The 57,671-nt window shown below is 48.2% G+C and carries 46 protein-coding genes and 1 pseudogene (1 of these 47 running past the window's edge); 26 read left to right on the top strand and 21 right to left on the bottom strand.

Annotated elements, in window-relative coordinates; all coding sequences use genetic code 11:
• The 5 genes from hisH to hisG all read right to left on the bottom strand — a co-directional run.
• Positions 1 to 38: the beginning of an imidazole glycerol phosphate synthase subunit HisH gene (gene hisH, locus WCN91_RS10305; protein ID WP_342678743.1), read on the bottom strand. Its footprint begins 553 nt before the window's first position; the window shows 38 of its 591 coding nt (coding positions 1-38); its start codon is at positions 36 to 38; the stop codon falls past the left edge of the window.
• Positions 35 to 1,096: a bifunctional histidinol-phosphatase/imidazoleglycerol-phosphate dehydratase HisB gene (gene hisB, locus WCN91_RS10300; protein WP_342678741.1), complete on the bottom strand. Its 1,062-nt coding sequence runs from the start codon at positions 1,094 to 1,096 to the stop codon at positions 35 to 37. The genes hisH and hisB overlap by 4 nt, the downstream gene beginning before the upstream one ends.
• A gap of 369 nt (positions 1,097 to 1,465) precedes the next feature.
• A complete protein-coding gene (gene hisC, locus WCN91_RS10295) occupies positions 1,466 to 2,572 on the bottom strand; it encodes a histidinol-phosphate transaminase (protein WP_342678739.1) in 1,107 nt (368 codons plus the stop codon).
• Positions 2,569 to 3,864, bottom strand: a complete 1,296-nt coding sequence (hisD, locus tag WCN91_RS10290) for a histidinol dehydrogenase (RefSeq protein ID WP_425416033.1) — start codon at positions 3,862 to 3,864, stop codon at positions 2,569 to 2,571. The genes hisC and hisD overlap by 4 nt, the downstream gene beginning before the upstream one ends.
• A gap of 6 nt (positions 3,865 to 3,870) precedes the next feature.
• A complete protein-coding gene (gene hisG / locus WCN91_RS10285) occupies positions 3,871 to 4,770 on the bottom strand; it encodes an ATP phosphoribosyltransferase (RefSeq protein ID WP_342678737.1) in 900 nt (299 codons plus the stop codon).
• A 341-nt stretch (positions 4,771 to 5,111) separates the two neighbouring features.
• Between hisG and WCN91_RS10280 the strand changes: the two genes are divergently transcribed.
• Positions 5,112 to 5,333, top strand: coding sequence for a hypothetical protein (locus tag WCN91_RS10280; RefSeq protein ID WP_342678735.1), 222 nt, complete (start codon positions 5,112 to 5,114; stop codon positions 5,331 to 5,333).
• Between the two features lie 7 nt (positions 5,334 to 5,340).
• Here the strand turns inward: WCN91_RS10280 and WCN91_RS10275 are convergent, their stop codons facing one another.
• A complete protein-coding gene (locus WCN91_RS10275) occupies positions 5,341 to 5,742 on the bottom strand; it encodes a hypothetical protein (protein ID WP_342678733.1) in 402 nt (133 codons plus the stop codon).
• Positions 5,743 to 5,910: 168 nt separating this feature from the next.
• Here WCN91_RS10275 and yoaA point away from each other — a divergent pair, with 168 nt between their 5' ends.
• From yoaA to WCN91_RS10255, 4 genes are all read left to right on the top strand, one after another.
• Positions 5,911 to 7,821 carry a DNA repair helicase YoaA gene (yoaA, locus tag WCN91_RS10270; protein WP_342678731.1) on the top strand — a complete coding sequence of 637 codons (1,911 nt, stop codon included), beginning with the start codon at positions 5,911 to 5,913 and terminating at the stop codon, positions 7,819 to 7,821.
• Positions 7,822 to 7,823: 2 nt separating this feature from the next.
• Complete coding sequence (tsaB, locus tag WCN91_RS10265; RefSeq protein ID WP_342678730.1) at positions 7,824 to 8,510, top strand: tRNA (adenosine(37)-N6)-threonylcarbamoyltransferase complex dimerization subunit type 1 TsaB; 687 nt, start codon at positions 7,824 to 7,826, stop codon at positions 8,508 to 8,510.
• Between the two features lie 62 nt (positions 8,511 to 8,572).
• Complete coding sequence (locus WCN91_RS10260) at positions 8,573 to 8,857, top strand: hypothetical protein (protein ID WP_342678728.1); 285 nt, start codon at positions 8,573 to 8,575, stop codon at positions 8,855 to 8,857.
• A gap of 146 nt (positions 8,858 to 9,003) precedes the next feature.
• Positions 9,004 to 11,088: an EAL domain-containing protein gene (locus tag WCN91_RS10255; protein ID WP_342678726.1), complete on the top strand. Its 2,085-nt coding sequence runs from the start codon at positions 9,004 to 9,006 to the stop codon at positions 11,086 to 11,088.
• A gap of 94 nt (positions 11,089 to 11,182) precedes the next feature.
• On the opposite strand, the gene WCN91_RS10250 is transcribed toward WCN91_RS10255, so the two are convergent.
• On the bottom strand, positions 11,183 to 12,475 hold the full coding sequence (locus WCN91_RS10250) for an alkaline phosphatase (protein WP_342678724.1): 1,293 nt from the start codon (positions 12,473 to 12,475) through the stop codon (positions 11,183 to 11,185).
• An 81-nt stretch (positions 12,476 to 12,556) separates the two neighbouring features.
• Between WCN91_RS10250 and WCN91_RS10245 the strand changes: the two genes are divergently transcribed.
• From WCN91_RS10245 to WCN91_RS10230, 4 genes are all read left to right on the top strand, one after another.
• Positions 12,557 to 13,423: an alpha/beta fold hydrolase gene (locus WCN91_RS10245; protein WP_342678722.1), complete on the top strand. Its 867-nt coding sequence runs from the start codon at positions 12,557 to 12,559 to the stop codon at positions 13,421 to 13,423.
• 212 nt (positions 13,424 to 13,635) lie between these two features.
• On the top strand, positions 13,636 to 15,300 hold the full coding sequence (gene fadD, locus WCN91_RS10240) for a long-chain-fatty-acid--CoA ligase FadD (RefSeq protein WP_342678720.1): 1,665 nt from the start codon (positions 13,636 to 13,638) through the stop codon (positions 15,298 to 15,300).
• A 47-nt stretch (positions 15,301 to 15,347) separates the two neighbouring features.
• Positions 15,348 to 16,490 carry a ribonuclease D gene (gene rnd / locus WCN91_RS10235; protein ID WP_342678718.1) on the top strand — a complete coding sequence of 381 codons (1,143 nt, stop codon included), beginning with the start codon at positions 15,348 to 15,350 and terminating at the stop codon, positions 16,488 to 16,490.
• 14 nt (positions 16,491 to 16,504) lie between these two features.
• Positions 16,505 to 17,122, top strand: coding sequence for a DUF1294 domain-containing protein (locus tag WCN91_RS10230; RefSeq protein ID WP_342678716.1), 618 nt, complete (start codon positions 16,505 to 16,507; stop codon positions 17,120 to 17,122).
• A gap of 82 nt (positions 17,123 to 17,204) precedes the next feature.
• On the opposite strand, the gene WCN91_RS10225 is transcribed toward WCN91_RS10230, so the two are convergent.
• From WCN91_RS10225 to minC, 4 genes are all read right to left on the bottom strand, one after another.
• Positions 17,205 to 17,666, bottom strand: a complete 462-nt coding sequence (locus WCN91_RS10225; RefSeq protein WP_342678714.1) for an acyloxyacyl hydrolase — start codon at positions 17,664 to 17,666, stop codon at positions 17,205 to 17,207.
• A gap of 507 nt (positions 17,667 to 18,173) precedes the next feature.
• Positions 18,174 to 18,434 carry a cell division topological specificity factor MinE gene (minE, locus tag WCN91_RS10220; protein WP_342678712.1) on the bottom strand — a complete coding sequence of 87 codons (261 nt, stop codon included), beginning with the start codon at positions 18,432 to 18,434 and terminating at the stop codon, positions 18,174 to 18,176.
• A 1-nt stretch (position 18,435) separates the two neighbouring features.
• Positions 18,436 to 19,245, bottom strand: coding sequence for a septum site-determining protein MinD (gene minD / locus WCN91_RS10215; protein ID WP_342678710.1), 810 nt, complete (start codon positions 19,243 to 19,245; stop codon positions 18,436 to 18,438).
• A gap of 5 nt (positions 19,246 to 19,250) precedes the next feature.
• Positions 19,251 to 19,961: a septum site-determining protein MinC gene (gene minC / locus WCN91_RS10210; RefSeq protein WP_342678708.1), complete on the bottom strand. Its 711-nt coding sequence runs from the start codon at positions 19,959 to 19,961 to the stop codon at positions 19,251 to 19,253.
• A gap of 181 nt (positions 19,962 to 20,142) precedes the next feature.
• Between minC and WCN91_RS10205 the strand changes: the two genes are divergently transcribed.
• The 3 genes from WCN91_RS10205 (at position 20,143) to WCN91_RS10195 (ending at position 22,051) form a co-directional block, all read left to right on the top strand.
• On the top strand, positions 20,143 to 20,424 hold the full coding sequence (locus WCN91_RS10205; protein WP_342678706.1) for a YcgL domain-containing protein: 282 nt from the start codon (positions 20,143 to 20,145) through the stop codon (positions 20,422 to 20,424).
• 91 nt (positions 20,425 to 20,515) lie between these two features.
• The gene (locus WCN91_RS10200) at positions 20,516 to 21,505 is read left to right on the top strand and encodes a lytic murein transglycosylase (RefSeq protein WP_342678845.1); all 990 of its coding nucleotides are present in this window, start codon (positions 20,516 to 20,518) and stop codon (positions 21,503 to 21,505) included.
• A 48-nt stretch (positions 21,506 to 21,553) separates the two neighbouring features.
• Positions 21,554 to 22,051 carry a YcgN family cysteine cluster protein gene (locus WCN91_RS10195; RefSeq protein WP_342678704.1) on the top strand — a complete coding sequence of 166 codons (498 nt, stop codon included), beginning with the start codon at positions 21,554 to 21,556 and terminating at the stop codon, positions 22,049 to 22,051.
• 77 nt (positions 22,052 to 22,128) lie between these two features.
• On the opposite strand, the gene WCN91_RS10190 is transcribed toward WCN91_RS10195, so the two are convergent.
• The gene (locus WCN91_RS10190) at positions 22,129 to 22,578 is read right to left on the bottom strand and encodes a hypothetical protein (RefSeq protein ID WP_342678702.1); all 450 of its coding nucleotides are present in this window, start codon (positions 22,576 to 22,578) and stop codon (positions 22,129 to 22,131) included.
• 229 nt (positions 22,579 to 22,807) lie between these two features.
• On the opposite strand from WCN91_RS10190, the gene WCN91_RS10185 reads away from it, so the two are divergent.
• The gene (locus WCN91_RS10185; RefSeq protein WP_342678700.1) at positions 22,808 to 24,079 is read left to right on the top strand and encodes a sugar MFS transporter; all 1,272 of its coding nucleotides are present in this window, start codon (positions 22,808 to 22,810) and stop codon (positions 24,077 to 24,079) included.
• 389 nt (positions 24,080 to 24,468) lie between these two features.
• On the opposite strand, the gene WCN91_RS10180 is transcribed toward WCN91_RS10185, so the two are convergent.
• Positions 24,469 to 25,443, bottom strand: a complete 975-nt coding sequence (locus WCN91_RS10180) for a transposase (protein ID WP_342678698.1) — start codon at positions 25,441 to 25,443, stop codon at positions 24,469 to 24,471.
• Between the two features lie 266 nt (positions 25,444 to 25,709).
• Between WCN91_RS10180 and WCN91_RS10175 the strand changes: the two genes are divergently transcribed.
• From WCN91_RS10175 to WCN91_RS10125, 11 genes are all read left to right on the top strand, one after another.
• Entirely contained in the window at positions 25,710 to 26,465 is a 756-nt protein-coding gene (locus tag WCN91_RS10175; RefSeq protein WP_342678696.1) for a DUF3450 domain-containing protein, read from the top strand.
• Positions 26,466 to 26,525: 60 nt separating this feature from the next.
• Positions 26,526 to 27,845, top strand: a complete 1,320-nt coding sequence (locus WCN91_RS10170) for a MotA/TolQ/ExbB proton channel family protein (RefSeq protein WP_425416034.1) — start codon at positions 26,526 to 26,528, stop codon at positions 27,843 to 27,845.
• A 3-nt stretch (positions 27,846 to 27,848) separates the two neighbouring features.
• The gene (locus tag WCN91_RS10165) at positions 27,849 to 28,376 is read left to right on the top strand and encodes a MotA/TolQ/ExbB proton channel family protein (protein WP_342678692.1); all 528 of its coding nucleotides are present in this window, start codon (positions 27,849 to 27,851) and stop codon (positions 28,374 to 28,376) included.
• 48 nt (positions 28,377 to 28,424) lie between these two features.
• Complete coding sequence (locus tag WCN91_RS10160; RefSeq protein WP_105201368.1) at positions 28,425 to 28,835, top strand: ExbD/TolR family protein; 411 nt, start codon at positions 28,425 to 28,427, stop codon at positions 28,833 to 28,835.
• A gap of 10 nt (positions 28,836 to 28,845) precedes the next feature.
• Positions 28,846 to 29,451: an energy transducer TonB gene (locus WCN91_RS10155; protein ID WP_342678689.1), complete on the top strand. Its 606-nt coding sequence runs from the start codon at positions 28,846 to 28,848 to the stop codon at positions 29,449 to 29,451.
• Positions 29,452 to 29,497: 46 nt separating this feature from the next.
• Complete coding sequence (locus tag WCN91_RS10150; protein ID WP_342678687.1) at positions 29,498 to 30,811, top strand: tetratricopeptide repeat protein; 1,314 nt, start codon at positions 29,498 to 29,500, stop codon at positions 30,809 to 30,811.
• Positions 30,812 to 31,066: 255 nt separating this feature from the next.
• Positions 31,067 to 32,668 carry a hypothetical protein gene (locus WCN91_RS10145; protein ID WP_342678843.1) on the top strand — a complete coding sequence of 534 codons (1,602 nt, stop codon included), beginning with the start codon at positions 31,067 to 31,069 and terminating at the stop codon, positions 32,666 to 32,668.
• Positions 32,669 to 32,764: 96 nt separating this feature from the next.
• On the top strand, positions 32,765 to 35,464 hold the full coding sequence (locus tag WCN91_RS10140; protein WP_342678685.1) for a TonB-dependent receptor plug domain-containing protein: 2,700 nt from the start codon (positions 32,765 to 32,767) through the stop codon (positions 35,462 to 35,464).
• Positions 35,465 to 35,706: 242 nt separating this feature from the next.
• Positions 35,707 to 36,819 (top strand): aspartate-semialdehyde dehydrogenase, encoded by a 1,113-nt coding sequence (gene asd, locus WCN91_RS10135; RefSeq protein WP_342678683.1) that lies wholly within the window; start codon positions 35,707 to 35,709, stop codon positions 36,817 to 36,819.
• A gap of 194 nt (positions 36,820 to 37,013) precedes the next feature.
• On the top strand, positions 37,014 to 37,829 hold the full coding sequence (locus WCN91_RS10130; protein WP_342678681.1) for a substrate-binding periplasmic protein: 816 nt from the start codon (positions 37,014 to 37,016) through the stop codon (positions 37,827 to 37,829).
• A gap of 71 nt (positions 37,830 to 37,900) precedes the next feature.
• Positions 37,901 to 41,074: an HD domain-containing phosphohydrolase gene (locus tag WCN91_RS10125; RefSeq protein WP_342678679.1), complete on the top strand. Its 3,174-nt coding sequence runs from the start codon at positions 37,901 to 37,903 to the stop codon at positions 41,072 to 41,074.
• On the opposite strand, the gene WCN91_RS10120 is transcribed toward WCN91_RS10125, so the two are convergent.
• The 6 genes from WCN91_RS10120 to WCN91_RS10095 form a co-directional block, all read right to left on the bottom strand.
• Entirely contained in the window at positions 41,071 to 42,084 is a 1,014-nt protein-coding gene (locus WCN91_RS10120) for a proprotein convertase P-domain-containing protein (RefSeq protein WP_342678677.1), read from the bottom strand. The two genes, WCN91_RS10125 and WCN91_RS10120, sit on opposite strands and share 4 nt — an antisense overlap.
• 129 nt (positions 42,085 to 42,213) lie before the next feature.
• Positions 42,214 to 45,687 carry a S8 family serine peptidase gene (locus WCN91_RS10115; RefSeq protein WP_342678675.1) on the bottom strand — a complete coding sequence of 1,158 codons (3,474 nt, stop codon included), beginning with the start codon at positions 45,685 to 45,687 and terminating at the stop codon, positions 42,214 to 42,216.
• A 955-nt stretch (positions 45,688 to 46,642) separates the two neighbouring features.
• The gene (locus WCN91_RS10110; protein ID WP_342678673.1) at positions 46,643 to 48,457 is read right to left on the bottom strand and encodes a S8 family serine peptidase; all 1,815 of its coding nucleotides are present in this window, start codon (positions 48,455 to 48,457) and stop codon (positions 46,643 to 46,645) included.
• A gap of 737 nt (positions 48,458 to 49,194) precedes the next feature.
• A complete protein-coding gene (locus tag WCN91_RS10105; protein WP_342678671.1) occupies positions 49,195 to 51,447 on the bottom strand; it encodes a tetratricopeptide repeat protein in 2,253 nt (750 codons plus the stop codon).
• A gap of 4 nt (positions 51,448 to 51,451) precedes the next feature.
• Positions 51,452 to 52,216 (bottom strand): response regulator transcription factor, encoded by a 765-nt coding sequence (locus WCN91_RS10100; RefSeq protein WP_342678669.1) that lies wholly within the window; start codon positions 52,214 to 52,216, stop codon positions 51,452 to 51,454.
• A gap of 343 nt (positions 52,217 to 52,559) precedes the next feature.
• On the bottom strand, positions 52,560 to 53,390 hold the full coding sequence (locus WCN91_RS10095) for a mechanosensitive ion channel family protein (RefSeq protein ID WP_342678667.1): 831 nt from the start codon (positions 53,388 to 53,390) through the stop codon (positions 52,560 to 52,562).
• 164 nt (positions 53,391 to 53,554) lie between these two features.
• On the opposite strand from WCN91_RS10095, the gene WCN91_RS10090 reads away from it, so the two are divergent.
• Entirely contained in the window at positions 53,555 to 53,926 is a 372-nt protein-coding gene (locus WCN91_RS10090) for a hypothetical protein (protein ID WP_342678665.1), read from the top strand.
• Positions 53,927 to 54,313: 387 nt separating this feature from the next.
• Positions 54,314 to 54,833 (top strand): annotated as a pseudogene (locus WCN91_RS10085) (IS5 family transposase); the annotation flags it as partial.
• A 99-nt stretch (positions 54,834 to 54,932) separates the two neighbouring features.
• On the opposite strand, the gene WCN91_RS10080 reads toward WCN91_RS10085, so the two are convergent.
• Complete coding sequence (locus WCN91_RS10080; RefSeq protein ID WP_342678663.1) at positions 54,933 to 56,996, bottom strand: hypothetical protein; 2,064 nt, start codon at positions 56,994 to 56,996, stop codon at positions 54,933 to 54,935.
• A gap of 419 nt (positions 56,997 to 57,415) precedes the next feature.
• Positions 57,416 to 57,671 (bottom strand): IS30 family transposase (locus WCN91_RS10075; RefSeq protein ID WP_342678662.1); only part of this gene is annotated, 256 nt, incomplete at its 5' end.

Genomic DNA, 57,671 nt, shown 5'->3' with positions numbered 1-57,671 from the left:
TTGATATTGGCGCAGCCGGTGTTGATTATGGCTATCATAAAACCCCCTTGGAGCTGGCCGTTTGTTGCGAGCTGTCTTTGCTGATGGCCATGCGCAGCGCCCTGGCGAAGGCCTTAAACAGGCCCTCAACCTGGTGGTGGCAGTTACCTGGGGTGACACTTAAAATCAGCGACAGGGCGGCATTATCGCTAAGACTTTTAAAAAAGTGTTCGACCATTTGTACATCCATATCGCCGACTTTTTCACGGCTAAAATCGGCATTTAACACAAACGAAGCGCGACCGGATAAGTCGATTTGCGCTTCGGCCTTGCACTCGTCCATCGGCAGGGCAAAGCCATAGCGGGCAATTTGCGACTTGGTGCCAAGAGCCTGGCGCAGCGCCTGACCCAAGGCGATGCCTACATCTTCTACCAGGTGGTGCTCGTCTATGTGCAAATCGCCGCTGGCCTTAATATCCAAGTAAATATTGGCGTGGGTGCGGATCTGATCAAGCATATGGTCGAAAAAGCCAAGCCCAGTGCTGATTTCGCCACTTTTATTGGCGTCCAGGTTTAGTGCCACGGCAATTTGCGTTTCCTTGGTATCGCGGCTGACGGCGCCTTGGCGGTCGGCGGTAGTCAAGCGAGTGACGATTTGCGCCCAGTTATCCTGATATAAAATGCCCTGCATACAGAGGTTTTCCGCCAGTTGAATATCGGTCTGACGGTCGCCAATGACATAGGACTTGGCGATATCTACCTTGCCTGAGCGCATTAAGTCGACCAGCAAACCGGTTTTTGGTTTACGGCATTGGCAGTTGTCGCCATCGAAGTGTGGGCAGATCAGCACGTCTTCAAAGTGAATACCTTGAGAGGTAAAGAGTTCCATCATTTTGTTGTGCGGCGCATCGAAGTCCGCCTGCGGAAAACTGTCCGTGCCCAGGCCATCTTGGTTAGACACCATCACCAGGCGATAGCCGGCCGCTTGTAGGGCGAGCATCGCTGGGATAACACCGGGTAACAAGGCTAATTTCTCTAGGCTGTCGACTTGCTTATCGCTGATAGGCTCTTCAATCAGGGTGCCGTCGCGGTCAATAAATAAATAGGGATTGCTCATATTAGTTCCTAAAAATTGCCTTACTAGGGTCTGCTTATCTTTGGGGTTTACTTTATGTTCAATCTAAACGCATTCTGATGAATTTAGCACTAACCTATAAGGCATAATTCATCCATGAAGCTTGGTTACATCGTGCATCCATGCACTCACCTCGCTAAGCTGCGAAGCATTGCTTCGGTCTTGCTCGCCTATGTACATAGCGAGCAACACAGAGCAGGATGCGTTTAGATGAACCCATAGGGCAGCGCTTGTAGCGTATTTCTACTGTGTTGTTACATGTTCATGTAGAATAACTACACCACACATGTGCCGCCTTGTATAAATCCGCTACAAACGGCTGCAGAAACAAACAACAAAGGTCAACAGACCCTATTGGTTTGTCGCTGTGGAGCCGGTTAGTGAGTCCAGCCAGGCTTTGACCTCACCGAGCTCCTGCTCATTGCCGATGGAAATACGCAGCCAGTTGTCCTGGCCATAAAGGGTAAAGGGGCGCATGACCAGGCCCTGCTGATAGGCAATGGCAATGGCGTTTTTGTCTTTAAGTTGCAAGGTAACGAAGTTGCCCTTACCTTTGAGCACCCGAGTGACCGCATCGCTTTGTTCAAGCCACTGCTGCAGGCGTGATTTAAGGGCATTTAAAATGTCTACCTGGCGGCGCATCGACGCTATGTTAGAGGTACTCAGCGCTTGCGCAGTGATATCGGCCACCACGGTGGATACCGGGTAGGGCGCTAAGACCTTACGTAGTGGTGCCAATACCTGGGTGTTGGCCAGGGTAAAACCTGTGCGCAGACCGGCTAAGGCAAAGGCTTTGGACAGGGTGCGTAGCACCACCACATTGGCGTAGTCAGCCAGTAATGACACCGCGCTTTGCTCAGGGCAAAACTCGATATAGGCTTCATCAACCACCACTAGAGCGCTGCTTGTTAGGCGCGCGGCAATGGCGGCGATTTTATCTTGGCTTACCAAGGCGCCGGTGGGGTTATTGGGGTTACAGATAAACACCAGCTTGGCATCGCCAACCTGGGTGCAAATCTCATCCACATCTCCTTGGAGCAATAATTCCTGGCTTAGGGTATTGAGCGCGACATTATGGGTATCGGCGGTGACCTTGTACATGCCGTAGGTGGGCGCAAAAATGGCGATGCTGTCTTTTGCGCTCTGGCAGAAGGTGCGTACCAGCAGCTCTATGCCTTCATCGGCGCCTCGGGTCATCACCACCTGCTCTGGCGCTAAGCCCACATAGTCAGCGTAGGCCTGGATCACCTGCTGCGGCTGCGGATCCGGATAGCGGTTGAGCGCCTGACCACTGAGTTTATATTCGCGGGTGTACGGACTTTCATTGGCGTTAAGCCAGGTTGAGCCGCTGAGCTTTTCGCTTTTCGCCGAACTGTAGGCGCTGAGGTCGGCAATATTTTTCGGCAATAGGCCTGGTGGCAACCTCAGGGTATCGCTTTGTTTTACGTCGGTGCTCACTGTTTCTCTCCTAAACGGATGCGAACGGCATTGGCGTGAGCGTCGAGCCCTTCTGCTGCAGCCATGGGAATAATTGCTTTTGCCAAATCGGCCAAACCGCTTTTGGTGACGGTTTGCACCGTATAGGTACGATAAAAATCAAGCAGGCTCAGGCTTGAATACACCTTTGAGTAGCCGTACGTAGGCAAGACGTGATTGGTACCAGAGGCATAATCACCCGCCGACTCAGGGGTGTAATCGCCTACAAAAATCGAGCCGACATTCTTAATCTTAGGCAAGAACTCGGCGCTTTCGCCAAGTTGCAAAATTAGGTGCTCGGGCCCGTATAGATTTGAGACTTCAACTGCCTGGGCAATGCTTTGCACCTTGATAAGCGCCGAGTTCTCAAGGGCTGCCTTTGCAATCTCGGCGCGTGGCAGGGTTTTTAACTGCTCTGCCAGTGCCTTTTCTGTAGCCGCTATCACCTCGGCGCTGTCGCTAAGGAGAATAACCTGAGAGTCTGGGCCGTGCTCCGCTTGAGAGAGCAGATCCGCAGCAATAAATTCACCATTGGCTCGGGCATCGGCAATAACCAAAACCTCGGAAGGTCCGGCGGGCATATCTATGGCCAACCCGGGCACCTGCTGGGCGCACAATTGCTTGGCCATGGTCACATAGGCATTGCCCGGGCCGAAAATTTTATTGACCTTGGGCACGGTGTCTGTGCCATAGGCCAGGGCGGCAATGGCCGGTGCGCCACCGATTTGCAGCACCTGCTTAATACCGCACAGGCTTGCCGCGTAGAGAATGGCCGGGGCAATAGCGGTATCGCCCTTGACTGGGGTGGCCAGCACCACAGTCTGCGCGCCGCTAATTTGCGCCAGCACGCCTTGCATCAATACCGAGGAAGGCAGCGGCGCACTGCCGCCTGGCACGTATATGCCAACGGCATCTATGGCCTGGTAGCGCAACTCACAGGCCACTCCGGGCTGGGTGCTTAGGCTGATGTTCTTTGGCACCTGGGCCAGGTGAAAACGGCGAATATTATTGTACGCCTGTTTTATCGCATCCTTGAGTTCGGTATCAAGCTGCTTTTCGGCATCGTCAAAATCAAGGTCGCTGCAAAGCAGAGGTGCATCTGTTGCACGGCCATCAAAGCGCTTGGCATAGTCGCGAAGTGCGCTGTCGCCATCGCTTTGTACGCGCTTGAGTATGTCCTCGCACACGGGGCGCACGTTATCGGCGGCGCTCACCGCCGGACGCTGTAGCATCACTTTTTGTGCTGCTGGGCTAAGGGTATTCCAGTCAATCACGGGCCGTTACTCCATCATTTTTTCTATGGGCATAACCAGGATGGAATTGGCGCCGAGGGCTTTTAGCGACTCCATGGTTTCCCAAAACAGAGTCTCGCTGCTGACCATGTGCAGAGCCACATATTCTTCGCTGCCAGCCAAAGCCAGTAGAGTAGGTTGACCTGTGCCGGGTAACAGGGCGCACACCTCATCAAGCTTGGCTTTAGGGGCGTGCATCATGATGTATTTGCTTTCTTTGGCTTGTTTTACACCGCGAAGGCGAGGCATAAGTTTGTCGATGAGCGCCAGCTTGCCTGCATCCTTGAGCATTTCGTTTTGAATTAAACAGGCGTTGGACTCCAAAATGGTGTCGCCCTGCATAAGGCCATTGGCCTCCAAGGTGGCGCCGGTTGAGACCAGATCGCAAATGGCATCGGCCAGACCCGCACGTGGGGCGACTTCAACGGAGCCGGTTAGCATCACCACGCTGGCATCTATGTCTTCGCGCTCCAGGTATTTGCTTAGGATCTCGGGGTAGGTGGTAGCGATGCGCTTGCCGGAAAACCAGGATTTATCCTGTTTACCAAGCTCCTGGGGCCAGGCCAGCGCCAGACGGCAGTAACCAAAATCGAGCTTGGCCAGCTTTTTTACCGAGCCTTTGTTGCCACTGCGGGCGCGCTCGGCCTGGGCTTCTTCAAGGACGTTTTCACCGACTATGCCTAGGTCGCAAACACCATCCATCACTAAACCCGGAATATCGTCATCCCGCACTCTTAGTACATCTATGGGCATGTTGGTGGCGTGGGCGATAAGGCGTTGTTCGCGCAGGTTTAATTTAATGCCCAATTGCTTAAGCAGCTCTTGGCAGTCTTTAGACAAGCGCCCTGACTTTTGGATTGCGATACGTAAACGGTTGTTGTTGCTCATAATTCATTTCCTAAGTTATAAAACTAAAAACCCCGAGGGATCCTCGGGGCGAAAATGAATCTGGTTTTTTAGTCGCGCCGGAGGTTCCTTTTAGGAATAACCCCCCAGCGAAATACCTGACAGGCTATTCGATGATGTGGCGATGATGATGAATAGTGGTTGTCAGTGTATAAGTCATGTTTGCGCTCGTATTGTTGCTAAACTGAAATAAGTGATTAAGTTCGTTTATAGATAAACACAGAGTTTGCATTTGTTGCAACTAATTTTTTTTATAGCGTTAAAGTCTAATCTATAACTGTCGATAATATAGGCAGGGTTATCAGAAAGTGCGGAGCGTGCCTATGGATATTATGATCCCCTTTATGGGGCGTATTACCCGCCTTGAAGTGCAGCACAAGGAGGCATTTCATGTTGCTGGGGTAAAGGATGACAAGGTTGCTAAGGTGCGTAACGAGCGTAAGCGGCTTGGTGCACAGCGGGGTCAGGAAACTTTTGTGGATGAGCGTAATGGTAGCACTGAGCAAGGCAAGGATGGGTCTCCTCGCCTTGATGTATGGGCGTAACTAGCGCTTAGAAATACAAGTGTTCTTTGATTTCACCGTCCACTTTAATTTCACACTTATCGCCTGATTTTTGCTGTGAGGCTTGAACTATGCCGGCTATCATGCCGAACTTGCCGCCGCGCTCTTGCAATACAGAGCCAAAGTAGCAATAGGTGCTGATATCTTCGCCCTGATAGGCCGTGCTTAGGTTAAGGGTTGGAGTATAAGGTGCGAAGCGACCTTTCATCACCGGCTCGCCGTTAATGCTTACTTCCAAATGATTTTTATCGACATTGTAGACGCCGCCAAAAGTCATCTCGGCGCCATTGATGGTAACCACTTTATCTTGTGCTACACGAGGTGGCGTGCTGCCACAACCGGCTAAAGTAAAGGCTGCTGCAAGGACACAGGTTAGACCAATTTTTTTCATATATAAATCCTTTTAGTTCATAGTATTAGTTTATAAATTGAACATGCGCTAGAGTACACAAAAAGAGGTACAAAGCCAAGACTTGATACGCAAGTTGGAGTCGATTTAATTTTCGGCTATGATCGGCGCCTATTTTGTCTTTGCTGGCGCCTTTAATTTAATCCCACTATGAGCATAGAGCAGCTTTTCTCCCCCACCGGCCCCCTGGCGCTGGCCTTTAAAGGTTATCGCCCCCGCCAGGCGCAAATTGATATGGCCAAGGTGTGTGATTCGGCGCTTAAAAATGCCGAGCAAGTGGTGGTTGAGGCCGAAACCGGCACAGGTAAAACTTTTGCTTACTTGCTGCCGGCGCTGACCAACAAGGGCAAGTATATTATTTCCACCGGCTCCAAGGCGCTGCAAGAGCAGCTGTATCACCGCGATTTACCCACTGTTTACAAGGCCCTTGGCAGCGCCAAGAAAAAAGCCCTGCTCAAGGGGCGCAGCAACTATGTATGTCATTATCGCCTAAACCAGCATGTCGCTCATGTGCCCAGCGATGACACGGATATTATGCATCAACTGGCCATGGTAGCTAAGTTTGCCGGGGAAAGCCGCAGCGGCGATATTGCCGACTGCCCGGGCATAGAAGACGATGCCAAGGTGCTTCCCTATGTCACATCGACCGCGGATAATTGCCTGGGCAAGGAATGTCCGGACTTTGATGCCTGCTTTCTTCGCAAGGCCCGTTTACGTGCCGCTGAGGCAGATATTGTGGTCATTAACCACCACCTGTTTTTTGCCGATATGGCGGTCAAAGAAAGTGGCTTTGCCGAATTATTGCCTGGCGCCGACGGTTATATCTTCGATGAAGCTCATCAGTTGGCGGATATCGCCAGCGATTATTTTGGCGAGAGCGTGTCAACGAAAAAGGTGTTTGCTTTTATCACCGACGCCCGCATGCTTTATCGCACCGAATTACGGGATATGCTGCAACTAGGTAAAACTCTGGATAAGCTTGAATCGGCAACCATGGACTTGCGCCTGCAGTTGCCCCATGACGGCGGGCGCGGTGACTGGCGTCAGGCCCTAAGCAACAAGCCCTTATGTGACGCGGTACACAGAGTCAGTAAAGATCTGCAGTTTTTAAATCAGGTGCTTAAACTTGCTCTGGAGCGCAGTGAGCTGGTGGAGCCCTTGTTAGAGCGCCTAATGAGCCTGATAGCACAATTCGAGCGGGTGTTCGATGTGGCCCCAAGCGGTTATAGCTACTGGTATGAGGCCAGCCGCCGCCATGTCAGTATACATATCACGCCTTTGAATATTGCCGCCAAGTTTAAGGCCATGCTGGCCGAGCGCGAAGCCGGTTTTGTATTTACGTCGGCAACCCTGTCGGTCAACAATAATTTGGCGCATTTTAGCGATGCCCTTGGGCTTTCTCCGGCGCATCAGTTGATGTTGGCCAGCCCTTTTGATTATCAGCAACAGGCGCTTTTTTGTTTGCCGCGTTATTTACCGCCGGCCAATTCACCGGAAATGCCACGGGCCTTGGTGGGAATTTGCCAGCAGGTGATTAAGGCAGCCAAGGGTCGTTGTTTCTTGTTGTTTACCTCATACCGGGTGATGTACATGGTGGCCGAAGTATTGTGTCAGCAAATGGAGTACCCGGTATTTGTCCAAGGGCAGATGTCTAAGCGCTTGCTGTTGGAGCGTTTTACCCGCCATGGTAATGCGGTATTAATGGGCACCGCCTCTTTTTGGGAAGGGGTGGACGTACGCGGTAGTGCCCTTAGCTGCGTGGTGATAGACAAGCTGCCCTTTATCGCCCCGGACGATCCCCTGCTACAGGCGCGTATGCAGGAATGCGAACGTGGCGGCGGCGATCCCTTTGCGCAAATTCAATTGCCACGTGCCGTTATCTCCCTAAAACAAGGGGTCGGCCGTTTGATCCGCGATAGCCAAGATCGCGGTGTTTTAGTATTATGTGACAACCGCGTTGTGACCCGAGACTATGGCCAGGTATTTTTGCAAAGCCTGCCTAATATGCGTCGTTGTCGCGATATGAATCAAGTGACCGCCTTTTTACAAACTATAGAGTAACTATGAGCCAAACCATCCTAGCCCTTGACGCCTCGACCGAAGCCTTATCGCTTGCCTTATTGCATCAAGATAAACTCTATCACTTTTTTGAAGTGTGCCCGCAGCAGCACAGCCAGCGTATTCTCGATGAAATCGATGCACTGCTAAAACAGGCAAATTGCGATATTGGGGATGTGGATGTAATTGGTTATTGTCAGGGCCCGGGCAGTTTTACCGGGGTTCGCATCAGTGTTTCTGTTGCCCAAGGTTTGGCCTTTGCTACCAAGACTCCGGTTATAGGTGTTTCATCGCTGGCCATGATGGCGCAACAGGCAATGAGCGAGCGCGGTGCCAGTACCGTATTGGCGGCCATAGATGCGCGCATGGGTGAGGTATATCTTGGTGCTTATGAGGAAAAAGACGGTTTAGCTCAGTTAGTTGGCGAACAACAGGTGCTAGAACCTGCTGCCGTCACCAGCCCATTTAGCGCTGCAGTGGCCGTGGGTACGGGGTGGCAAACCTACACGGATTTGGCCGCAAGTTTGAGCCAGGTTGACGTGGACAAGGAAATCACCTTGCCCGATAGCCGCTATATGTTGCCCCTGCTGGCAAGCGAATTTGCCAAGGGCAATGTGGGCGATGCCGCGTCGGCGCAGCCTGTGTATGTGCGCGACACGGTAACTTGGAAAAAACTACCGGGTAAGGAATAAATATTGCGCATATCGGCGCTTTGTATCACACTGAAAATGTGTCTTTTATCATAAGCTAGTTCATGTCTATTCGCCGTATCAGCCAAGCCCCAGCGAGTGCGCACCAGGTTCAACCTCAGGCGCGCACGAATAAGCTGGAGCGAGAAACCAGCCCCGAGAGTGCTCAGGGTAAGGTTAATAACTCGCAGCATGGGCGCGAGTTGGCCGAGGCCCTGTATCGGCAAACCATCTACGACCAACCCAGAGATAACCGCACCAGCGCCGCTATTGCCACTTACCGTGAATATGCTTTTTTGCAGCGCCGAGAAGAAGTGCAGGCCATGCTCCATGTCAGCCTGTACGTTTAATACGTCAGCTTTTCGCCTGTCGCAACAGCTCTTTTAGTCATCTGTACATTTTGCAAGTTATGATAATGCGTTGTTAATATGTGGACAATATCAGTATTAAGAGTTACTTTAGGGACAAATAAAAATAAGAATAAGTTAGTATTATTGTGCACCAACGCGTATTTGCAGTGTTTACCCGCGGAGCTGCCAAACTAGCCGCCAATACGGTCATTTTATCCTTGCGTGAGGGGTATATTGCCCTTATCCCATTTTTTGTGATGGCGGCCTTGGTAACCCTGGTTACGCACTGGTTGAATTATGAAGACCTGGGCGCTCGTTATGTATTTTTGAGCTCGTTTAATGTCTTGGTCTGGACCTTGTTCCCCCTAACCACCTTGCTTTCCTTTAGTTATTACCTGGCTAAAAACCTCAAGCTCAATACCATAGCCGTGCCTATTTTGGTGCTGACTTGTTTTACCCTGGCCACGGGTTATATTTATGTGCTCGATGATGGCAGCATAGGGATTAATAATCGCGCTGGTGTGCTCTACACCATTTTAATGCCTATTTTTTGTTGTTATACCATGCGTGCCATTTTACGTGCACGCTGGCTGCGTATTATGCCCGTTGGCAATATCAGCTTGTTTTTGGTCAAGCACCTGAATTTAATGTTTCCTTATATTTTGGTGGTGCTTGCCACCTTTATGCTGCTCCCCATGCTTGATTCTATGCTTGGCTCGGCACTGAGTCAGCTTAACGAGCTGCAGAGTCAGTGGAGCGGCAATGAAAAGCTTACCATGCAATTGTTGAGCGCCCATGTGCTGTGGTTATTCGGCATTCATGGCGACTATGCTTATCAGATTATGGCCGCACCGCAGATGAGCGACTATATGCTGAGCTTTGCTATGGACGGACAAAGCTATATCAATGCCTTTGTCTTGCTCGGTGGCTCAGGTTGTATCTGGGGCTTGTTGATCGCCTGCCTAATGCAGGGGCGGGGTACTCATGAAGCCAGTATTGCCAGGCTTGGCTCGCCGCTGGCGCTGTTTAACCTTAGCGAGATCCTAGTCTACGCCTTGCCTTTAGTGTTAAACCCTTATTTTGTTGTGCCTTTTATTATGGTGCCCTTGATTAATGCCTTGCTGAGTAACCTGGTGATTGGTCAGGGCTGGTTACCCTTGGTTGCCGGGGCGGATATTCCCTGGTTTACACCTGTGTTTATGAGTGGTTATTTGGCCACCGGCAGTGTAATTGGGGTACTTTGGCAGGCGCTGCTTATTGCGTTAAGCACCTTAATCTATTTGCCTTTTGTAAAGGCCAATAGAGAGCACAATGTCAGTGGTCGACAGCTGGATATGCTGGTTAAAAGAGTGAGCGCCGGTCGTCAGCTGGAGCGCCAAGCTGAGACACATTTCGCCAAACTGGACAGCGAAAAATTTGCCGAGCAAAAACGCCTGACCGAGGTCATAGAAACCCTCAAAGACGGTGCTTTATGCCTGTATTATCAGCCAAAAATCTGTAAGCGAAGCAAGCGTATCCTCGGCTTTGAAGCGCTGCTGCGCCATAAACAAAGCGATGGCACCATTATTAGCCCCTGGTTTATTGATGTGTTGGATCGTTTTCAAATGATGGATGTGGTCGACAGCTTTGTAATTGACCAATTGGAGCTGGATCTACAGCAATTCCATCGCCATCAATTGGCGCCTAAAATCAGCTTTAATATATCTCCGCGCAACCTTATCTATCGCCGCTACAAGCGTGTGATCCGCGCCTTTAGCAAGTTTCCAGATCAGGTTGAGGTGGAGATTTTGGAGTCTTCCTATGTGGATGATTTTAGCCGTACTCAGGAGGTCGTGGCTAAATTGCAAAGTCAGGGGATCCGCTGTGCAGTGGATGATTTTGGCACAGGCTATTCCTGTTTGAGTTTACTCAGTAAACTTAATGTCGACACCATTAAGTTCGATCGCAGCTTGTTGCCAAGCGATGAGAAAGACTCAGCCATTATTCTATATCAAAGCCTGAGCCAATTGTGCCATAAGCTGGGTTTTGAGGTGGTGGCTGAGGGCATAGAATCAGACTTCCATGTCGATTTTATTACCCCTTTACCGGTCAAGCAGTTACAGGGTTATTACTTTGACCGTCCACTGACTTTAGAGCAGGCAATACTTAAGTTTGCCGAGCAGGGCTTGGCGACTCCAGTGCCAATCACACAGGATTTACCTGCAACCGAAAGTAAAAAAGCCGCTCTATGAGCGGCTTTTGAGTCTTCAGTTTTCAGTAGGGTTGTTAAACTATGTTAACAAGCAAGTTAAACAGTAACCCAATATTATAAAGATATCAACATTGTTATTGTTTGTTAATGAATGATATTAACTTTGTGGCGATATCAACGTTATTTTGTGAGCCGATAAACTGTTCGTGACCCACACCATGAGCGAATACCTGCACATCGACACCGGTATGACCTGAAGTTGTCCAGCCGGTAAAGCTGGCCTCGTTGATTAGTTTTTTCACCGTCAATACCAAGGCTTCTTCATCTACTTGTTTCGCATGAGTGAGTAACACCTCAATATCTTTGCTGTAGGCCATACCCGTGTCGGCTTGCCATTGCTCCTGCATATTGTCGCTGGTCATCAGGCGCTCGGCTATTACCTCGGCGGTGGCCTGCACACCCTTGATCACATCTGCTTGCCATTTATACTGACCTTGTGCACCTATGGTTAAACCACCGGTGGAGTGATCGGCTGTGACCACTAATAAGGTATCGGGGTTTTTAGCAATATAGTCCTTGGCGACCTTGATGGCTTGGGCAAAGTCGTGCATTTCTGCCATGGTACAGGCGATATCATTGGCATGGCCGCACCAGTCGATTTGACTGCCTTCGATCATCATAAAAAATGGCTGCTCGTTTTGTTCTAACAAAGACAGGGCCTTATGAGTCATCTTGGACAAACGCAGCGGGTCGCTATCAAGGGCAAAGGGCAGACCTTTGGCGGCATACAGACCTAGGGCTGGCACCTGTTCAATTTGCTCAAGTTGGGCAAAGTTATCGCTATACTGATAACCGGCGGCGATAAACTCATTGACTAGGTTTCTATCTTCGCGGATAAAGTATTGAGTGCCGCCGCCAAGCATCAGATCTACCGGCAGTTTGCCGTTGATTTTATTATCGATATAGTCATTGGCTATGGCGTCATAATTGTATCTGGCCTCATTATGAGCGGCGAAGCTGGCGGGCGTTGCATGGTTTATTTGCGAGGTGGCCACCAAAGCCGTGGTCATGCCTTTTTCCTTGGCGATTTCGAGCATGGTTTTTAATTTTTGCTTTTGGGTGTCTACGGAAACCGCACCATTATAAGTCTTGTTCGCCGTGGCCAAGGCGGTGGCAGCGGCGGCTGAGTCGGTCACCACTGTGTCATCATCCGGGTAGGTGTGCGCCATACCTGTGAGCATAGAATCAAATACTGTGCTCTCAACGGCGGGGGTGCTTGGGTCGTCCTGATAGTAGCGGTAAGCCGTGGTGTAGGCAGGTCCCATGCCGTCGCCAATCATGTATATTATATTTTTTGGTGTTGGCGTATTGGCGCTGGCAAAAAAGCTGGCGAAAGAAAGCGCAGCTAAAGTGAATGTAGGTTTCATATCAAAGTCCTATTGTCAGTTGTTGTCATTCTATACCCTGGACTATGAAAATAAACCGCCTTGCGGTGAAATGGAGTTGTTTTGCATACATTTTCAATAAATACCCGAGCTCTAACCTTATGCGGCCTGAGCAATAATCAACAGACCTTGGGTTTGCATCAAGATGATGTAGTGATTGCCTGTCATGGCTGGCAGGATAACAGCGGTAGTTTTGCGCCCTTGATGCGGGAGTTATCTTTGAGCCTGCCATTTTATGCCTTTGACTGGGCCGGGCATGGTTTATCTCAGTGGCGCCACCCTCAGGCGCACTATTACTTTATTGATTATGTTGATGATTTACATCAGATAATAAGCCAGTGTCAGGCGCGAAGGGTGCATCTTGTCGGCCATTCTTTAGGGGCCATGGTGGCTTCTTTATATGCGGCCTGCTTTGGTGAGCACATCAGTAGTTTAACCCTGATTGAAGGTATCGGCCTTGTATATGCCGAGCCCGAAGAAGCCAAGGCCCTGCTTATTCGCGCCTTAGCGCAGCGGGCACGGGGTGAAAAAATACGTGAATACCCAAGTGCCGCTGATTTAATAGCCCGGCGCCTGGCAATCAGCGACTTTGATGAATCGGTAGGCAATGAATTAATGGCTCGCAATATAGAGCCGGGCCCAAAAGGGGGAGTACGGCTGCGCACCGACCCACGGATTAAGCATTATTCTGCTTTTCGTTACAGTGAGGCTCAGGCCCATGCTCTGCTCGATATTATAGATGTGCCGACTTTGCTTATTAAAGGCACCGCAGGCTATTCTATGGTGCACCAAAATGAGCATAAATTTGCTCATCATTACAGTCAGTTAAGTGCTAAAGTAGTAGCAGGAGGCCACCATTGTCATATGCAGAGCGCCTCTGAGTGCGCAGAGCTTATTGGTGCACATTTGCGTCAAAGTGGCGCAAGATAATTGTAACTTTGCCGTAATTATGGGAATATCGCAAAAATTAGAGCTTTTGCTCAATTGTTAAAAATTACAACTTAGATTAAGGTTAGTAGTGCGATTAATTGGCCGCGAAGCGACTGGCTATAAGCACATCAGTTTGGCGTCGTGCCTGATCACGCCGAGACTCATGACTTCTAAGATAAACCATTATAAGAACAAATTAATAGGAGCCTAGTGTGGAGAAAATCTGGCTTAAGCGTTATCCAAAGGGTTGCCCAGAAACCATAGACCCCGCTCATTACGATTCTTTACTGACTCTGTTTGAAAAAAGTTTTAGTGACTTTGCCGACTTGCCGGCATTTAAAAATATGGGAGCGGCCCTGAGCTATCAGCAGCTCGACGAAGCGACCAAGAAGCTTGCTTCATATATTAACAATGATCTGGGCCTTAAGCCCGGCTCTAAAGTTGCCGTGATGATGCCCAACCTGCTGCAAACACCTGTGAGTATTCTCGGTGTATTACGTGCCGGTTGTGTAGTGGTTAATGTAAACCCGCTTTATACGGCGCGTGAACTTGAGCATCAGTTGAATGACTCAGAAGCGGACGCCATCTTTATTCTTGCCAACTTTGCCCATACCCTGGAAAAAGCCATTGCCAACACTCAGGTTAAGCATGTGATCGTCACCGAAGTGGGTGATATGGTCGGCGGCCTGAAAAAGCATCTGGTTAACTTTGTGGTCAAATACATCAAGAAGATGGTGCCGGCCTATCAGCTTAAAAACACTATTCCTTTTACTGAGGTGATGAAAAAGGGCAATGCGGCTACTTATCAGCGCCCGCATGTGACCTTGGATGACCTTGCCTTTTTGCAATACACAGGTGGTACAACCGGTGTATCAAAAGGCGCCATGCTGACCCATGGCAATATGGTGGGCAACCTGGAGCAGGTATCCGGCTGTTTAGGTAATATTTTAGAGCGTGGTAAAGAAATCGTGGTTACCGCCTTACCTCTGTACCATATCTTTGCGCTAACGGCGAACTGCCTGACCTTTATGAAGTACGGCGGTATGAACCTGTTGATCACCAACCCGCGTGATATGAAGGGCTTTGTAAAAGAGCTGAAAAGCAACAAGTTCACCGTGGTGACTGGGGTAAATACCCTGTTTAACGGCCTGCTTAACACAGATGGTTTTGCCGATATCGACTTCTCAAACCTAAAAATATCCCTAGGTGGTGGCATGGCGGTGCAACGCCCGGTGGCAGAGCGCTGGCAAAAAGTGACAAGCTCCCGTTTGGTGGAAGGCTACGGCTTAACCGAATGTTCGCCATTAGTGACCGTTAGCCCATACGACCTTGAAGCCTACAATGGCTCAATCGGTTTGCCTGCGCCTAGCACCGACATCAAATTGATGCTGGATAATGGCGAAGAAGCGCCGAAGGGCGAGCCCGGTGAACTCTGGGTGAAAGGCCCGCAGGTAATGAAGGGCTATTATAATCGTCCCGATGCCACCGCCGAGTGTTTAAAGGATGGTTGGTTTGCTACCGGTGATATCGCTACTTACGATGACGAAGGCTTCTTCTATATCGTTGACCGTAAAAAAGATATGATCCTGGTTTCCGGTTTTAACGTCTTCCCGAATGAAATCGAAGAAGTGATCGCCGATCACGAAGGCGTGCTGGAAGTGGCCGCCGTGGGCGTGCCCCACGAGGTCAGCGGTGAACAAGTTAAAGTATTTGTCGTTAAAAAAGATCCGTCTTTAACGGAAAAAGATATAATAAAGCATTGTCGTGATAACCTGACTAATTATAAGGTACCCAAGTTGGTTGAATTCCGTGATGAATTACCAAAGACCAACGTCGGGAAAATACTGCGACGCGCATTAAAAGACGAACAAAAATAGCGATGAACAAACCGGCAAATAGCCGGTTTGTTTTTTAAGGAGTACAGGTGGAATATCAGTTAATTACTGAGCAAGGGGCGTTGGACACATTTGTCGACGCAATCAGCAAGGCTAAGGTGCTCGCAATAGACACCGAGTTTATGCGCAGGCGTACACTGTACCCAGAAATAGCACTTTTACAGGTGTTTGACGGTCAGCACCTGGCCTTGATCGATCCGCTGGCGGAGCTAGATTTCAGCACTCTATGGGCATTATTACAAAAGCCCGAGGTGTTAAAGGTATTGCACTCACCTTCGGAAGATATCGAAGTATTCCAAAATTTTGCCGGCTTTGTCCCCACTCCCTTATTCGATACCCAATTTGCCCTGCAGCTTTTAGGCTCAGGCAACTGCATGGGTTTTGCCGCCATGGTCAATGCGCGCCTGGGGATTGAAATTGATAAAAGCGAGTCGCGCACCAACTGGCTGCAAAGGCCACTGCGCGAAAGCCAACTGACTTATGCCGCCGCCGATGTTGCCCACTTACTGCCTTGTTTCGAGCAAATAGTTGAAGAGATCAACGCCAAGGGCTGGTTCGATATTGTTATTGCCGAGTCTCAACTTATTTCGCAAAAACGCGCCTTTTCCACTCCAGATGAGCTTTTGTACCGCGATGTGAAAGGTGCCTGGCAATTGTCACCAAGGGATTTGGCGGCACTGCGTGAGCTGGCTATGTGGCGACGAGAGAAAGCTCAGCGTAAGAATCTGGCGCTGAACTTTATTGTCAAAGAAGTAAACATGGTGGAAATTGCCAAACGCCGCCCCAGCTCTTTAAACAGCATGCGCAATATTCCTGGCGTGGATGCCATGGAAGTGAATCGCTCGGGCCGAGAAATGCTGGCTTGTATCGAGCGCGCCAAGAAGCTCAGCGACGAGCAACTACCGCCTCGGGTGATGCGCTTGATGGACTATCGCGGTTATAAGCAGGCAGCCAAGGAGATTAAGCAAAAGATCACCGCGGTGAGCAAAACCACTCATATTCCCGCCGATGTTTTTGCCAGTAAAAAGCAGATCAACCAGCTTATTAGCTGGAATTGGAAGCTCACGGACGATGAGCGTCAAATCTTAATGGCACCGGATATTTTGCAGCCTTGGCGCAGTGAATACTTAAGTGAAGCACTGGTAAAGTGGCTACCTGGAGCACAGAAGTAGGGGAGGCAGAGCAGATGAAGTATCAGGGAAAGATTGAACAATGGAATGACGATAAAGGTTTTGGTTTTGTGCAGTCTAATGGCGGCGGCGAGCGCTTATTTGTACATATCAAGGCCTTTAAAAAACGTAACCGACGACCGCAAAACGGCGATTTAATCGTCTACAAAGGTGCCCGTGATAAGCAAGGACGAGCGCAGGCGGTGGACATCAGTTTTGCTTCGGATCATAAACGTCAGGCAACAAAAAAGCCCGGACAAGCGAGGACAATGGGTAGCATCACAGTAACTATGGGCTGCCTGTTTATCGCCGGTGTTATTATGCTTGGCAAGTTACCCCTGTGGTTTATCCCGCTCTATCTGGTTCTGAGCCTGGTTGCTTTTATCGCTTATGGTCGTGATAAAGCCAAGGCCAAGAATAACCAATGGCGCACACCGGAAAGTACCTTGCATCTATTTGCTTTACTCGGCGGTTGGCCCGGTGCTTTTCTGGCACAAAACAAATTCAGGCATAAGTCTAAAAAAGGCTCGTTTTTGTTTGGCTATTGGTTATGTGTGCTGGCGAATCTTGCTGCCGTGGCTTGGTTATGCTCCAGTGAAGGGCAAATCTTGCTAAGCAAGATTAGCTTGCTTTAGATCTATGTTGTGGGTCGGTGCTTCGCGCCGACATGGAACGGCATCGCATCTTTGTCGGGATAAAATCCCGACCTACAGGGCATTAGAAATGATACGAATAGCTCATTACTATGGCTTCAGAGACTGGGTTGGTCTCGCCAAATCCGGCATTGGAAATATGGCCTATTTCTGCGCGAACCCTGTGCTCTTGGGTGATCTTATACTTGATGAATAAATAACTGTAAAACTCCAGGTCGTAGCCGAGCGAGTCCAAATTATGGGCATAACCCACATGGCTGGCAACCCCCCAACTCCAATCATCATTGATTTTAAAGGCCTTAGCGGCACCTAAACCGTAATATTTCTGGTCATGCTCGGCAAAAATAACCAGCACACGGGGCTGCAGATCCCATAAATCCTGTAAGGGTGCGTGTTCATAATTTGCATGCACCGCAAACTCATCGAATTGATCAAATAAGGCCCAGCCGGCAATGCCAATGCTTACCGATGACGTGTCATCGTCTGCAAAAGCGGGGGGAGGTGAGTAAAACCAGTAAAGCAACACAAAGGATAGTTCGTTTCATTAAAGCGGTATCCGTAAAATTTATTAGGTTTTAGACAGATGTTCTTTTGTCCGTGCGCTTACTATCGACTAATACCGCCTAGCCAGATTTATCCTTCATTTAGTGTTGTCGCTATTAGGCAAGTTTTCCAACTTTAAAAGCAGGTTTATAAAATGGCAATTTTTGAGCTTAAAAACGTGCAATAGCCGGCTTTAGTGCTACTGCGTGAGCAGGATTAAAATGCAAAAAGGTCGACTTAGGTGTTCTAGTCGTTAATTTCCTTTAAATTCACTATTTCCTTCTAAACAAACAGCGAAGATGAGCTACAAAACCTGGGTTTGAATCCTGATTTATTGTATAACGGGTGAAATAATGGATAATATCCAATATTGTCGGGATAAATCCGGACCTACAAGTTCGTATGTGTGTCGAGCTCTGCACCAATAACGGCGAATTTTTACAATAAAAAAGGAAGCACTTTGGCTTCCTTTTTTTGTACCCTGAAACGATTATCTTTCTTCGTCGGGTAGGGTCACGTTTAGCTCTAATACCGCTAAATCGTCTTCATTTTGTTCCAGCTGTACCTGCACGGCCTCGGCGTCGATGGCTACGTACTTGCGGATCACATCAAGAATATCTTGTTTTAGTTGTGGTAAGTAATCCGGTGTACCGCGCTGTGAACGCTCATGAGCAACTATGATCTGCAGTCGCTCCTTTGCCGTTGAAGCGCTGGTTTTCTTTTGCGAACGAAAGTAATCGAGTAAAGACACATTATCCTCCAAAAATCCGTTTAAACAGGCCGCGTTTTTCTACATCCAAAAAGCGGAACTCAACTTGCTCACCAAGCAGGCGGTTAATGGCATCATGATAGGCCTGACCGGCATCCGACTCGCTGTCTAACACCACGGGCTGACCATGGTTAGAGGCATTTAGGACGGCCTGCGACTCAGGAATAACACCGAGTAGGTCAATGGCAAGAATATCGTTAACGTCTTCTACCGACAGCATTTCACCGCGCTGTACACGCTCTGGGTTGTAGCGGGTCAGTAGCAGGTGCTCTTTCACCGGCTCCAGGCCTTCTTCGGCGCGGCGTGACTTGCTTTGCAAAATACCAAGAATGCGGTCTGAGTCACGTACAGAAGATACTTCCGGGTTGGTGGTGACTATGGCTTCATCGGCGAAGTAAAGGGCCATCATGGCACCGGCTTCGATACCCGCTGGCGAGTCACAGACGATAAAGTCGAAATCGTTCTTTAAGTCGTTTAGGACCTTTTCAACGCCTTCTTTGGTTAGCGCGTCTTTATCACGGGTTTGTGATGCCGGTAAGATAAACAGCTTATCGACACGCTTGTCCTTGATCAGTGCCTGATTAAGATTGGCTTCGCCATTGATAACATTAACAAAGTCATAAACCACGCGACGCTCACAGCCCATGATCAAGTCCAGGTTACGCAGGCCAATATCGAAATCGACAATCGCGGTTTTAAAGCCCTTAAGGGCTAGGCCAGTACCAATTGCAGCGCTAGAGGTTGTTTTGCCTACGCCGCCTTTACCAGAAGTAACGACAATAATTTTTGCCATGAGTTTTATCCTTTAACCAAAGCTGATATATGAAGTGAGTCTTGGCGTTGGCGAATGCAGGCGGCTTGCCCCCATAGTTCACCTTGCAGTGAGTCACTGATCCAATAACTGCCATTGACGGAAACCAGTTCGGCTTCGAGCTTTTGGCAGAATATTGTGGCGTTTTTATCACCCTGCGCGCCGGCAATGGCACGACCACGCAAGGTGCCGTAAATATGAATATGACCATCGGCAATCACTTCGGCGCCGTGGCTTACCGCGCCAAGAACGATAAGATCTCGGCCCTTGGCATAGACCTGTTGCCCGGAGCGTACCGTGCCTTCAACTACCATGGTGGGCTCAGGCTCTGCTGGTGCTGCAACCGCGGGCGTAACCGAGGCTTTGGCTGGCGCCTTGGCCGCTTGGTTGTCTTTGGCGTAATTAAGCACAGAAAAACCGGCCGCTTTGGCCTGCTGATGTTGCTCATCCGTACCGCTGCATACACCTACGGGATTAAAGGCTAAACGTTTTAGCAGGGCGTGCAGTTGAGAAAAGTCGAGGTCGGCGCCATCAAGCGCTTCAAGATTAACAACAATGGGGGCACCGGCGAAGAATTTTGGTGCTTGGGAAATTTTGGCATCAAGCTGCTCGCTCAATGCAACCAAATCAGCAGTTAACAGACGTAACACCGATAGAGTGAAGAGGTTCCCTTTCAATTCGAATAATTGTTCCGACATAAGCGCTCATACTTGTGTGGCCTGTTATTAATTATCACCAAGGAAAGTCGCTACAAACGTGCTATAAGGCTGACTTTGGTTAGGCCTTGGTGTTGAGCATTGGCCACTAAACTTACCACATGATTTAGCACTCATGGTATAGTGTCAAGGTGTGTTTCGCAACAACTTAAAGGCCCTAACCATGCTGTGCGCAGTATATAAGAGTAAGAAAAAACCAGATACCTACCTTTATTTGCCAAAACGAGATGATTTTTCTGCTGTTCCACAGCCGCTTATGGACATGTTCGGCAAGCCGCAATTTGTTATTTTGCTGAATCTGGCAACAAAAACACAGCTTGCTTTAGCGGATATTGCTAAGGTTAAGGAAGAATTAAGTGAGCAGGGGTTTTATTTACAGCTACCCCCGCCAACCGAAAACATGTTGGACGAACTAAGAAGACAAAATGGAGTAGAGAGTGATTAAAAAAATCAGCAAGTATTTAGCCAGCGCCTTTAAACCCGCAACCTTGTCCGGCTTAAGCCTGGCTGTGGCGGCGACGCTATCTTATCCCACTCTGGCAAACTCGCAGATAAAAAGTGCACAAGAGCAACAAGCCGCTTTCGACATATATGTAAGCAAATTAAAAGGCGAGGCCCTGGAAAAAGGTTACAGCCAGGAGCTGCTTGATACCGCTTTTGCCACCATCAAGTTTAAGCCTAAGGTGATAAGCGCCGATAAAAATCAGCCGGAAGTAAAAGAAACTTTAGAAACTTACTTACCTAAGCGTGTGCCGCAGTGGAAAATAGACCAAGCTCGCGAGCTCTATAAAAAGCACCAGGACACCTTGGAAAAGGTTGCCGCAGAATACGGTGTACAAGCGCGTTTTATCGTTGCTTTATGGGGTCTTGAGAGTAACTTTGGCCGCATTCAAGGTGGCCATCCGGTGATTTCCAGTTTGGTTACTTTGGCCTTTGATGGCCGTCGTGAAGCCTTATATAAGAGCCAGTTATGGGCGGCATTGGACATTCTTAAAGAAGGGCATATTGACCTGGAACACTTTAAGGGTTCCTGGGCCGGTGCCATGGGGCAAACCCAGTTTATGCCGACGTCCTTTAATGCTTATGCGGTGGATTATAATGGCGATGGCCGCAAGGATATCTGGACTACCGAAGAAGATGCCTTTGCCTCTATTGCTAATTATTTGAAGAGCGTGGGCTGGAACGACGAGCTGACCTGGGGTCGACAGGTTAAATTACCAGAGAATTTCGATACCCAAGCTGTGCTGCAGCGCGGTACCCGCACTCATAAACAATGGCTACAGCATTGGTCAGACTCGGAGCGCTCTTTAAGCCAGTGGCAAGACTTAGGCCTAAGACGTATGGACGGTAAGGATTTGCCCCAGCGTGAAATTACCGCTGCTCTGGTGATGCCAGACGATATCAATGGCCGCATGTATCTGGCCTATGACAATTACAAGGCGCTGATGAACTGGAACCGTTCATATTATTTCGCCACCAGCGTGGGTTATTTATCGGATCGCATCGGCTATCCGGCCATTAACTAAGACGTTGGACTTTGTTATACTGCGCCCCGATTAATTGGGGCGTTTTTTATGGTAGATGATAAATTTTGGCAGACTAAAACCCTGGCGCAGATGAGCGACAAGGAATGGGAAGCCATTTGTGATGGTTGTGGCAAGTGTTGTTTAAACACCTTTATCGACAGTGAGGATGAAGATGACTTTAGCCCCACGGATCAATTGCGCCCCGGCGAAGAGCTGATCTTCACCAATATCGTTTGCCAGTATCTGGATAATAAAAGCTGTAGCTGTACGCAGTACGAGCAGCGTCAAACCTTGGTACCTTCATGTGTTAAGCTGACCAAGGACAATATTGCCGACATCTTTTTTATGCCTAAAAGCTGTAGCTACCGTCGCCTGCAAGAGGGGCGGGGGCTGGCGAGTTGGCATCCGCTGTTGAATAAAGGCAAAAAGTCAAAAATGCACGCAGCGGGGATCAGCGTGCGTAATAAAACGGTGAAAGACTCGGATGTGCCTTTGGAAGAATTTGAAGATCATATCGCCGAGTGGCCCACCTATGATTGCGATTAAGGCACAGAGTTAAAAGGCTTTTTACCAAAGAAAAGCGGCCTGCTGGGGCAGGCCTTCATATGCAAGAAGATGCTTACTTACTTCATAATAACTTCCCGCATTCGGTATTGACCGGTCAACGTTCTGATCTTTGGATATTCTTTGGAGATCTTACGTGAGTTTTCCTGATTTTCCTCACCCCATTGTTTCATAAAGGCCTGGTACTTTTCCTTGTTGGGTTCAAGATCGGCGGCCTTTTCAAACCAGACCACCAGCACCAAATTGAAATCACCACTAATGGGTAAGTCACTGGCATAGATTTTCCAGTCTTTAATGTAGCCAAGCTCTTTTTGCATCTTTACTGCTTTGACCCAGGTGTCACGCAGCCCTTCTAAGTAAACATCACCCATATTGGGATCAACTTTGACTGTGGTGACCTCAAGAATCGATGTGCCCAGGTCGTAATCTTTATAGACTTCGAGCTCAGCCTGCACATTGCTGGCGGCAAAGGTCAGCATGGCGCTTAATAATAAGGCATATCTGTTCATCTTATGTCTCCTGTTGCGTTTTTTGCATCAGTGCAAAGAAACGCATTTATTATAGGCGGTGCAGGCGAGCTTGCTTGTTTTTTATTCGGTATGTTCGCCGCTTTGACATAAGTTGGCGCTGGATGAGGCTAGTTTAGAAGGTGCTAAATGGAACGTTCCAGTGATTTTTTTGTGATCTTGTTAAATTGGTGTGTAGAATCAAAATCAACAAGTAGACGGAGAATGATTCGTGAGTGAGATAAACAACAATCAGGCTTACGTTGCAGCGGCAGAAAAAAACAGCAATTACACCTTGCCTCTTGCAGCCATGACCACCCTGTTTTTCCTATGGGGTTTTATTACGGTTTTAAATGACCTTCTTATTCCGCGCCTAAAAGCTGTGTTCGACCTCAGCTATACAGAAGCCATGCTGATCCAGTTTTGCTTCTTTGGTGCCTATTTTATTATGTCGTTGCCTGCCGGTTATCTGGTAAAGCGCTTTGGCTATAAAAATGGCGTGGTCAGCGGCTTGATAATTGCGTCAACCGGCTGCTTGCTGTTTTACCCGGCAGTGGCGGTGCATGAATACTGGCTGTTCTTAGGCGCCTTGTTTGTATTGGCCTCGGGTGTGACCATTTTACAGGTTTCAGCAAACCCTTATGTTGCCGCCTTAGGGCCGGCAAAAACTGCGCCCAGCCGTTTAAACCTAGCGCAGGCCTTGAACTCGCTTGGCACCACGGTTGGCCCTATCGTTGGTAAGTTTCTACTCTTTGGTGGCAGTGCCGCACTGGCTGCCGAAGCCGCCACTGCCGACAGCGTAAAAGTACCGTATTTAATGCTGGCTACAGCGCTATTAACCATCGCTGTGGTGTTTGCCGTGCTTAAGTTACCTACTATTGAATCACACAGCGAAGAACATGATTGCAAAGCCAAGGATCATTCATTGACCGAGGCGCCACATCTGGTATTCGGGGTACTGGCCATCTTCTGTTATGTCGGTGGTGAGGTTGCCATAGGTAGCTTCCTGGTGAACTACTTTGGTGAAGCCCATATTGCCGGCTTGGAAGAGCATGACGCGGCGCACTTGATCGCCTACTACTGGGGCGGTGCCATGGTAGGGCGTTTCATCGGCTCGGCGGTATTGCAAAAAGTGGCGGCCAATAAGGCACTCTTATTTAACGCCTGTGCCACCATTTTGCTCCTGTTGATCAGCATTAACAGCAGCGGCATGGTTGCCATGTGGTCTGTGCTGGCCATTGGTTTATTTAACTCAATTATGTTCCCGACCATCTTTACTCTGGCTATCGACTCTCTTAGCTCCTTGACCAGCCGTGGTTCGGGTTGGTTGTGCTTAGCCATAGTCGGCGGTGCTTTGGTGCCCCTACTGCAAGGTTATATGGCCGATACCATAAGCCTGCAAACAAGCTTCTATGTGCCTCTGGTATGTTATGTGTTTATCGCCTGGTACGCCATGAGCCTGCCAAAACTACTAGGACAGTGGCGCGCCAAGATAGATAGTTGATTGCCCCCAGCCTGAGCAGGGCTCAGATGCTTAAAAAGCCGACAAGCGTTTAACCTTGTCGGCTTTTTTTGTACCCGGTTGTGAATACGTATTCATAAGCCACTAGTGTTCCAATTAGCTGGAACGTTCCAGTTTAAATTAACGAGACACCCACCTTAAAAAGAGAGAATTTAATAGACATCCATTCTAAAGGTTAGAATTTAATAGACATCCATTCTAAAGGTTGGGAGTTGTAACGGAACGAGTGGAATGGATTTTAAAGCGAGTGGTAACCTGTTTTAATATTTTTTAAAGATTTGACTTACGTTATTATCATTTTCGTGAATTTTAGACGTGCGTAGCCCACATTGTGTGCATCGTAGTAGGAGGTTGTTTAAGGGATGTGATATTTAAGCAAACAGTGCTTGGCTGTTGCTTAAATCTACACGTCGCTTTCTGTGTTGATGCTGACAGTAGGTTGTTAAGGCTTGCTCTTTACCCACCGCACCGTGAAATACCTTGGTGAATGAGGTTGTTAGAGCCAACCAATTTGTAGGGCAAATATCGAGGCGCTCAAGTATGGGGGTTGCGTCAGATGCAATATGCCCAGGTTTACCTTCGCGCATACAGCGTCCTGTCCATTCAACCAGCTCTAAGTAACTCTTTAGCTCAAAAGGCAAACCTTTGGGCATGTTTTTGCGGGGATTACCAACAAAGGGCATTAAGGTGGAAGGTTGCTCTCCCTTTTTTGCTGATGCGATTCGGGTTTTCACGCTGGTATAGTCGGATTGCTCGGGTAAGTCGGCGGCCTTTGCTCGAACAGGGTTTAAGTCCACATAGGCTAAGCAGGCAACTAAGGCCGCTTCATCAAGGAGGGCTTGGGACTTAAAGCGCCCTTCCCAAAAACGGCCTGTGCAGTCATCTTCACGATTGGCTTGACGGGCAATCCCTTCATTGAGGACACGCATAAACCAGCTGATATCACTGAGGCGCTCCCGATAAATCAAGATACGACCTTGTAGAGCGGTCAACTCGGCGGTATCGAGCTGCTCTCCTTGCAAAAAGCGCTGGCAGAGCACGGTGCCTTTAAATAGTTTATGCCAACGCAGCACTATGTCTTTATCCTTTAAGTGCTGGGCTTTAGGCTTATCCACATGCAGCACGATATGGGTGTGGTTACTCATTACCGCGTAAGCACAGATATCAATGCAGAAAATTTGCGCTAGTTGCAATAGTTTATTTTCAACCCAATCGCGGCGATGCTCATAAGAGCGGCCGGTCAGTGCATCTATGCCGCATAAAAATGCACGCCGTACACAACGAGAAATACAGTGATAATAAGAAGTATCGGCGAGACTGATTTGGTTTTTCCGAGGCGTTGCCATGATCCACTCCTCCTTGAGTAGCACCTTCAAATTGTAGTCAAAGGATCAAGAAGTGTGAAATATTGGAATGGGTGTCTTTGTTGTTTTTAAAGTGGGTGTCTTTGTTGTTTTCGTTATAAATGCGGATAAGGCATTTGTATGACGCTTGTAACTAAAGTGTATTATTTGCGCAACATGGCTGTCACTTTTCTTCTCTAGACTGTCGCCCATCTTACATTCGTGCCGGAAATCCGGCGCAGCATTAAGCTCAAAATAAGGTGTATGCGATGAAAGGCGTTAAACCCCTGATATTGGCTTCCCTTGTGGCTGCTAGCAGCTCACAGGTAATGGCCAATGAACTTCAAACAGTGAAAGAAAAAAGTGGTGAGATCAACCAGATAGCCACGCAATCTCAAACAAAAATAGACACGATTGCCGACAATATGCAAACCCGTTTGCAAAAGTTTAAGGCACTGAATAAAGAGATTGATGGCCTGAGCGTGTACAACGCCCAGCTAACCAAACAAGTGGCCAATCAGGTTGAAGAAATGGCCAATATTAACTCCTCTATGGATCAGGTTTCTGTAATTGAGCGTCAAATCACGCCGCTGATGCTGCGTATGATTGAAGGTCTTGACCAGTTTGTTGCTCTGGACGTGCCTTTCCTTGCACAAGAGCGTAGTGAGCGCATCGCCAAGCTGAGCGAAATGATGGACCGCGCCGATGTGGCATCGAGTGAAAAATTCCGTCGTGTTCTTGAAGCCTACCAGGTGGAAGTGGACTACGGCCGTACTATCGAAGCCTACACCAGTTTATTAGATGTCAATGGCACCGAGCGCGAAGTGGACTTTTTGCGTATCGGTCGTCTTGAGCTTATTTACCTAACCCGTGACGGCAAGCAAGCCGGCGCCTGGGACAAAGAGCAAAAGGCTTTTGTTAGCTTGCCAGACTCGGCTATCAGCCAAATCAGCAAAGGCTTACGCATTGCCCGTAAGCAGTTAGCCCCAGACATGTTAACCCTGCCTGTTCAAGCTGCGGAATAAAAGGTATTGACGATGAAATTAGTGAAGAAATTTACCCAAAGCGCCGCTTTAGTGGCCACTATGGCAATGTCGCACTCGGCGATGGCCAATGATGCCATGGACTTGGACGCATTATTAAAGACTCTACAGCAGGGCAAGATTGCCCAGTCGCAAGAAAACCAAGAGCGTGAAAAAGCATTCCAAGCGCGCCAAAGCGAGCAACTACAAATGTTGCGCAGCGCCGAGCAAACACGTAACGCCAAACTACAAGAGTCTGAGCGTTTAGAAACCGCGTTTGAAGACAACGAAGTAAAACTGGCACAGCTAAGCGACACCCTGCAAAACCGCATGGGTACGCTTAAAGAGCTATTCGGTGTGCTGCAACAGGTAGCTGGTGATAGCTCAAACAAGTTTGCTACCTCTGTGGTATCGGCAGAGCTGCAAGGTCGCGACACTTTTATGGATGAACTGGCGCAGCAAATGGGCTCAACCTCCAAATTGGCTTCTATCGAAGACATTGAGCAGGTGTGGTTCGAACTACAGCGCGAAATGACAGAGCAGGGCAAGGTATCACGCTTTAACACCGAAGTGATCGTCGCCGGTGGCGCCAAAGAGAGCAAAGAAGTGTTGCGTGTCGGTGCCTTTAACCTGGTTGCCGATGGCAAGTACCTGGAATACAACAATGTAACCAACACCTTGTCTGAGCTAACGCGTCAGCCGGTTGCCCGTTACACCTCAAGTGCCGCCGAGCTTCAACAAGCAAAAGACGGTTTTGTGCAGTTCGCCCTTGACCCAACTGGTGGCTCTATCCTTGGCCTATTGGTTCAAGCCCCTGATACCGAAGAGCGCGTACACCAAGGTGGCACGGTAGGTTATGTGATTCTTGCGGTAGGTGCCTTGGCACTGATCATCGCCCTTGAGCGCTTTATCTCGCTGATGCTTATCGGTGGCAAAATCCGTCGTCAGCTTAAAGACAAGGTGGCTCGTGACGACAACCCGCTTGGCCGTGTGATGAAGGTTAAAGATCAATACCCTGATGTTGCCCACGACACATTAGAGCTGAAACTATCGGAAGCCATTTTGCGTGAAATGCCGAAGATCACCCGTAACCTAACGCTGATCAAGATCATCTCTGTGGTAGCTCCGCTACTGGGTCTACTAGGTACGGTAACCGGTATGATCAACACCTTCCAGGCCATCACCTTGTTTGGTACTGGTGATCCTAAACTGATGGCCGGCGGTATCTCGCAAGCCCTGGTAACTACGGTATTGGGTCTGGTTGTGGCTATTCCGACTGTATTCCTTTACACGCTACTGAATACACGCTCTAAGAACCTGCTGTTGATTCTACAAGAGCAAAGTGCCGGCCTGATTGCTGAGCGCAGCGAAAAAGGAGCGTAAATCATGGTGCTATTGATTGATTGGATCAATGCAATTCGTGATTTTCTCGACACAGGTGGCCAGGTTCTCCTGGTCATCGGCATCCTCATCTTCGCCATGTGGTTGCTAATACTTGAGCGCTTTATGTACTTCTTCGGTGGTTATGTGAAGTACAAAAAATCGGTGCGGAATAATTGGTACAACCGCCCGGAGCGCAATAGCTGGAATGCCGAGCAAATTCGCCAAGCGATGATCTCAAGAGCAGGGATGAAACTAAACACCAACCTGGCTTTGATCAACGTGATGGTGGCCTTGTGTCCACTGCTTGGTTTGTTAGGTACGGTGACCGGCATGATCGAAGTATTCGATGTCATGGCCGTTACCGGCACCGGCAGTGCTCGCTCTATGGCCTCAGGGGTGTCCAAAGCGACCATCCCCACCATGGCTGGCATGGTTGGCGCGCTATCCGGGGTATTTGCCTCGACCTTTTTACAGCGCCGTGCCAAACGAGAAGTCGAATTGTTAGAAGACAAGATGGTCCTGGACCACTAAGTTGCGATGATTATCTGCCTGCGCTTTGGCGCAGGCAAGGAGAGTAAAATGAGAGCCCCATTAGGTAAAATTTTTCAAGAAGACGAAGCCGAAGAAATTAACATGACACCCATGCTAGACGTGGTCTTCATCATGCTTATCTTCTTTATTGTTACCGCCTCCTTCGTAAAAGAAGCGGGTATCGATGTAAACCGCCCTGAAGCCGCCACCGCGGTGAAGAAGGAACGTGCCAGCATCTTGGTGGCCATTTCCGATGAAGGTGAGATTTGGATCAACAAGCGTCAGGTAGACGTACGTGCGGTGCAGGCTAATATCGAGCGCCTAAAAGCGGAAAACCCACAGGGCAGTGTGGTGATCCAGGCCGATAAAAAGGCCACCACGGACACCTTGATCAAGGTAATGGACGCCGCCCGCGCCGCCGGTGTGTTTGATGTATCCATCGCCGCGCAAGAAGCTTAAGGAGCGATAGATGCGTTATTTAATCGCTTTAATTATCGCCGCGGTCGTGACCTTTATGCTGTTTTTAGGCATGCAGGCGCTGATCAACGGCGGTGAAGGCGCGATGACCGAACCGGCCAAAGGCAATGTTCTTGACTTCGTGCGCCTGAAGCAAGAAGAAACGGTGGAGAAAAAAGAGCGTAAGCCGCAAAAGCCACCTACGCCCAAAGAGCCACCACCGCCGCTTGAGTCACCGCAAACACAAAGCAGCGATGCCAATGCCAGCAATGCCAACTTCGACTTTAGCGCCGATATCAGTGCCGATGTTGACCTGGGTAATGGTTTGGCAGTGGAAAGCAGCGACGGTGAATACCTGCCCATCGTTAAGGTGTCGCCCGTGTATCCACGTCGCGCACTGTCGCGGGGTATCGAAGGCTATGTGATCGTTGAATTTACCGTAACCAAGCAGGGTACGGTGCGCGATCCCAAGGTGCTTAAGGCCGAGCCCGAGTCAATCTTTGACCGTGCCGCCATGGATGCCGCGCTGAAATTTAAATATAAGCCGCGCATCGTCAATGGCGAAGCGGTAGAAGTTGGCGGTGTACAAAACCGCATCAGCTTCGAAATTAATGGTTAATAAACTGTGCCCTTAGGGGCACAGGTTGCGATTTTAGAGGTTTACTATGAACAAGTTGAACTCACTGTTTCTATTTGCCGGCTTAGCATCGGCAACATTAGTGCTGCCGAGCATGGCCAGCATGATCCCGGGTGTGGCCCTGGCCTCAGCCCATGCCGAGCAAGGCGAGCAAAAGACCAAGCGCGTACCGGCGCTGCGCGATAAGGTGTACAGCCAACTGGCGCGGGCGCAAAAAATGGCCGATGATGGCGATGTAGCCGGCGGTCTGGCGGCACTGGATTCGGTAAAAGAGCGATCATCAAGCATGAACGCCTATGAAAAAGCCATGATGTATAACTTCTACGGTTTTATCTATTACAACGAAAACCGTTTGCCCGAAGCCATCAAGGCGTTTGAGCAGGTGGTTGCCGAAGACGCCATTCCCGAGTCGTTGCAGTTAAGTACCTTGTTCTCGTTGGCGCAGTTGTCTATGGCCAATGAAGACTACCAGGGCTCGGTTGCTTATTTAAACCGATGGGATAAGGTTAATACCAAGCCCAAGCCAGACAGCTATTATGTGCTTAAGTCTCAGGCCTTCTACCAGATGAACAAGTATGATGACGCCCTGGGCGCAATCAACACGGCCATTACTCTGGCGGAAAAAGATGGCAAGACACCCAAAGAAAACTGGCTGGTATTGCAACGTGCTCTTTACTACTCGCTGCAGCAGCCGGAAATGGTGGTCAGCGTTCTTGAAAAAATGATTGCCCTATATAACAAGCCGGAATACTGGGTACAACTCAGTGGTATGTACGGCGAAGTAGGGCGCGAAAAAGACCAGTTGGACACCATAGAGGCAGCCTATCAGCAGGGTTATCTCAAAACCAAGGGCGACCTTCGCAACCTGGCACAAATCTATATGTTTAACGGCTTGCCCTACAAGGCGGCCAAGGTAATGAAACAAGCCCAGGCCAAGGGCGTGGTTGAAGACAATGTGAAAAACAATGCCTTTATCGCCGAAGCCTATGTGCAGGCGAAGGAAGAGCGCAAGGCCATCGGCTTTTTTGAAAAGGCCGCAGCGGCCGAGCAGTCGGGTATTTATGATCAGCGCCTGGCCGAGGTCTATATCAACCTTGAGCAGTTCTCCGAGGCAGCCGATGCCGCTCGTGAGGCGCTGGATAAGGGTGGACTGGACTTTGAGTCGAACGCCTATGTGGCCCTGGGAATGGCGCAATTTAACCTGCAAAACTTCGATGCCTCTATTTTGGCCTTCGAGCAGGCGGAAAAGCACAAGCGCTCCGAGCGTTTAGCCCAGCAGTGGATCAAATACGTGAAAAACGAGAAGTTACACGCCGAAACATTAAAACAAGCGCTTCTATAGAGATATAAAAAGCCGCATCTATTTATATGGCTGTTTAATGACAGTAATAATAAATGGTTTGTTTTTTTAAATATAATCGCAACACCAAAGCCGCCTTAGGGTGGCTTTTTTCGTTTTTACAACAAGTTATAAAAATTAATACTGTAACCATTTTTTTAAATTTATGTCACCCGAGTGTCATAAACCTTCCGTATCGTAACCGTCAGCTAAATAACTGCATTAACAATATAAAATTTTTGAACTACGGAGTTTATGATGAAACTTTCAGACTTTTTCAAAGTCAGCCTTGTGGCTTCTGCTGTAACACTTGCTGCTTGTGGTGGCGATATTGAGATCACCCCTACGGTTAACGATAACAGCACCAATACCGACAACAGTGTTAACAACTCAAATAATAACTCTGGCGGTACTGGCGAAGATGAAATTCTTTGTGCTAGCTATGAAACAGCTGCGGGTACGGTAGAAGGTACAGTTAGCGGTAATGACTGTGTATACAATGACTCATTCGCAAGCAAAACAATCTCTATCACCAGCAACATTACCTTTGAAGAGCTGCCTGAAGGTGGTGTTCACCTTTTCGCTGATGCACTACAAATCGGTGCAGATGGCGATACCTCAAATGGCTTTGAAGTTCCAGCAAACGGCCCAACAATGACAGTTAAGCCAGGTGCAACGCTTGCGTTCCAATCTGGTGAAGCCATTATCCGTATCGCTCGTGGTGCGAAAATCCAAGCCATAGGTACAGAAGAAAAGCCAATCACTTTCACTTCAGCTAACGCCTTCGATCGTTTCGACAGCGCGGGTAACGGCGCACGTTACGCGGACTGGGGTGGCATCATCATCAATGGTCAGGGTATCACCGACCACTGTACCGACGCTGAGCGTGATGGCGGTACTTGTAACGTTGCTTCTGAAGGTATCACCAGCTACTACGGTGGTAACAACAATGCCGATTCAAGCGGTAGTATCAAGTGGGCAAAAATCTGGTATGCAGGTTCTGGTCCTCGTGTAGGTGGTGAAGGTGATGACCTTAACTCACTAACGCTTAACGCGGTAGGTTCAGGCTCTGCATTTGACTACATTCACATTCACCAGGGCTTCGACGATGGTGTTGAAATCTTCGGTGGTGCAACAACGCTTAAGCACATCGTAGTAACAGACACGCAAGACGATTCATTCGACTTTGACGCTGGCTGGCAGGGTGCGGCTCAGTACCTATTCGTTAAGCACGGCACAGTGACTCTAAACGATGGTACCGTGGTAAACATGGGTAACAACGGCTTTGAATCTGACGGTGTGAAAGGTTCATCTTCTGCCCAGGTTGCACCTTCTAACCCAACGATTGCTAACGTAACTGTAGTAACTACTGATGCTAGCTCGGTACGTGATGATGACCCTTCACAGGCGTTTAAGTTCGACGACCAGTTCAACGCGCGCCTATTCAATACTGTTATCGTTAAGCAAAACGCTGTTAACACCAGCTGTATCGAATTCTCAAGCGACGGTGAGAAAGAAGCAGACAAGATCAGCTTCACCAGCTCAGTAATGGCATGTTCGTCAAACTTTGCTGACTCTGACACCTTTGTTGGTGGCCCTCTTGCAGCACAAAGCAAGGCGACTTGGTTCGAAAATGGCGGTGCTAGCCAAATCCTAACCGATGATGTAGCGCTACTTGCTGAGAACGGTTTTGCGACCAACACAGCATCAACAGACGTAACTGTAACTGCGAACGACTTAAGCGAACTAGGTGCTTTCTTCGATTCAGTTGACTACATCGGCGCGGTATCTGATCAAGATACAGACTCTAGCTGGTACAAGTGGGTAGAAGCGGCTCTTACAGCGGCATCTGCAGACTAATTTAGTCACCCCTTGAACATTTAAGCGAAGGCGCCTTGGGGCTTGCATAACAAGCATCGGGCGCCTGTTTTGTATAAACTGATTAGGATGTAGAACATGGCAAAACAACATAGGCTAGATAAATTAGCTTGGGCTGTTGGCCTTGGCTTATTGGCACAATCTAGCGCCCTAGTGGCGGCAGAAGAAGTGCAGAGCGCCGACAACCAAGAACTAGAAGAAGTGGTTGCCGTTGGTACGCGTTTGCAAGGCAGTGCGGCAGCGGTGATCGAAGAGCGTAAAAACCAAGCCTTCGTTGCTGATATTCTGGGTGCCGAGCAATTATCACGCACAGGTGATAGCGATGCGGCTTCGGCCCTGCGCCGAGTAACCGGCTTGACCCTGGTTGATGGTAAATTTATTTACGTACGTGGCCTGGGTGAGCGTTACTCAAGTGCACGTTTAAACGGCGCTTATATTCCCAGCCCGGACTTAACCCGTAACGTTATTCCTTTGGATATTTTCCCGGCCAGCATTATCGAAAGTATGGCGGTACAAAAGGCGTATTCGCCGGATATGCCGGCAGCCTTTGGTGGCGGTAATATAGATATTCGTACCAAGTCGGCCCCGAGCGAGTTTACCGCAGGTATCGAACTGGGTGTAGGTTACAACACGGCCGCGGACGATGGTTACACTTATAACCGTAATGAAAATGGCGTACCACAAGCGTTAAAAGACGCGATTGTGCGCTACCAGGGCGACTTTAGCATTGGCAATATTGTTGACCGTGATAACCTGGTTGACGGCGACCTTTCTCGCGCCGAGCAGGCCACGGCAATTAATAATATGTTGCTAAAGTCATTGCCCCGTGATTATGCCCTAAAAGATGAATCCCTTGACCCGGAATACAATGTTAAAGCTCATTGGGGAGATAGCTTTGAAGAGTCATTCTTTGGCGGCAACATTGGCTTTATGCTCTCTGGTGGTTATACCAATGAGTGGGATTTCGAAGAGCGTTTTAGTTCTGTTATCGCCAAGGAAGTAAAAAGCGATTGTAGTACTAAGCTCGAAAGTGCCGACGATGTTAAAAGCTCATGCTTTGAGACCTTTAAAGACTCAAAAGTGACCATAGAGAACGAGCGTTACAATGGTACCTTCAGTCTTGGTTACACCTTGGGCACGCACAGTGTGTCGGCACAGCAGATGTACATCGTCGATAACGAAGACGAGTCTGAAATCGCTATTTCACAAAGCCCGGCGGGTAGTTCGACCTACACCATAGTTGGTGACGGCATCGCTAACCGTAATCATGAGTTTAACTACGAAGAGCGTCAGCTTAATGTGACTCAGTTTATCGGCCAGCATACCTTTATGGATTACTGGGGCATTGGCGCGGATTGGCAATACACAGAGTCAAAAGCGACTACGGATATCCCAACCAATGTCGATTTTGAATTCCGCGACCGTTATGACAGCAATGGCGCCTATACAGGCTCTGAAATTACCGGTGATGATAACCGTGTGATCATGTCCTACACCGACATGGAAGAACGCGTTAAATCATATGGCGGTAACCTCACGCTGCCGCTGAGCTTTGAGTCAATGGACGTTGAACTTAAAGCCGGTTATGACTTCTCTGATCGTGCCCGTGTTTTCAACACCTCAAGCTTTGCTATCAACAACAGTGCCGGCGCCGGTATTGAAATCAACGATGGCTCACAAAGTCCGCTTGATAACAGCTCATACCTAAGCGATGGCTTTATCGACGATAACGCTATTCTGGTTGATTTTAACGAGCCAACAGCGCCTGATGCGGATGACTATATTGCCGCGCAGAAAATCGATGCCGGTTATGCCTCATTCGATGTGCTCTACGACCAATGGCTGCGTATCAGCGGTGGTGTACGTTACGAAGAGTTTAAGCAAAGCTCAATCGGTACTTCGAGCCTGATCTTCGATGCCGACGATCTTAATACCTATTACGATCCGGAAAAAATCGAAGCTGGTACCATTATCGAAGATGATTGGTATCCAGCGCTGTCACTTACCTATATCGGCAGCGACAGCTACCAGGTGCGTGCCGGTTACGGTGAAACCGTGGTTCGCCCGGATTTCCGTGAAATCGTACCGGTCACCTACTATGACCCGCTAACGGATATCCGTACCTTTGGTCGTACCGGGTTAAAGAGTAGCCCAATCAAGAACTTCGACTTACGTTATGAGTATTACGGCGAAGCCGGTAACTCGGTAAGTGTGGCGGCCTTCTATAAGGATATCGATGCGCCAATCGAAACCATCTTAAAGATTGGTGATGAAGATTATTCAGCTACCTTTGTGAACGGTGAAACCGCAGAAGTCTATGGTATCGAAGCGGAGTGGTTACAGGATTTGACCTTTGTTACCGATGGCTTATTCACCAGTGGTAACATCACCTTGAGTGACTCGGAAGCCTCGATTGATCCGGCCTTTGCGGGTACCTTGACCAATCCGACCAAGCGTATGACGGGTCACTCGGAATACGTGGTCAATATGCAGCTGAACTATGATTCACTCGATGGCATGCACAGTGCTTCTTTAGTGTACAACGTGTTTGGCGAGCGTATTCTGGCAGCTGGTGTGAATGGTCGTGATGATGCTTATGAGCAACCGTTCCACTCATTGGATTTGGTTTACACCTTCTACCCAGACTTTAATTCTAAAGTGAAGTTTAAGGTCAAGAACCTGTTAGATGAAGACGTTGAAGTAACGCAATCTGACGTTATTGTTCGTTCTAAAGACGAAGGCGTTGAGTTTAGCTTGAGTTACTCTTATGAGTTCTAACCCTTAGTACCAAAATTAAAAACCCGGAAGTTCCGGGTTTTTTTATGCCCGGCATTGAGGTAATGATGGGAAAAAGTCTTCAATAGATGAAATAAATTTAAGTTGTAGTCCTGCCCCTAGAGTAAAGCGCCAAGCAGTGTTATTGTCAGCCCATACCTAGGTCTGTACTCATCTCAGAGCTTAGCTCTGGATCTAGGGGACTCACGCAATATGTTGAACTTATTTTTCAAAAGGAAAAAGTAATGAAAAAAGTAGGCCTAGTCGGCTGGCGCGGTATGGTTGGCTCCGTACTGCTTGAGCGCATGCAACAAGAGCAGGACTTTGCGCATATTGACGTGACCTTTTTTACCACCTCGCAAACCGGCCAGTTGGGCCCGGACATTGCCGGTACCCCTAAGCCATTACAAAGTGCCTATGATCTTGAAGCGCTGGCACAAATGGACATCATCTTGACCTGTCAGGGTGGCGACTACACTCATGAAGTTTATCAAAGCCTGCGTGATAAGGGTTGGCAGGGCTATTGGATCGATGCCGCTTCTGCACTGCGTATGAGCGATGAAAGTATTATTGTGCTCGACCCGGTCAATAAAGATGTGATCGAGCAAGGTCTGGAGCAGGGCGTAAAAACCTTTGTCGGCGGTAACTGTACCGTTTCCTTGATGCTGTTAGCCTTGGGCGGGTTGTTTGAACGGGATTTGATCGAGTGGGTCAGTCCCATGACCTACCAGGCGGCCTCCGGTGCCGGTGCCCGCAATATGAAAGAGCTGCTGGTGCAAATGGGGCAACTCCATGATGTGGTGGCCGACCAGGTGCAAGACCCAAGTGCCGCTATTCTGGATATTGATAAAAAAGTGGCGAATAAAATGCAAGACGGCTCCTTGGCCTGCGACCAATTCGGTGTGCCACTGGCCGGCAGCCTGATCCCCTGGATTGATGTGCCCATGCCGTCGGGTCAGAGTAAGGAAGAATGGAAAGCCGAGGTTGAAGCCAATAAAATCCTCGGCTCCAGCAAGCAACCTATCCCCGTCGATGGCTTGTGTGTGCGTGTTGGCATGATGCGTTGTCACGCCCAGGCCTTAACCATCAAGTTACGCGAAGATATCAGCGTTAGTGAGATTGAAGAGATCCTTGGCGCCCATAACGACTGGGTTGAGGTAATTGCTAACGACCGCGAGACATCGAGCAAGGAGCTCACGCCGGTTAATGTGGCAGGAACCCTGCGTATTCCGGTAGGCCGTATTCGTAAATTGAGCATGGGGCCAAAATACATCAGCGCCTTTACCGTGGGCGACCAACTGTTGTGGGGCGCCGCCGAGCCGCTGCGTCGCATGTTGCGGATCATCTGCGCACTGTAGGTCGGGATTTGCCGCCAGGGATGGCGGTAGTAGAGCAATGCAGAAGCACATTGCCGAAAGCCCGACAAAGATGCGATGCCGTTCTTATTTCGGCGCGAAGCACCTACCTACAAATATGCTTTCTTGGCATCAGGCGGGATCGGAGCTAATATCCTATATTAATGATAATTCATTAATTTTTAAGGAAGGCTGAGGTGTTAAGGAGGCTCTTGCTGTGTCTGGTGCTACTGGGCACTCATGCCGGTTTTGCCCATGAACTTAAGGGCGTCTATCCGGAGCATTTCCCGCCCTTGAGTATTGCCGGTGAGCCCATGCAGGGCATTATCCCCGACCTGCTGAAAGCATTAAACCGCACCAGCGATCACGCCTATGTTGCCACTCCCTATGCCCGTCATTCCATAAAGCGCCTCGCAGAAGGGCAGATCGATTTTCTGTTCGACTCACAAATCTGGTGTAAGGACGGTGACAATTATTATTGGAGTGAGTCGATAGCCGAGATAGAGGATATTCTCGTTATGCGCGCCGATGCAGAGCATGAGTTCACTAGCCTGGATGAGCTGGTGGCATTTGCTCAAGCTCGGGGGCAGGCACTGCGAGTGGCCGGGCGTTATGAATATGTGTATCCAAGTTTAGATCCCTTGTTTGCCAAGGAGCAGCTGACGCGGAAAAACTTTTACACCGACCTAAACATGCTAAAAGCCCTGCAAAACGCCCACAGCAGTGGCGTTGAGGCTGTGGTGATGACGGAGCTGGTTTTTGATTACTTAGCCTCGAAACACCCTGATTTGACAAAGAATTTAGTCAAGTCTAGATTTAAGGTACATAGAGCTCCCTATCAGTTTCGTTTTCCCCGTAACGATAACGGCAAAATAAACATGATGTACACCAACAGGCTACTTGGCCAGTTGCAAGCAAGTGGCGCTCTTGCACAAATTATTGCTAAATACAGTGATCTTGAAAAACCGGGTAACAGACCTGAAGTTGCCACAAAAACTCACAGTAGGCCATGATTTTAAAGTAAAAATTATAATATGTATTAAGCTTTATACAGCCCATAAACATTGCTTGGATGCTAAAACCCATGGTCGCTACCCCAAAAAGGACACGCTTTACCATACGTGTCACCTTGATCACTTCCTTTGTGCTGGCCTGTGCCTTCACCGCCTTAGTGGCTATTAGTCTGCAATTTGTTTTTAGTAATAATCTGGCGAAAAGCAGCGCTCAAGAAAAGTTTCAGGCCATTGCCGCCAGCAGCAGCAAGCAGGCGGTGTTACAAGAGCGCAGCGCCATTAGTCTGGCTCGTACTCTTAAATATAGCTTCGGCGCCCACCAGCTTAGCGCCGCAGCGCCAACGCAACAGCAATTGTTGGCTTTTAGCAGCTTGTTAGAAGGTAACCCCAAGGTCTTTTCCCTGTTTATCGGCTTTGCCAATGGCGATTATTTTGAGCTCTCGAATTTAGAGGCGTCACCTGGGCTGCGTCAGGTGTGGGGAGCTGCGCCCAACGACCGCTGGGTATTACTCAGGGTGACGGCGGAAGGTGAGGCCCGTGAGCAAACCCTGGCTTATCTTAACAGCGACTTGAGTACCCGCTATAGCGAGGTGCAATCGAGTCAGTATAACGCCACTACCCGACCCTGGTTTACAGAAGCAACCAGCGAGTCCGTGCACAAAATGCCGCCCTATATGTTTAGCTTTGTCGGCCAGCCCGGCAGTAGTTATTCCATTAAAAGCGAGCAGGGTGATGTGTTTGGCACCACCATTATTTTATCTTCGCTGGCCCAATACATGGCCATTGACGGTTATGAACAGGGGGCGCAAGCCTATATGTTCGATGGTAACGGGGTGCTGCGGGCGCAGCGCCCGGGCAGCGAAGAGCCTGTTATTGCCCCGAGCGAAAAAATGCCGCTTTCCGTGGAAGAGCAAGCGCTATTGGATAAGATAGGCACTTTGCGAGTGGGGGTCATGGATGACTATCCGCCATTTGAATATAACCTTTCTGGACAGCCGCGCGGTTATGCCCTGGAGCATATGCAGCTTATAGCCGCCATGCTGGGTCTGGAGCTTGAACTCATCAATGGTTATAGCTTTCCCGAGCTGATAGAGCAGTTGCAGCAGGGGCAGATTGATATGCTGCTGGGGCTGATGAAAACCGAGCAACGCCAGCAGTTCGGCACCTTTGCCGGGCCTTATTATGCACCGCAGGTGGTGTTTGCCACAGATGATCCGACCCTGGCATCTCAGCCCAGATTACACGCCTTGGCGAGCAAGCGCATCGCTGCGCAAAAAGGTTATGCCATAACCGAATTTTTACGTCGACAACTGCCTCAGAGCGAGTTTATCGAATATGAAGATACCCTTGAGGCCATGCGCGCCCTCGAGCGTGGCGAGGTCGATGCGGTGTTGGATCTGAAAGTAGTGCTGCAATACATAGAGAAATACTTTTTTATCGACACCCTGCATCGCAGTGCCGAGGTGGAAGACTTTAAGGGCAGAACCGAGTTCGGTCTGCATCATTTTATGCGCAAAGACTTAGCGCCGTTTATTCCTCTTATCGATAAGGCCCAGGATGCTCTCGGGCCGCAATTGCTCTTGGCCTTAGACCACAAATGGTTGCGCTTTCAAGGTGATGAAAAGCTAGGTGCCAATGGCCTTACCCAGGTGCCGTCACAGCAAATTTTAACCTTGGCCAAAGACGTGAGCAGTCATAATCGCTTGCACAGCATCACCATAGACGGCGAACAACATCTGATCTATGTCACCGCCATCGCCGGATTGATGAATAATGGCAGCCATGAGTATCTGGCATTTTTGGTCAGTGAGCAGGAGGCTTTTGCCCAGCTCAATAAATATGTGCGCGATGCCATTATTATCACTTTGGCGGTGTTAGGCCTGGTGCTTTTGCTGATCACCCAATTGGCCCGCTCGATGGCCAGCCCTATTCAACGATTAATAGAAGAAAACCAAAAGATCAGCCACCGCAACTACAACGAAGTGCATTACGTCTCCTCACACATAGAGGAAATCCACCAGCTGTCGCAATCTCTGGTCAATATGTCCGAGTCCATTTGCGACTTCGAGGCGGGGCAAAAAGAGCTGCTTGATTCCTTTATTCAGCTGATCGCCCAAACCATAGATGAAAAATCCCCCTATACCGGCGGTCACTGTGCCCGGGTGCCTGAGCTGGCCTTGATGTTGGCGCACCACGCCCATGAAAGTCAAAGCCCAGCGTTTGCTGATTTTCGATTTAGCTCCAAGGAGCAATGGCGCGAATTTGAGGTAGCAGCCTGGCTTCATGACTGCGGTAAGATCACTACACCCGAGCATATAGTCGATAAAGGCTCCAAGCTTGAATGTATTTACAACCGTATTCATGAGCTGCGTATGCGCTTTGAGGTACTGCTGCGGGATGCGGAAATTACTTATCTTGAGGCGTTGCAACACGGTGCGCAGGATAAAGAAGCCTTGGCAAACAAGTGGCAGCAGGAGCGCCAGGCGATCATGGATGACTTCGAGTTTATCGCCCGTTGCAATATTGGCGGTGAGGCTATGGCTGAGGAAGATATTGCCCGTTTACATAAGATCAGCGAGCGCACCTGGTATCGCACGTTAAGCGATAGAGTCGGCTTATCGCCGGCGGAGCAGCGCCATGTGGCAGGTTTTGCGCCGTTTGCACCGGGTTTCGAAGCCGTACTCTGTGATAAACCAGAGCATATATATCAACGTCAGCGGGATATTGCCGCAAGGGATCAGGGCTTTGGTTTTAATATGAAGGTGCCGGAGAATAAGCACAATCTCGGCGAACTCATCAATTTGAGCATAACCCGCGGCACCTTGAGCGCCGAGGACAGATTTATAATCAACGAGCATATCACCAGCACCATACGCATGTTGGAAACCTTGCCCTTGCCCCCAGAGCTGGCTCGGGTACCTGAATATGCTGGTGGCCATCATGAAAAGCTGGACGGAAAAGGTTATCCGCGAGGGCTGCGTGGCGAGCAAATGTCGCTACCGGCCAAAATTATGGCCATTGCCGATATTTTTGAGGCACTGACCGCCAATGACAGGCCCTACAAGGAAGCGAAAACCCTGTCTCAGGCACTGAAGATCATGAAGATGATGGTGGCCGATGAGCATATCGACCGGGATCTGTTTAACTTATTCCTCAGTGAAAACCTGTATCTGGCTTATGCCGAGCAGTTTTTACTGCCCGAACAAATTGATGCCATAGATATTAACGATTACTTATGTGATTAACGAAGCTGACGGTGCTCACCAGCTTGCTGGCTACTGCAACCATCAAAGCGCAGCTGCCAGTTGCGCAGCTCACCAACATTGCCAGGAGCCTTGTCGATAATACGTAAGCGCCAGATACCATAAGCATTTTCACCATTAAAGGTGTCTATTTGATAGTGTCCATTAATGTCATCGCCGGAGCCGCCATTGCGGTTGTGCAGGGTATGCACACTGCCGCTGGGGGAAAGCAGCTCAATGGCAAGATCACTGCGCCAGCTATGGCTTACCGCTAAGTCCACAGCCAATGAAAAGGTGCTCATCTGCTGTGATACAAAGATCTCACTTTCCTGGGCCGTGGCGCCATTGTCGACTATGTTCATTGGCTCGTCATTGCTGAAACTATAAGGTTGCACGCCAGGAGGTAAGATTTTCAGGGTCACCGATTCTTGTTTTAAAAGCGACTCTTTATGGCCGGTGAGGGTAAATACATACTCGCCCCACTGGGTTTTATTTTGCGTTGGCACTTCCAGGGTAAAGGGCTGACCTGCCTCAATTTCGCGGTGCGATAACTTGGCACCCGGTAACGAGGAGGCCAAGGAAAGGTGCAAGGTGCCCTTAAAGCCATCGACAATACGGCTTTGACAATTGAACAAGGCAGTATCGCCAGCATTAATAGTGAGCACCGCATCGGCACAGTGCAAATTAAATTTAGGGTTTAGCTTGTCTGTTTTAGCTGCGGTACTGGCCGTCGCTGTGCCACCTGAAATGGCTTCACCGACCAAGGCATCTATTCTTTTTGCCGCATAGGGTAGTTTTTTAGAAGGCGCGGATAGTAATTGGCTTTTATTAAAATACAGGGTGCCATTGGGCTGCCATTGCTCATCTAATGCCTTAGCACCACTGTGCAGGGCGTAGCTGTTATTCATATCAATATTGTGTGCGGCATTGACGTGAGCGTCACTCGCTAACATACATGCCAAGGTGGCACTTGCGATTAGCGGATAACGGATGAGGGTTGAAAGAATAGCCACAATACAGCTCCCAGGTTTTCTAACATTAATAACAATCCCTATTTTCTCTTTTTGATTCACGCTTTGCAGTGAAACGTAAATTAAGAAGAAAAAGGAAGGCTCCTTTGGGAGCCTTCCGAGGGTTACAACTTACTTGTTTTTACCTTTAGTCTTAGGAGTAGCCTCAATGGTTTCCTCTAAAGAGCAGGTGCTTGTGCCAGTTTCACATACTTGGTAAGTGAAGCTAGTAGCGGTTGAGCTGAAGCGGTCTGTGTAGCTTGTTTTTCTAACACCAGAGCTTACTAGTGCACCGTCGCGGTATACATCGAATTTTACATTGTTCTTCGAAGTCCAAGACAAGCTTGCTACGACACGGCTACCTGAGGTTTCTGCGCTGCCTTCTAGTACGATAGATGGCTCAGTTACAGTTACTTCTTTAGTGATTGCGTGCTCGGCACCGTCATCATCGCTTACAGTTAGGGTTACAGTGTAAGTACCCGCAGCTGCGTAGCTGTGTGAAGGGTTAGCTAGCGTTGAGCTCGCGCCGTCACCGAAGTCCCAAGAGTGAGTAGTTACCGCACCGTCAGTATCACCTGATAGGTCAGAGAACTGTACGTTCAAGAAGTTCGCTGTGAAGCTGAAGTCAGCTACAGGAGCTACGTTGGCCGGAGCGTCAACAACAGTGAAGCTTACTTGTGCCTGGTCGAATGCGTCTTGCGAGTCAGTCGCTAGCGCAGTTACAACGTGGACACCGGCGTTCAGTGTGTCGATGCTGAACAGGGCACCTTCACCGATTAGGCCGTTGAAGTTATCGTACCACTTGATGCTAGCGCTTAGGTCACCGTCTTCAGCGTCAGTTGCAGTACCGTCGAAGGTGATGCTGTCGCCCAGGTTGAAGCTAGTGCCACCCATAGGTGCATTGATAGTCATTACAGGTGCCTGGTTTTCTGCCGGAGGCGGAAGTACCGCGTCACCGTTAGAAACTGAGATGCTCCAGTTGTTTAGTACGCCGTTCATTGTATAGCTTGTAGTATCTTCAGCGTATAGGCGCCATTTACCCATGCTCGACTCACCCGCGAATTCTACTGGAGTAAAGGTGTGAACTAGGTCTTTGTTCCAGAACTGGCGCCAAGTTACTAGTTTCACTAGGGTACCAGAAGGAGACTGTAACCATACGTTGAGGTACTGTACCGAATCGAATGAGATATCGACATTTACTTCCATCGCATCGATAGCAACACCGGTAGGCAGGTCGATTTCAGTATAAACCGCGCCGCCCCGCTCTGGCATAGCGATTGCCGTGTTGTTTGCACCGCTTACTGTGGTGTTAGCGTTAGCAACAGACAGTTCAACTGTTTCTGAGCTCGCCTGGTCTGCCGAGTCTGTCGAAGTCGCTGTGATCACGTGGTCGCCTACCGACAGGTCTGACTTGGTGAAGCTTGCACCGTTACCGATTACACCGTCGATGCTTGACGTCCAAACGATGCCAGCAGTCAGGTCGCCGTCTTCGGTGTCGTTAGAGCTTGCGCTGAAGCTGATGGTTTCGCCGTTCAGGAATGCGCCCTGGTTAACAGGAGTCGCGATCTGTACATTTGGTGCGAAATCCGTACCGGCTATAGGTGCGCCTGTCAATTTCATTGACCAGCTGTTTATCATGCCTGTGTCGCCAGTCGAATGGTCAGTTACCTTTAGTCGCCACTCGCCAAATGCGTTGTCCAGCTCATAGTTTCCAGCTAAAAAGCTAGCGACCAAGTTGTTGCCGCCTGAACGGTCACTAAGAACAGTTTCTTCGCCAGCTGGTGAAATCACAGATACAATCAAGTCAGATGACCATGAGTGTGTGATGTCAACAAACACTTCTACCTGAGTCAACGTCATGTCGTAAGGAACATTAATGCTGCTAAATGCTGGAGCTGACGGATTATTGTCGCTGATAAGCACGGGTTCGTTGTTGCTAACGGTGGTAGTGACAGTGCCTTGAGGCCATACTTTAAGCTCCAGGTTTAGGTTCTTAGAGATATCACCGTCTGTCGCGTTTACAACCATGTTGTATGTACCTGGTGCAGTTTGCTCTGAGGTTTCGATTGTCATGGTGTTGGTGGTGTCAGCTGCAACCGGGTTTTGAGCAAATACAACATTAGCGTTAAGCTCAGGAACGCTAGTAAGACTCATAGTTGCTGTGCCGTTGAAACCGCCCGCTGCGTTAAGGTCTATAGCGTAAGCCTGACTGTCGCCTTGGTTGATAATTGCTTTAGTTGGTGTTGCTTCCATGAAGAAAGATGGACCCGCGCCGCCTGAATCGATTAGTGCGTTGGCAACGTTCAGACGCTTACCCGAGATGGTTTTACCATCAAGAGAAGAAAGAGTCTCACCCGAGTTAATCAAAATGTTTTTCAGTTGGGCGGTAGTTAGGTCAGGATTACCCGCAAGAACTAAGGCTGCTGCTCCAGCAACATGAGGTGCGGCCATTGAGGTGCCGCTCAAGGCTGCGTAGCCGCTGTTAGGGATGGTTGAGTCGATACCGCTGCCGGGTGCAGCCAAGTGAACCAGTTGGTCCCCGTAGTTAGAGAAGCTAGACAGGTTATCGTTGATGTCGGTAGAAGCAACCGCCATGACGTTTGGTACATCATAACCCGCTGGGTAGAAACCGCCATTGTCTATATCGGAAGCATCGTTACCCGCCGCCGCTACGAATAGCATATCGGCATTGTTTGCCGCTGTGATTGCGTCTTTAAGCGTTTGAGTGAAACCACCGCCACCCCAGCTGTTGTTAAGTACGCGGACGTTGTTACCGGCATTTTTAAGACCGATCATATAGTCAATACACTGAATAGCGTCGGCTAGAGTACCGCCGCTTGAACCCAGGAAGCTACAACCTACCATGCTGGTTTGCCAGTTTACACCAACAACACCTAGGTTGTTGTTACCTTTTGCGCCGATGGTACCGGCTACGTGTGTACCATGTTGATCAGTATCAGATGGGTTACCATTGTCTAGGATGGCTGAGATACCGTGAACGTCATCGATATAGCCGTTACCGTCGTCATCGATACCGTTGCCTGCTATTTCATTCGGGTTGGTCCAAATGTTGTCAGCCAAGTCAGGATGGTTGAAATCGAAACCAGTGTCGATAACACCAACAACAACAGAAGAGTCACCGATTACATAGTCCCATGCCGCTTCGGCAGAGATTTTTTGCATGCCGTAAAGGCTTGCAAATGAAGTATCGTTAGGAGTCGCTTGGTGCTTAACTATGTAGTTAGGCTCTGCGTACTCTACAAGTGGGTGGTTTTTAAGGCCAGCTAATACTGCTTCTGCTGAGCGGCCCTTGCCAAGATCTAGTACCGCAAGACGACCGTTAGCAATGTTGCGTAGGCGGTCATCTACACCGTCGTTGTTTTTATCTTTGAAAGATACACCTAGGTTGCGAGAAAGCTCTTTACGCTCGTTCTTAGCTACTTTTTGTTTGAACTTAACGATAACAGTTTGTTGATCGTATTGTGGTGTTGCTTTTAGTGGCGCTTGCGCTACTGCTAAAGCAACAGGGCTGATACTAGCTAGAAGTGTAGTGCCTACTAGGGTATTGATTAGTTTGGAAGATGACTTCTTGGGCGTTTTCATCATCTGGTCTCCTGTTGTATGTAAATTAAACTTATGGTTGGTTCACTTGTACGCACCCACTTCATTCTGCATGTAAGTTGTCGCACGATCGCACTTATTGTATGCGAATGTATATAGTTATATACCTACATTTGTGTATGATCAATAAAAATGACGCAAAAAATTCACATTTATTTATAAAAAATGTACATAAAACGTGCGACTCGTTGATTCGAAAGGGTTTTTCATTACATTGAAATGACAAAATAATTTATATTTTGAAAGGTTTTCTTATTTCTTGTGTATTGATGTGTAAATTGCAATGAATTTGTTAGCAGGTTAAATATCCCAATTCTGTTAATTATGCACTTTTAGATGCTTATTATGCGCCACTGCCCAGGGCTAGTAGCTAGACATAGCAGTTAGACATAGCAGTTAGACATAGCAGTTAGACATAGCAGTTAGACATAGCAGTTAGACATGGTAGTTAGACATGGTAGTTAGACATGGTAGTTAGACATGGTAGTTAGACATGTAGCTGGGCGCGCTATTCGTTCTAGGAGCGCCACTAAGAGGTTTAATTGTATATAGGCTATGTGCTAGCAGCCTAGGCGTCGGCGACAGATCTACAAAGATGCATACAATGTATGCAACAGTAGCCAACTACAGAGCAAGGAGAGCAATTGAAGGAGTTCATGTGAATTAAGTGGGGAAGAGCTATTGTTCTCGGCTAAGACTCACCATGAAATGGCCGTATGAGGTTGTGACGCTCGAGAAGCTAATTGGCGCGTTTAGGGTTTTTTGTTTATCTTGATTGCGCGCTTATTGGTATTAGATAAGTGGTAGCGAGGTTGCGAGGCTTGCTTGTTCACAGCCGCCAAGAGGGATATGTATAGCTTGTATACAAAGAAAAAAGCAGAGGCCCAATGGGGACGGGCGCACTGCTTTAGTTAAGGTCCAACTAGAAAGGGGTTACTGCTTAGAAAGAGATCACTTGCTCAGCAGTACAGTCTGTGGTGTTTTGATCACAGGCTTTATAAGTGAAGGTACCGCTTACCTTGCGTGAGAAGGTATCGCTGTACTGAGTGCCGTTGGCAAGAGTGGCTATTTTAGCACCGTCACGGTAGATATCAGCATTACCCGAAGACGCACCTAGGGCTACCAGTTCTACCTGGTTTTTACCCTTGGCAAAGGCATGAGTGGCGCTCAGTGATAGCTCACCTGGAGTCGGTGTATCACCACAGCCATTTTGCGTTAGATAATCGTGCGCGGCCTTGGCTTTAACTATGCCGTAACCGAAGTACACATCGTGACCGGCTGCGCCTTGGTCTTCGGCTGTCATCTTCAGCGCATCACGGATTTGCTCACCACTACATTCGGTGTGGTTTGACCATACCAGGGCTGCAATACCAGCAACCGCAGGTGAAGCCATAGAGGTACCACTCATGTAACCGTAATCAGATGCGCCTACGCTGACATTGATTGATGCAGCGTTAATCAAGGCATCCCGGTCGGCTAGATCGGCGCCTACCGCTGGGATTGAGGTGCGGTTCGTATCGCCCAATGTGCCATAGAGTACGCCATCTTCGTTATTAACGATAACCGCGCCAACACCGCCTGAGGCTTCACAGTTAGCAACCTTATCGTGGAAACTGACATTACCACGGTCGATAACACATACTTTGCCTTGTGCTTCGGTGTCAATACTTTCTGCCGTGCCCATAAAATAGACAGCAGCCGTAACATCACCGCTGTTTTCCATGCCGACCGTGCTATAAAAAGCACCGTCAGCATTTAGCGCTGCAATGTCCGCCATGCCCGCAGGGTAGGTAGAAAGCGTTTGAACGCCACCGGCTGTTGCTTCAACACAGACATTTTCGTCGAAGTTGGCACGCTTACCACGGCCGGTTGTACAGCTGGGAAACTGAGAAAATTCAGCGATATTGTTTTCGGCGTCATTAGCGCCAACCATCATAACCGCTGGGTAGGCCGCAGGATAAGAGGCTGCAGAGTTACCATCGTTACCGGCTGCAGCTACTATTAGACCGCCATTATTACTGAATTCGGCAAAGGCATTGCTTTCAATGCTGTTGCTGCCGCCACCACCTAGGCTCATGTTGATGATATTGGCACCAGCCTGGCTACATAGGTTAGTTGCATGGGCAAGATCTGAAGAGTAAGCCCAGCCAAACTCGGTGAATACCTTGATAATGTGCATTTCAACGCCTGGGGCCATGCCCACTACACCAACATCATTATCGCTGGCGCCAATGGTACCAGCTACGTGCGTGCCGTGTGGACCACCATTTACATTCCAATCGCCTGTACCTGGGTCATAATCACCCGTGATGCCAGCCCAGTTAAAATCAGGGTTTGATTTATCAAGACCTGAGTCGATTACACATACTTTCATACCCGCACCGGCAATAAAAGGCACCTGGTTAGCTTGTGATTGATATACAGCATAAGGTGTAAGCTGACCCGTCATAGGGTTACCTGCATCATCGTTGTATACGGCAAGTGGCTTACGAATTTGGTCTTTTTCAATTAGTTTTACATGTGGGTTCTTTAGAACGCCTTTAACCTGAGAAAGGTCCATGCCAGGGAAGTTAGCAGCAAAGAAACCTTCGCCATCTACTTTGATTTCAGCGCCAGACTGTACGGCTAATGCTTTGATCACGCCTTTATTATTGTTATCAACCTGGATTACAAAACGAGAATCGTCTGCTTGTGCGCTTGCTGCTGCGCTAAGTGTTAATGCCGCTAAGGCGCTCGCGATTTTTGTTACTTTCATAACTTTGCTCCATTGTGTGTAGGGGAGGCGATAGCTAAGTGTTGTCCGTACACCGCGAAAACGTCTCAAACCCACAAGTTGGCGTTCAATGCTATTTATCTTTGCGGCTCCTAGGGTCTGTTGACCTTTGTTGTTTGTTTCTGCAGCAGTTTGTAGTGAATTTATACAAGACGGCACATGTGTAGTGTAGTTATTCTACATAAACATGTAACAACACAGTAGAAATGCGCTACAAGCGCTGCCCTACGGGTTCATCTAAACGCATCCTGCTCTGTGTTACTCGCTATGAACATAGAATGACTATGCATCATAACGAGCGTCGTGATCAGAATGCGTTTAGATTGAACATAAAGTAAACCGCAAAGATAAACAGACCCTAGTGCTCAGGCATAAATATATGAACTTGCAAAAAAATATAATTAGATCCCTTAGCCCTAGTGGGCTGAAGGGATCAAGTTCAATGACTTTACATATACATTTATATACATAAAGATATTAAAGATCAAATGAATTTAACCTTTTGTACACAGTAATGAAAAAAAATTTCAATAAGTTTCCAAGGGGGGATGATAAGTCACGGAAAAGTAAAAGGATTGTTCGATATATTGCAGTTATAGATTTAACAATTAATTTCCAAGCAATTTGCCAGTAGGTCAGTGCTTTGCGCCGACATCGGAGGCAGCATCGCATTTTTGTCGGGATAAATCCCGACCTACAACGGCAAAGGCCGACCTACATTAAGCGTTATTATTTGCTGGTGGATTTTTTGGGCAGCGAATGGTGAGTTTGGCACCGCCCAGACTTGATGAGCCTATGCTCAATTTACCGCCGTGGGCTTCACTTATCTTTTTCGCCAGCGACAGGCCTAGACCAACACCGCCGGAATCGCGACAGCGGCTTAAGTCGAGACGGACAAAGGGTTCGAGCACTCGCTGACGCTCTGCAACGGGAATACCTGGGCCATCGTCTTCAATGCAGATCTCATAATGTTGCGACAGGTTATTTAAAGTGACATGCACTTGAGTTTCGGCAAAACGGGCGGCATTGCGAATAATATTGGAAACCGCACGATTTAATTGATGGCTGTCGGCTTGCACGATACAAGGTTGGGGGCCTTTTTCGGTTAGCTCGAAATGAATATCGCCATAGAGGTCGACATGAGACTCAAGCTGTTGTGACAACATATTACCAAGTTTGATTTCACTGGTGTGCAGCGCCCGTGCTTTATTCTCTAATTGGATAAAATCCAGTGCTTCTTTGACCAGCTTTTCGAGCTCGTTCAGGCCATCATTGATCTTGTTACTTAATGCCTTGGTGTTGTCGCCGCGCAGTGAGTCCTCAAGCATATCGAAGGCCAATTGCACCCGTGCCAAAGGTGCTCTAAATTCATGGGCAACTGCTTGAATTAGCTCGCGTTGAGATTTGATGTTTTCATTTAGCGAGCGGTTTATCTTATTTTGATGCATGCGCTTTACGAACAACAGTATAAAGGCAAAGCCGGCACACAAGGAGGCGATCCACACATTACGGGTGTACCTTTGCTGTTCAATCTCTTTATGTTTAAGGCTTTGATCTGCCTGCAAGAGCTTGATCTGCTGCTCCCTTTTTTCGGCTTCAAAATGACTTAACAAGAAGGCAACCCGCTGATCGCTTTCGGAGTTAAACATCTCGTCATTGACCTGTTTAAATAGCTCCAGATAGTGCAGGGCTTCGGCAGGATCGCCCTTGTCCTTATAGATTTGATACAGATACTGATAGACATCACGCTCCATGCGCTTATCTTCAATATCTATGGCCAGCTCTAAAGAGCGATGAGCTAAATGTATCGCCTGAGTGGTTTCACCCTGGAGTCGGGCTATTTTGGCACTAACTAGCAGGGCATTGACCTGCAGCGGGATGATGTTGAGATTAATAATGTTTTGCAGGGCCGGCTCGGAGTAGTGCTTCGCCAAGTTAGCATCACCTAACTCTATATAAGCGCTGGCAATATCAATTTTGATACGTGCCATCATGGCAACATCATCCACCTCCTTGGCTAAGTCCAAGGCGGATTGATATTGATGTAGTGCGGCATCGAATTGATGTTTACGTTGGTGCACGGCGCCTAGGCTGGTCAGCATTTCGGCAATGCCGAGCTTGTCTTGCAGGGTTTCGTAATAACCTAATGCCCGTTGCAAGTAGGACAAGGCCTTATCATAGTCTTCAAGATAGAAATAGGTGAGTCCTATATTACCTAGCACCTGCGCCAGCCCGGGAATGTCGTTAATGCGCTCGCGTATGGTCAGGGACTTTAGTTGGTAATCTAGGGCTAAACTATAGTTGCCGCTGGTGCCGTGAATATTGGCTAGGTTATTTAGCGATACGGCAATGCCTTTTTCTTCGCCAATTTGCTGTTGCAGCTCAAATGTGCTTTGAAAATATTCCAGTGCTTTTTTGGTGTCGCCTAAATTCTGGTGAATAATGGCAATATAATTGGTGGTGTTGGCAATGCCGCGGGTGTCATCTTGCTCCTTGGCTATCTCAAGCGCCTGCTCAAAGTTTTTCAGTGCGGACTGATAATCTGCTGTACGCCAATAGATGATCCCCTGCATGGTAACGGCGACGTAAAGACCACGTTTATAATCGACATTTTTCGACAGGGTCTGGCTTTGGTCGGTGCGCGCCTGTGCTTGTTCATACTGACCGAGAGAGATAAGCGCCCAGGCCATATTATTGAGCACCGTGATATGGCGCTCAGGATCAGGGTACTTGGCAAAGGCAGCCAGCGCCTGTTCGGCATAGTCGAGGCTAAGCTGCGGATTGTTGTCACGATAGGCTTCAACCAGCTGGGTTAAAATCAGGCCTTTTTCTTCGCCCGTGGCTTGAGGCAGTTGTGCTTCAAGTTGCTCCACCGAGCTTTGCGCTTCAACCTCATTACCCTGCACCGAGGGACTGAGCAAAAGCCCGGCACCTAGAAATAAAAATAAGAGTAAAAGCTGTTTAAAGCGCATTGCGTTATCTATCCCCTACAAAAAGGTAGCCCTTACCGTGGATAGTTCTAATTCTAGTCGAAGGATGGTTTTCGTCGCCGAGCTTTTTACGAATACGTGATACGCGCAAGTCGATGGTTCTATTAGAGCTTTCATAACCAAGTTTGTGAAAATGAGCGGAAATAAACTCCCTGTCACAAATAACTCCGGGGTTGCTGGCAAGCAGCGCCAGCAATTCAAACTCTGCAGTGGTTAAGTCTACAACCTTGCCGTTTTGCACGGCGCTTTGGTACTTTTTATCTATTACCAGATCATCGAACTTGATCACGGCCTGATCTTCAACCGGCTCTGATGCCTGCGTTTCTGTACTAGGCAAAGGTGGCACTTCGTGAGGGTTACGGCGTAGCAGGGCGCGCACCCGTGCAAGCAGTACCCGCGAGCGTACCGGCTTTGCTAAATAATCGTCGGCACCAGTTTCAAGGCCAGCCACTTCATCAATGTCGTTATCCAGGGCGGTAAGCATTAGGATAGGGCCATCGTAGTTGCCCTCTAACCCAGGGTAACCGTGGCGTGCCTGACGACACACAGACAAGCCGTCCATATCCGGCAGCATAACATCAAGCACCACCAAGGCAGGCTGCTCGGTAATAATGGTTTGCAGCGCTTTTAAACCGTTGTGCTCAACCTTGGTTTTATAGCCGTTGGTTTCTAAAAACCCTGACACCAGCTGCGCTAACTCGATGTCGTCATCAACGACCAAAATCCAGTTATTATCTTTCCCGTTCATCATATTGGCTCGGACAGTAACATTTTATTCATAACTCAGTCATCATACATGAGATTGTATTAGATTGTATATCAATGTTTTGTAGCCGGGGAGGAGGATAAAAACGGCTCCCGGTGGCATTACTTCTTACTGGCTATGGCCCTATTATCAATTGAAATGACGACATACCTGCCGAGCTACCTCTTCATTGTGCTGATGCGGTTCTTTGTATAGATAAGGTAATACTTTTTGCGGTGGCTGTCCTTGATAGCAACAGAATAGGGTTAAGAAGAGCTGCTGTTTTGGCGCTGCGGAAGATAAAGGCAGGTTGAGTAAGGCACGCCTGAGCGTGCCTTATGCAAGAAGGTTAATGGATTTCTTGCTTAAGTGTAACCACTCGTTGAGGGAAGGGTATTTCAATATCAGCCTGCTTTAAGGCCTGAAATACCGCTTTATTGATCTCAAGTCGGGTTGCCACCTTGGCCTTGGTTGGCGCCCAATAGCGATATAAAAGCACCACACTGCTGTCGGCAAATTCGTTTATTCCCACCTGAGGTTTGGGTGTTTGCGCGATATCGCTTTGCGATTCTAGTACTGCAGAAATCAAGGCTTCTGCTTGCTCATAATCGGCATCATAGGCGATGCCAATGGTGCCTTCTTCAAGAGAGTAATCGAAAGAATTATGGATGATTTCACCAACAATATGCTTGTTGGGAATGGTGATCTCCACTTCATCTTCATCGCGCAGGTGCGTCATGCCCAGCTCAATAGCGCTGACCTGACCGGTAACGCCCTTCACGGTAATGGTATCGCCAACCACAAAAGGACGGGTGGCAATAATAGCAAGGCCCGCACCATAGTTTGACAACATGCCTTGCAGCGCCAAACCAGCACCTAGAGAAGCGGCACCTATGGCTGCGACAAAAGGCGTGACGCTTATGCCTATTTTGCCAAGAGCAATAACCACAAAGGTGACAATAAGTAAGACACGCACCAGGTTACTGGTAAAGGTCGTCAGGGTAATGTCTATATTACGGCCCTGCATCAGGGAGAAGATCCAGCGGCTAATACGTTGTGCCAGCCAAAGGCCGAAAACCAGTAGTATCAGAGCAAATACCAGCTGGGCACTGTAGGCTACGAGGAAATCGATTGCCATCTGGTAGTAGCGCTCTACCTGGGCTATTTCTTGTTCGATCATGTAAGGTTTTTACTCGAATAATGTGTTTGTTAAATAGTAACGACTTAAGGCGGTTAATTCGAGTGGGAATTCATAATTGAACCTATAATTACCAGAGGCGAATGTTTTCGGGCGAGTAACACAAAACGTATTTGGGTAAGGCTGGCACAGGCTCTAAAAATGTTATGAAACACAGGATCATCATTATTGGCTTATTGTTTTCATCTGGCTTGTTGGCGGCAAACGAGCCAGATGATGCCTTGCAACAAATGAGAGCAGATGCCCTGGCGCGCATTGATGTGAACGCTTGCCTTGATAACGGTGGGGTGATCAAACCCGTGTGCATGAATGCCATACCCGCATGTATATATAAGTATCCCGATGCAGGCAAACAATGCAGCAGTGGCTCTGAGTGTGAGGGTGATTGTCTTGTGGTCGGCCACTTTGTGGCCGAAGGCAGTGCAGCTATTGGCCAGTGCAGTGTTGATAATGATCCCTGCGGTTGCTACCAAAGAATTCTTGATGGCGTTGCCGAATATGCCATGTGCACGGATTAGCCAGACCAGGCATTTTGTTTAACCACCAAGGTTGCTTTCGCTTTTAACACTTATTTTGGGACTGATATGTCAGCCGAACCGCACAGTAAAGCAGCTCATCAGAGCATGACCACGCGCCAGTGGTTTGATTTGATCTTGCTATATCTTTCATTCCCCTTGATTTTATTTGTGTGCAGCTTAGATATTTATTGGTGGCAGGCCTGACTTTATTCGGCGGAGGTATTTGCCTTGGGTGTAGGCGGTCATATGCTGGCGGAGAAAAAGAACCCAGGATTAGTGGCACAAAGAAAAAGCCTTGAGAGCATTAAAAAAGCCAAACCCTGGGACAAGGTGCTCGCCTCTTTAATGGCGATAAGCATTGGCTTTCCCATGATCATAGTGGCCGCCTTGGGGTCGAAGAAAGGTTTATTGAATATGTTATTCAATGAGTTAGCCACACTATCTGATTAGCACCGGAGCGGCTACAGCGGATAATGAGTGCATTGGAAAGAGCCGAGGTGGTAACTCCACAAAAATCCATTTAGCTGTGGATAGTGGTGGGCTTCCCATTTATTTTGAACTATCAGAAGGCCAGAGACATGACATAGCTCGGGCTCAAAGTTTGGTTGACCATTTAAAGGAAGTAAACATTTTCGTGGGCGACAAAGGGTACGATAGTGATGCATTGAGAAAATATATTGAAGCCAAATGAGGCGCTTCTGTCATACCAAAACGAAATTATGGCCAAGATATAGACAAAGACAGTGTCGATTGGTGTCTTTATAAATATAGGCACTTAGATGAAAATGCATTCGCACGAATAAAATATTATCGTTAAATATCAACAAGATATGAAAAACTCGTGAGGAATTATGTCAGTATGGTGGCACTGGCATTTTCAATGATGTGGCTGCCGATGTATTGCTGAGTGAAATATGTACAGCAAAGATCAACAGGCCCTAAATGTGATTTTTGCAATAAAAAGGGCCATTTAATAGCAAATGGCCCTTGTTTTAAAAGAATGTTATTACTGTGGTGTTAACAGTGTTTTTGCACGCTGTGCAGCTTCTTCAGAAGTTGCCAAGAATTGATTACATGCCCCAATGTTATTGTTAACCATGTAATCAATGTCATCGCTCTCATCCACCCAACATATGTTGTATAGCTCTTCCGAGAAGCCTTTGTGCACCATATATTGATATGAGTTAGCATGCTCTAGGAACAGCATCTTAATGACCTTACCACCGCCTTGCATGGTGAACTGGCCATGAAACTCCATATCACCTTCTTGCTCATCGGTCGCGGTAACTAGGTTATTTGCATGATCAAAATGTAAGGTGGCAATATAGGCAGAATTCGTTTGCTCATCATAGTACACATGGTAGCTTGCTTGTATATCGGCAACGGAAAAAGCAGTTTCTGAATTTTCAGTGACAGGTGCTGTATAGCTGATATCCATTTCAAGGCTTTCAATAATAACACCCTCGCCAGATTTGCTCATTAGAGGAGTAATTTTCCAGTAGGCGTCTGCTTCATCGGCCTCAAATATTCGTAACACGCCACTGTTGCTCACTGACCAATGTGAGATTAGTCGTGTTTCGTTATTAGTACTTATTAACATTGAACCTGTGCCATCGGCCAGTAAGGAGATATCTATTGTGTCCTTAACTATATCGCCATAATAACCGCTAGGATCATAGCTAATTAAGCCGGCTTGATAGGTTGCATCGTAGCCATTCGAAAAGCGGTGATTGACGCGTTTAACAAGTGCGCTAGTGCTATGGTTGTCATAGTCTCTCAAAGTTGTAGTAAAAGAACCGATACGAGCCAGTGCTCTATCTTCAGTCGGATACTTAAGCGTTAAATCACCATTATTGGTTAATGACAGAACGATAGTTTTATCTGGATCGCTTTTATCGTAAAGGCCAGCACCCCCATCTAGCTCAACGCTTGGTGTACCCAGCCATAATGCATTTACACCGCTAAGAGAGTAAGTGTTCCACTCCGAAGCTGCTCTGATAATTTCATCGCCGTTATATTTTTCATTATTGTAAGTGTGTGAAACTACATAGTTAGCGTCATCTAAGAAAGTTAAAATGGTGCCGCCGAGCATATCTAAAGGTGCATTAGCTTGGTTAAAAAACCAAGAGCCAATCAATTCATTGTCGTCATCTGCCACTGCGGTAAAAGTGACTTTGTCTCCTTCACTAAATAAAACTTTAAGTTCGCCTGAGTCGGTTACAGATAAAGACAAGTTTTTCGATGAAGATGGGTTTGAAGCATCGTAAAGTCCGCCGGACATATCTGATTCTTCAAGCACCTTAGTGATCTCAAAGTTAGTAGTGATGGGATCCCATGAATACATACCATATTCAGCGGAGCCAGCAATTTGGTCCAGATTATCTGACGCCGAATGCGTTATCAGATAACGGTTTCCTTGAAGGAAGGTTAATAGATTGATTCCTCCATTTTCTTCTTTGTGTATCCAGCTTCCCAAAACTTGATTTTGCAGTGAATCGATGAAATGACGTAGAGCTTCTTCAGAAGATACAAGAGTCACGTCTTCAATATAGGTGTCAACTAAAGCACCAGGTAGAAGGGTGTTAGCTTCTTTCTCAAAATTATCACTGCTTACATCTAGAGTTATTCCACTTAATGACAGAGATACTGTGACTTCTTCGGTAATCATAATACCGTTTTCCGGGTCACCATCGTTATCTAAGGTCTGTAATATACGAATGCTGTTAAGAAAGGTGGTATTAGTTAGGTCAGCTCCTTCTCCGCCGAAGTCTAAGGGAGTGATTTTTTCTTTAGCTGGAATGGGCGGAAATTCTATACCGCTTATGCTAAAGGTAATTGTGTCTCCGGCCATATATAGGAATTTACCGTGGGCGTCAGTTAAACCTGAAGTGCCTTTAGAGGTTGAGTAATGAATTTTAGAAATGGGGCTATCTATAGCACCTACGATGTATCCCTCCAATACTTCAGGGGTAACAATGGGTCTTGTTATTGGTTCGGGTTCATCGTTGCCTGAACCACATCCGCTTAGTACAACAGCGAGCAAACAAGAAATTAGCAGCTTTCTAAACATTAAATTTATTCCTTTAAAAGTTCTATTCTTAGAATGCCTTGTGAGTGCTAATCAATAAAGGTTAAAGTTTATAAAATCAAGCAATTATGCGTCCAGAGTCTAGCTGGAAAGTGAACTTGAGATAGTTGCAGGTACTCACAAAGCGTTGTTAAACATGAGTTGTTTTTTGTAATCTATCACAGAAGGTTAACCACTCAAAATCAAAAAATTAACAAGGTCGTGTGTGGCGGCTTTTTATTCAGGTGTTTTATTTTTATATAAAAATAAATTAATAAGATATGAGATAGAAAACTAGGGGATTAGGCCACAGGGATTTAAATCGATTGCCTGTCCCCAGCGCGCCTAATATTCATACAATGAGCGTGATTGATGTTATTTATAAGACGCGAATTCAACTCCGAAGTGCACCACTCGCTAAATTAAGCCGCCTTGCGTAATTCTTCGAATACGACTGCTGGCTGTTTATACCCCAGACATTTTCTCGGTCTGGCATTTAACGCGCGTTCAATCTCTGCAATTTGCTTGTCTGTTACCGTGCGTAAGTCAGTGCCTTTGCGTATGTATTGGCGCAGCAAGCCGTTAAAGTTTTCATTTAATCCACGTTCCCATGAAGAGTATGGATTAGCGAAATAGATATCCGTTTTCAGTTTCTTTGCAACCTGTTCGTGGTCACAG

This window comes from Pseudoalteromonas qingdaonensis, assembly GCF_038739665.1.
Lineage (GTDB): Bacteria > Pseudomonadota > Gammaproteobacteria > Enterobacterales > Alteromonadaceae > Pseudoalteromonas > Pseudoalteromonas qingdaonensis.
The sequence above is the reverse complement of the archived record's forward strand: the minus strand, read 5'-3'. Positions and strand labels throughout refer to the sequence as shown.

What these genes read in the sequence shown, in the direction of transcription:
- hisB (WP_342678741.1), bottom strand. Translation starts at nt 1,096, where the DNA reads ATGAGCAATCCCTATTTATTTATTGACCGCGACGGCACCCTGATTGAA.
- hisG (WP_342678737.1), bottom strand. Translation starts at nt 4,770, where the DNA reads ATGAGCAACAACAACCGTTTACGTATCGCAATCCAAAAGTCAGGGCGC.
- WCN91_RS10280 (WP_342678735.1), top strand. Translation starts at nt 5,112, where the DNA reads ATGGATATTATGATCCCCTTTATGGGGCGTATTACCCGCCTTGAAGTG.
- WCN91_RS10275 (WP_342678733.1), bottom strand. Translation starts at nt 5,742, where the DNA reads ATGAAAAAAATTGGTCTAACCTGTGTCCTTGCAGCAGCCTTTACTTTA.
- yoaA (WP_342678731.1), top strand. Translation starts at nt 5,911, where the DNA reads ATGAGCATAGAGCAGCTTTTCTCCCCCACCGGCCCCCTGGCGCTGGCC.
- tsaB (WP_342678730.1), top strand. Translation starts at nt 7,824, where the DNA reads ATGAGCCAAACCATCCTAGCCCTTGACGCCTCGACCGAAGCCTTATCG.
- WCN91_RS10260 (WP_342678728.1), top strand. Translation starts at nt 8,573, where the DNA reads ATGTCTATTCGCCGTATCAGCCAAGCCCCAGCGAGTGCGCACCAGGTT.
- WCN91_RS10250 (WP_342678724.1), bottom strand. Translation starts at nt 12,475, where the DNA reads ATGAAACCTACATTCACTTTAGCTGCGCTTTCTTTCGCCAGCTTTTTT.
- WCN91_RS10230 (WP_342678716.1), top strand. Translation starts at nt 16,505, where the DNA reads ATGAAGTATCAGGGAAAGATTGAACAATGGAATGACGATAAAGGTTTT.
- minD (WP_342678710.1), bottom strand. Translation starts at nt 19,245, where the DNA reads ATGGCAAAAATTATTGTCGTTACTTCTGGTAAAGGCGGCGTAGGCAAA.
- minC (WP_342678708.1), bottom strand. Translation starts at nt 19,961, where the DNA reads ATGTCGGAACAATTATTCGAATTGAAAGGGAACCTCTTCACTCTATCG.
- WCN91_RS10205 (WP_342678706.1), top strand. Translation starts at nt 20,143, where the DNA reads ATGCTGTGCGCAGTATATAAGAGTAAGAAAAAACCAGATACCTACCTT.
- WCN91_RS10195 (WP_342678704.1), top strand. Translation starts at nt 21,554, where the DNA reads ATGGTAGATGATAAATTTTGGCAGACTAAAACCCTGGCGCAGATGAGC.
- WCN91_RS10190 (WP_342678702.1), bottom strand. Translation starts at nt 22,578, where the DNA reads ATGAACAGATATGCCTTATTATTAAGCGCCATGCTGACCTTTGCCGCC.
- WCN91_RS10180 (WP_342678698.1), bottom strand. Translation starts at nt 25,443, where the DNA reads ATGGCAACGCCTCGGAAAAACCAAATCAGTCTCGCCGATACTTCTTAT.
- WCN91_RS10175 (WP_342678696.1), top strand. Translation starts at nt 25,710, where the DNA reads ATGAAAGGCGTTAAACCCCTGATATTGGCTTCCCTTGTGGCTGCTAGC.
- WCN91_RS10170 (WP_425416034.1), top strand. Translation starts at nt 26,526, where the DNA reads ATGGCAATGTCGCACTCGGCGATGGCCAATGATGCCATGGACTTGGAC.
- WCN91_RS10165 (WP_342678692.1), top strand. Translation starts at nt 27,849, where the DNA reads ATGGTGCTATTGATTGATTGGATCAATGCAATTCGTGATTTTCTCGAC.
- WCN91_RS10160 (WP_105201368.1), top strand. Translation starts at nt 28,425, where the DNA reads ATGAGAGCCCCATTAGGTAAAATTTTTCAAGAAGACGAAGCCGAAGAA.
- WCN91_RS10155 (WP_342678689.1), top strand. Translation starts at nt 28,846, where the DNA reads ATGCGTTATTTAATCGCTTTAATTATCGCCGCGGTCGTGACCTTTATG.
- WCN91_RS10150 (WP_342678687.1), top strand. Translation starts at nt 29,498, where the DNA reads ATGAACAAGTTGAACTCACTGTTTCTATTTGCCGGCTTAGCATCGGCA.
- WCN91_RS10145 (WP_342678843.1), top strand. Translation starts at nt 31,067, where the DNA reads ATGAAACTTTCAGACTTTTTCAAAGTCAGCCTTGTGGCTTCTGCTGTA.
- WCN91_RS10140 (WP_342678685.1), top strand. Translation starts at nt 32,765, where the DNA reads ATGGCAAAACAACATAGGCTAGATAAATTAGCTTGGGCTGTTGGCCTT.
- asd (WP_342678683.1), top strand. Translation starts at nt 35,707, where the DNA reads ATGAAAAAAGTAGGCCTAGTCGGCTGGCGCGGTATGGTTGGCTCCGTA.
- WCN91_RS10125 (WP_342678679.1), top strand. Translation starts at nt 37,901, where the DNA reads ATGGTCGCTACCCCAAAAAGGACACGCTTTACCATACGTGTCACCTTG.
- WCN91_RS10115 (WP_342678675.1), bottom strand. Translation starts at nt 45,687, where the DNA reads ATGATGAAAACGCCCAAGAAGTCATCTTCCAAACTAATCAATACCCTA.
- WCN91_RS10110 (WP_342678673.1), bottom strand. Translation starts at nt 48,457, where the DNA reads ATGAAAGTAACAAAAATCGCGAGCGCCTTAGCGGCATTAACACTTAGC.
- WCN91_RS10105 (WP_342678671.1), bottom strand. Translation starts at nt 51,447, where the DNA reads ATGCGCTTTAAACAGCTTTTACTCTTATTTTTATTTCTAGGTGCCGGG.
- WCN91_RS10100 (WP_342678669.1), bottom strand. Translation starts at nt 52,216, where the DNA reads ATGATGAACGGGAAAGATAATAACTGGATTTTGGTCGTTGATGACGAC.
- WCN91_RS10095 (WP_342678667.1), bottom strand. Translation starts at nt 53,390, where the DNA reads ATGATCGAACAAGAAATAGCCCAGGTAGAGCGCTACTACCAGATGGCA.
- WCN91_RS10090 (WP_342678665.1), top strand. Translation starts at nt 53,555, where the DNA reads ATGAAACACAGGATCATCATTATTGGCTTATTGTTTTCATCTGGCTTG.
- WCN91_RS10080 (WP_342678663.1), bottom strand. Translation starts at nt 56,996, where the DNA reads ATGTTTAGAAAGCTGCTAATTTCTTGTTTGCTCGCTGTTGTACTAAGC.